Below are 56498 nucleotides of genomic sequence, written 5' to 3'. Positions count from 1 at the left end.
GTGTGATAGCGAAGCGTTTCATAGGCCAGTCCATGTGGACGGAAACCACCCAGCAGGTCGGAGATGACGAGCGAATGAAAGTTGTTCCGGTGTTCCCACCAGTAGAAAAGTCCGAACTCCTCCATTAAACGGGAGACAAATTGCCAGTCCGATTCCCACGCCTGCCGGATCATGTCGCGCGCCGGATAAGCCTTGCCCCTGCCGGGCCACATTCCGCCAATGCGCCACTCGACGGTGCCCTCATAGGGCTGCAGCACCTGTTCAAGCACCTCGATGACGGTACCGTGGAAGATGCGCGAATCGCAGTTCAGCGTCGCGCGCCACACGAACGGGCGCAGCACGAATTCGAAAACTGCCGCGCGGTCCTGAACGCACCGGATGCGCGCTGAAACGATTTCGCCATTGATATGGCGGATATCGGCACCGACGTTCACGCGCCCGGCATCGCCTGTCGCGGCGGCGCGGAAAGTGCCGATGCCCGCAACCTGGATCGCGACGGTGCCCGATGTACCGACGATCTTCGCGAGGTCGAGCTGCGCGGCACTCGCCGGGTCCTGCAGGAAGTCCGGGTTTTCGACCTCGGTTTCTACGATGTATTCGAACAGCTCGCCCACCGCCTCGCGTCCTCGGAGACTGCGGACCGTCAGCATCGGCTCACGGGTTTCGATGCGTTGCCGGCTGCGGTAATCGACGCCGACGATTTCGGGAAGCGCGGCACCGCTGAACGTGAGGGTGCGCGTTTGCGTCGTCCACCGGGTCATGCTTGCCTCGCTTCAGCGGGTCGGGGAACCGTGGGAAGCGGCTTGCCCGCCGATTGCGTCTGCGCATCGCCGGTCGTGTCCGACGTACGCGGCTGGAAAAGCCACGACATTGTTAGCCCCCTCTAAAAGTTATGTTTCATATGCCGCTGGCTGTCCGGACGTTTTGGAATCCTACGAAATATCTCCGCGCCCCCCTTTTTCCAGTGAGGGCTCGCCTTTGCATGTTTGAATCGATCCCGGCCTTTACCGGTTAGCAGCAACCAGCAGAAGGCAACATCAATCCAAATGCTCCCCCACTAAAAACGACGCGTTAACGCAGCCGCTCACCTATCAGCGGCCGAATTACTCTAGAACAGATCCCGTCCAATCCGCACGCTGAAGCAAACCACCCCTGCAAATTCAGAAAATTCGCCGCAGCATCGTCTGAAAATCTGACGCCACGCGAGACTGAGCGACATCAACCACCGCTACACGACGACCCGCGAGACATCGCACGCGACTCCAGCGCAAAAAGCCGAAAGCCTTGCGACTGAAAAAACAGCGCCCACCGCCGCCAAAATTTCAAACCTTACAAAGCGCAACTACAAGCCGCGTCCCGGCTGACACGCGAAAACGGCTGACAGCAGCGCCGGCCGCGCCATGGAATGCCACTTGCATCCGCATATACCCACTGACAGTCGCACGGACCACCATGAGTGAACCTGACCCGATAGAATCCGATCTGCTGGATGCGCCGTCGCCGTCGCGGGACACCGCCGACGCGCCGCCCGCCGTTCCGAACGGCGAGGTGATGGACACCCGCTCGACCTGCGAATGGATTCTGAAGGCGCACCGCGCGAGCGTGCTGATCGACGCCGCCTCCTACTACGCGGTGTTGCGCGAGATGATTCCGCGCGCACGTCATTCCATTTTTATCCTGGGATGGGATATCGACAGCCGCATCGAACTCGTCCCCGGCGGCGCCGACGACGGCTTTCCCCCCAGGCTCTCCGAGTTCCTGTGCGCCGTGCTCGACGCGAATCCGCAGTTGCGCATCTATCTGCTCGGCTGGGATTTCGCGATGCTGTACGCATTCGAGCGCGAATGGCTGCCATCCTACAAGCCCGCGTGGCACGCGCATCGGCGCCTTTGGTTCCGGCTGGACGGACGTCATCCGCTGGGTGCGTCGCATCATCAGAAAATCGTCGTGATCGACGACAGCCTCGCGTTTACCGGCGGCATCGACCTCACCGGTTCGCGTTGGGACACGCCCGAGCATCGGCCGGACGATCCGCTGCGCAAGAATCTCGGCAAGACGAGCTACGAGCCGATGCACGACGCGCAACTGATGTTCGACGGCCCCGCTGCCGCCGCCATCGCGCATCTGGCCCGCGAACGCTGGCGCCGCTCGCGCCGCAGCGACAAGGCCGGCCGGCCGTTCAACGGAAAGCCGCCGCCGCGGACCGATTTGTGGCCGTCGGGCATCGAACCCGATTTCGCCGATATCGACCTGGGCATTTCGCTCACCGAGCCCGCATACGACGGCAGGCCAGCGATCCAGCAGGTGAAGGCGTTGCATCTGTCTACCGTGGCCGCCGCGCGCCGCAATATTTATGTCGAGAATCAGTATTTCACGGCGAATTCGGTCGGCTCGGCGCTGCAAAAACGCATCGCGGAAGAAAACGGCCCCGACCTTGCGGTTGTCTGCCCTTACCGGCAAAGCGGCTGGCTCCAGGAAGCGACAATGGGCGTTCTGCGGGCGCGTCTGCACAAGCTGCTTGAGGCCGCGGACAGCAACGGCCGATATGCCATGTATGCGCCGGCCGTCGATGCCCCGAACGGTCGGTTCATCAACGTGCACAGCAAGATCATGATCGCCGACGACCGTTTGCTGGTGATCGGCAGTGCCAATCTGAACAATCGGTCGATGGTGCTCGACTCCGAGTGCTGCATCGTGATCGACGCCCGGGACAATCCGCTCAGGCAAGCAGCGATTGCGCGCATTCGCAACCGGCTGCTCGCCGAACATCTCGATTCGAGCGAGACAGACGTGGAGCGGGCGCTCGCGCGCCATGGGCGTCTCAACGCGGCCATCGCAAGCCTGAAAGGACACTCGGCGCGCACGCTTGTACCGTTGACGCCGGAGGTGCCGCCCGAGTTGCGCGACATTGCCGATCGCGTTCACGTTCTCGATCCCGAAGCGCCGATCGAGGCCAATGAACTCCTCGCGCAATTCCTGCCCGAGCCCACGCGTCGTCCCGTTATTGCGAAGCTGCTGGTGCTCGGCGCGCTCGCGCTCGGCGTCGTCGCGCTGACCATTGCGTGGCGCTTCACGCCGTTCGGTCATGAGTTGAGCTTCGCCAAGCTGACCGCCGACGCACAACGGCTCGCCGCAACGCATTTCGGTCCAATTGCGGTAGTCGCGATGTACGCAGTGGCCGCTCTGCTGTCGGTGCCGGTCACCTTGCTGATCGCCGTAACCGGGCTGGTGTTCGGCGCGATAGCCGGGGCCGCCTACGCGCTCGCCGGAACGCTGATCGCCGCGGCGGCGGGCTGGGCTGCGGGCGCCTGGCTCGGTCGCGACGCAGTGCGCGAACTGGCTGGCGAACGCCTGAATCAGCTCAGCGAACGGCTGCGCAGCAAAGGGCTGGTCGCAATGATCCTGTTGCGGCTCGTGCCGGTGGCGCCCTTTTCAATCGTCAATCTCGCGGCGGGCGCATCGCATATCCGCTTTTGGGACTTCATGGCGGGCACTGCGATCGGCATGGCGCCAGGCGTGGTGCTCGCGACTTCGTTCGCCCGTCAACTAGTCACAGCGCTCACGCATCCGACGCCGCTTTCTTTGCTGCTGGTCGCCGCGATCGGCGTCGCACTCGTCTCGATGTCGCTTGTCCTGCGGCGCGTGCTGATGAGGCGCCAATGAGCGGCCGCGCGAACGATACAGTGACGCTCGACGAAGCGCAGCCGGCGCCGCGTATGCGAACGATGCCCGCACATTCGAGCGATGCGGGCGAGCCGCTGCGCATCGCCACGTACAACATTCACGGAGCCGTGGGCACGGACGGCAAACGCTCGGCGGCCCGGATCGCGCAAGTGATTACGGCTCTGAAGGCCGATGTGGTCGCGTTGCAGGAAGTGCCGCTCGGCGGCGCGGCGAGCATCGACGTGCTGCGCGAATTGCAGGATCTGACCGGCATGCACGCGGTGCCAGGGCCGACGCTCGACGGTCCCGACCGGCGCTTCGGCAACGCGGTGCTGACGAATCTCCCGGTACGAGCCGTGCGCACGCTGGACCTGTCGTTTGGCAGCCGCGAAGCGCGCGGCGCGCTCGACGTCGATATAGAAACCGGCCATGGCGTGATGCGCATTGTCGCGACACATCTGGGCCTGTCGGCGCGCGAACGCCGCGCGCAGGTGCGGCTGCTGCTGGAAGCGTTCGATACGCCGGATCTCCCCGTCATCCTGCTCGGGGATCTGAATGAATGGTTCGTTTGGGGATGGCCGCTGCGCGCGCTTCTCACGCGCTTCGGCCGGGTGGCCGCGCCGCGCACGTTTCCTTCGCGCTTTCCGACTTTTGCACTGGACCGCGTGTGGGTGCATCCGGCCGCGCGTCTCGTCGATATCGAGGTGCATCGGAGCAAGCCCGCGCGAATCGCGTCGGATCATCTGCCGCTCGTCGCGCGCGTGCTGCGCTGAGCCGGTCCGCCGTTCGCAACGGTTGCAGGCGAGGCCTGATGGAACGGCGCGTGCTGTGTCTGCGATAGGCATTGCACGCAAATGTCGTTCGTGCGCCGTTCGTGACGACCCCAGCCAAGGAGATGAACCCATGACCGACGATCAAGACGCTTCTTCCTCTTCTTCGAACAGCGACCCCGCCACGCCGCCCTCGCCGTCCACGCCTTCGCAAGAGGGGTTGTCGGGGCCGGGGCCGGCTCAGCCACGAGCGGTCCCGACGCCGGCGCCGGGCACGCCGCGCACGCCGGGCGGCAATCGGCTCAACGCAATCGACGAAGCCGATGCCGACAAGGTCGTGCAAAAAAATGCAGAAGAGACGCAACTGCGCGACACGACCTCGCTGCCGGGCGAGGCCAGTCACAGCATCGACGACGACGGCTCGCCGCCCAAGCCGTTATAAGCACGCGGCGCTGCCTGACGCGCTGACGCGCCGACGCGTCAGGCTTCGATCTTCGATATGACCGCGGTCGCCGGATCGTACCGATAGCCCTTCTGTTCGAGGCGCTCGGCGAGCGCCGCGCTGACGAGCTTTTGCTGCGCGTCGCGCGACACCAGATCGTGATCCGGTTTGAGGCGTTCAAGCTCGGACGACAGCCGTCGTAGAAGCGCGACTTCCGCCGCGCTGCGCGCGTCCAGGAAGGTCACCTTCTGATTCGTCGCGCTGAGCCGCTGCTTGAGTTCCTTTGCATGTGCGACCCACTGCTCGGCCAGCGTACGAAGTTCGCTGTACGCCTTCTCGTGCGCCTTCGCCTGAGTGGACATCTGACGGCGTAGCGACGCGATTTCGTCGGCCATTACCGCTTCCTTCGATTCGGAAACAGGCGACGGGCTATCCGGCGACAGGGAATGTTGCTGGGCCTGTTCCAGTCGCTGCGCATGTGCTGTTTCGAGTTCGGCAAGCTGGCGCTCGAGATCTGCGGCACGCTGTTCCGCCGTCTCTGCGCGGCTCGCCGCCGCCGATGCCTGCTCTGCGAGCCGGCTAGTCTCCGCCGTCGCGGTCGCATTGGCTTCGCTCATGGCGACGAGCTGTTCGCGGGCGGCATCGAGTTCCTGCCGCACGCGTTCGACCTCGGCGCGCTGGGCGGCTGCTTCGTCGGCGTGAACCGAGCTCGCCTCGCGGTGTGCCGCCAGCTCGGCGCGGGCCTGATCCAGTTCGGTCTGCAACGCCGCAAGCTGCGCGAGGCTTTCGCTCGCCTGTAACGCGGCGTCCTGGGCACGCGACGACGCCGCGCTAGATTCGTCCGCCCATTTCTGCACTTCGCGCGCGTGTGTCTGACCGGCTTCACCAAGCGTGGCCGCCTCGTGGCGCGCGGCATCGCGCTCTTCGATAAGACGCGCGATCTCCTCGTCCTTGGCGACGGTAGCGTTGCTCAACGCTTCGCGCGCCTGACGTTCTTCGTTCAGGGATGTTTCGACGGCTTGCAGCTTGGCTTGTGCTGCCGACGCGCGTTCTTCAGCCTCTGCAATGCGTGCTTGCGCCGCCGAAGCGTGTTCCTCGGCGCTTTCTTCAGCGTGGGCAATGCGCGCTTGCGCTGTCGACGCACGCTCTTCGGCTTCTGCGGCTCGCGCCGCCGCACCGGCTGCACGCTCCTCTGCCTCTGCAATGCGCGCCTCTGCTGCCGAGGCGCGTTCGTCGGCCTGCGCGATGCCCGCTTGCGCCGCCAATGCGCGTTCTTCTGCTTCTGCCACGCGCGCTTGCGCGGTCGTTGCGCGCTCTTCGGCTTGCGCGACACGCGTCTCTGCCGTGGCGACCAGTTCGTCTGCCTGTGCAACACGCGCCTCTGCAGTCGAAGCCCGCTCTTCGGCCTCTGCAACCCGCTCCTCCGCAGCTGCCGCACGCTGCTCGGCCTCTGCGACGCGCGCCTCGGCCGCCGCTTCGCGCTCCTCGGTCTGGGCCACGCGCGCTTCCGCCTCCGCGGTGCGGTCCTCGAGCTCGGCGACGCGCTCTTCAGCGGCTTTCGCCCGGTCCCGTAACGCCGACAGTTCGGTCGCGAGGCGATTCACCGCGTCTTCCGAAATGCTCAGCGCGTTCGTGAGCGTCGCGACGCGCTCGCGCGCCAGCTCGGCTTCGGCCAGCTTGTTCTGATATTCGACTAGCGCCTCGTCACGCTCCGCGGCAATCGCACCGGCGTGCTCGCTTGCCACGGCAAGCCGCTGATTGACGATGCGCTCAGCTTCCTCGCGGGCGCTCGCCCATATATTGCCCGCGGCGTTCAGCATGGTTTGGGCAACGTCTTCCGGCAAGCCGGTCGCGACAGGCGCAGCCTCCGGCGCGGGTTGCCGCGCCGCACGCCAACGCTCGAGCGCCGCGGACACGGCGACGATCGAGCCGCTGCGCACCTCTGTCCAGACCGCCAGCGCGGAAACTTTCTTGCCTTCGCCAACCATGCGGTCTGCAATGTGAGCCACCCGTTCATCGGTGACGGTGTCTGTTTCCATGGACATGAACGCCTCGAAATTCAAAGTAAGCAGGCGGAGATCAGGCCTTCCGCGCCGTCGGTAGTGGGCGGTATTTTACCGGGCAAATCCGGCAGGCTACGGCGGGACGCTTGGAGGCGGCCCACTCACCGAACGCGGCGCCGCCGTATTGCACTCGCGGTTCATCGTCAGTTGCCGCTATAAACGACTTTCCAGACGACGTTACCCACGTCGTCGGCGACATACAACGCGCCCGCCTTGTCAACAGCCACACCAACCGGCCGCCCAAACGCATGCCCGTCCGAGCTCAGAAAGCCGCTGAGAAAAGTCTCCGGCATCCCTGCCGGCCGCCCGTCCGCGAACGGCACGAAAATAACCTTATAGCCGCTATGCTGCTTGCGGTTCCATGACCCATGCTGTCCGACAAATGCACCGCCCCAGTATTGCCGTGGAAAACTCCTGCCGGTATAGAACGCCAATCCGAGCGACGCGGTGTGGTTGCCGAGCGCATAGTCCGGCGTGAGCGCGCTCGCCACCTTGTCGGGGCGCTGCTCCTTCACGCGCGTATCGACATGTTGCCCATAGTAGCTATAGGGAAATCCGTAGAAGCCGCCGTCTTTCACCGCGGTCATGTAGTCGGGCACGAGGTCGTCGCCCAGCTCGTCGCGCTCGTTGACCGCGGCCCACAATGCGCCGCTATCAGGTTGCCAGTCCATCCCGTTCGGATTGCGAAGACCCGACGCGAACACGCGCGAGCGCCCGCTCGCAAGCGTCAATTCGAGGATGAGCGCCCGGCCCTCTTCGGCCTGAATGCCGTTCTCCGCGGCGTTGCTGTTCGAGCCGACCGTAACATAGAGGCGCTGTCCGTCGCGGCTCGCCACGACATTCTTGGTCCAATGATGGTTGATCGGCCCCGCCGGCAGGTCGGCTACCTTCTCGGGCGCCGCAGTGATGTGCGTGTCGCCGGCGTGGTACGGAAAGCGCAGCAGCGCGTCGGTATCGGCGACGTAAAGGTAGTCGCCGACGAGCGCCATGCCGAAAGGCGAGTGAAGCCCCGACAGGAACACGTAGCGGCTTTGTGCGCTGTCGCCCTGGCCGTGCAGCAGCACGATCCGGTCGGGGCTCGGCACGCCCGCGCCCGCGCGCTTCATCACCTGCTTCATCACCTGTTTGCGGATCCAGCCGACAATTCCCTGATCCTCATCGTGCTGAGCCGGTGCATTGCTCTCGGCGACCAGCAGATCGCCGTTCGGCAGCGGATACACCCAGCGCGGATGGTCGAGCCCGCTCGCGAACGCCGTCACCTTGAAGCCTTGCGGCGCAACGGGGACGCTTTGGCTGTCGCGCGCCTGAACGGGCGCGATGTTCACCGTCGGCAACAGCGACGTTTGCGGCGCGGGCAGTGGCGGATGCGGGCCCAGCCCGGTGTCGCCGATATCGACCGCACCGGACGCGCACGCCGCGAGACTTAAAGTGAGAGTCATCGAGAGACTCAATGCGAGCAACCCGGCAGACCTGCTCAGGCGCGCTTGGCTATATCCGGCGTCGTGGTTATTCATTGCATTCGCCTTGCATGTTGCGGACTCCGTAACTGTGTCTAGATCTCACTGCGCCTCAACAGATAATCGAGCCCGCCGACCCGATACCATCGGTAGCCATACGGTTCGAGTACGACCGCGTGCCGGCCGTCGTCCTGCTCTTCGCTGTGGTCGTCGGAGAGAAGGTTGATGAGCCGGTTCTGACCCGGCTCGTTGCAGCCGGAGCGGAATTTCACCGTGCAGGCCTCGGCGCCGAAGTTGTGCAGGCACAGAACCGAGTTGTTGCGCCAGTCGAAGCGAAGCGCAAGTACGTCGCTTCGCGACGTGCGCAGCACGTCGAAGTCGCCCCAACTGATTTCCGGCACCTCGCGGCGCATGCGAATCATGCGTTCCATCCAGTTCAGAAACGAGTTGGGATCGCGCCGCTGGCTCGCCACATTCACACGCTCGAAGCCGTAAGCGCCGCCGGTTATCACGCGGCAAGGCGGCTTCGCATGCTTGGTGAAGCCGCCTTGCGGTTCCGTCGACCATTGCATTGCCGTGCGCGCGCATTCGCGCTCGGGTAGCCGCAAGTCGTCGCCCATGCCGATTTCGTCGCCGTAACGGAAAACGGGCGTGCCGGGCAAGGTGAGCATCAGGCTGTAGGCAAGCTCGAGCCGGCGCCTGTCGCCGGCGAGCATCGGCGCGAGCCTGCGGCGGATGCCGCGCTCGTACAGTTGCATGTCGGGCTCGGGCGCGAACGCCGCAAACACGGCCTCGCGTTGTTCGGGCGTGAGGCGGCCGAGATCGAGTTCGTCGTGATTGCGCAGGAACACGCCCCACTGCGCGGTCGCCGGGCGCGGTCTGGTCGCCGTGAGCGCCTTTTTCAACGGTGCGGTGTCACCAGTTGCAAGCGCATAGAACGTGTTCTGATTGAGCTGGAAGTTGAACATCATCTGCAGGCGTTCGCCTTCGTCGCCGAAATACTCCAGATCGGTATCGGGGAGCACGTTGGCTTCCGCGAGAATGATCGCGTCGCCCTGACGCCATTGCAGGAACTCGCGAAACTCGCGCAACATGTCATATTGCTCGACGGGCTCGCGCACCTTCGGGCCTTTCGTGGCGATGACGAAGGGCACGGCGTCCATGCGGAATCCCGACACGCCAAGCTGAATCCAGAAGCCCATGATCTTCAGCAATTCGGCTCGCACATACGGATTCGCGGTGTTCAGGTCGGGCTGGAATTCGTAGAAGCGATGGAAATACCAGCGCTTCGCCTGCTTGTCGAAAGTCCACGTCGATTTCTGCACGCCCGGAAACACCACGCCGTCTTTCGCATTCGGCGGCTGCCTGTCGGACCAGACATACCAGTCGCGATACTGCGAATCGGGATCGCTGCGTGCTTCCCGGAACCAGGGGTGCTGATCGGACGTGTGATTGACCACGAGATCGATCATCACGCGCAAGCCGCGTTCGCGGCACGCATGTGTGAACTCGGAAAAGTCGCCGAGCGTGCCGTACTTCGGATCGACGTTGTAATAGTCGGAGATGTCGTAGCCATTGTCGCGGCCCGGCGAAGGCTGGAAAGGCATCAGCCAGATCGTCGTGACACCGAGCCCTTGCAGGTAGTCGAGCCGGCGCAGAAGGCCCTTGAAGTCGCCGACGCCGTCGCCGTTCGCGTCCATGAATGTGCCCACCGAAAGGCAATAGACGATGGCGTTCTTGTACCAGAGATCGTTGAGCATGCGGTCTTTGCGTGGCACCAAAACAATCGATCGTTAAGGGGAATTGCAATGTCGGAACTGGCATGGTGGAAACGCGGGGTGATCTACCAGATCTATCCGCGCTCGTTTCAGGACAGCAACGGCGACGGCATCGGCGATCTCGCCGGCATCACTTCGCGTCTTCCGTATCTCGCCGGGCTGGGCGCCGATGCAGTCTGGCTTTCGCCGATCTACCCGTCGCCCATGGCCGACTTCGGCTACGACGTCGCTGACTACTGCGATATCGACCCGATGTTCGGCACCCTCGGCGACTTCAAGCAATTCGTGGACCGGGCTCACGAACTGGGCCTGAAGGTGCTGCTCGACTTCGTGCCGAACCATTCGTCGGAGCGGCACCCATGGTTCGAGGAAAGCCGCTCGTCACGCGAGCACCCTAAGCGCGACTGGTATTTGTGGCGCGATCCCGCGCCCGGCGGCGGCCCCCCGAACAACTGGCTGAGCCGCATGGGCGGCTCCGCGTGGGAGTGGGACGAGCGCACCGGCCAGTACTACTACCACGCGTTTCTGCGCGAGCAGCCGGATCTGAACTGGCGCAACCCGCAGGTGCGCCGGGCAATGGACGACGTGTTGCGGTTCTGGCTGGATCGCGGCGTGGACGGTTTTCGCGTCGACGTACTGTGGCTGCTGATCAAAGACTCGCAGTTTCGCGACAACCCGCCAGATCCCGCGTATGAGCCGGGCCAGCCGGAGCATCATCGGCAATTGCAGACCTACACCGAGGACCAACCCGAAGTGCATGAGATCGTGCGTTCCATGCGCGCGACGCTCGACGAATACGGAGAGCGCGTCTTGATCGGTGAAATCTATCTGCCCGTTCCACAACTCGTCAGGTACTACGGCGCGAACGGCGATGGCGCGGACATGCCGTTCAACTTCCAGTTGCTGAATGCGGCGTGGAATGCGGCCGAAATCGCACGCATGATCCGCGATTACGACAGCGCATTGCCCGAACATGCCTGGCCCAACTGGGTGCTGGGCAACCACGACAATCCGCGCGTGGCGTCGCGCGTAGGAGCGGCACAGGCACGCGTGGCGGCTGTACTGCTCCTGACGCTGCGCGGCACGCCGACGCTTTACTACGGCGATGAAATCGGCATGACAGACGGCGAGATTCCGCCCGATGAGGTGCAGGACCCGGCCGAGATCCGGCAGCCCGGTATCGGCCAGGGACGCGATCCGGAGCGCACGCCGATGCAGTGGGATGCCGCGCTGCCGGGTGCCGGTTTTACAAACGGCAGGTCATGGTTACCGATCTCGACGGACACCAGCGTGCGCGCGCAGGACGGCGACCCATCGAGCATGCTGTCGCTCTATCGCCGGCTGCTCAGGTTGCGGCGCAGCAATGCGGCGCTCGTACAGGGCGCGATTGAAAACGTCGCCGTCTCGGGCGATGTGCTCACTTTTGAGCGGCACTATCGCGGTCAGCGGTTATTTATCGCGCTGAATATGGGTGCAGCGGACGCGGTGATGCAGCCGCGCCGGGGCATGGTGCTGTTATCCACGCTCGCGGGCCGCGAGGGGCAGGCACTTCCTGAAAGCGGCTATCGTCTCGCCGGTGCAGAAGCGATCATCGCCGCTATCTGAGCTTCGCGTCGACTCACCCGCGCGCCCTCTTTCGATGCAGGCTAAAGCATCGTTAAGCCTTCATCCATGCCCGCGCTGCTGCCCTGCACCGCCCGCCATGCGCTTTGACTCAGGGTAAATACCGCTTAGTCCCGGCGCCGTACGCTCCGTTAATTCACTCATGGCAGCGACGCCGGTCCTCGGAGCATGAGCGCTTGAAGGCCCCGCGATCACACGTTGCCGGCGTTGTTATTCACGGGCCTTCTCGGTGAAAACGAATCTGTCGGAAGCCATTGTCGAGCGGGTCAATTGCGGTGTTTTCTCGGTCGACCGCGAGTTGCGCATCCTCACATGGAATCGCTTCATGCAATCGCACAGCGGACATTCAGCGCAGTCCGTGGTCGGCGAAAATCTGCTCGACACTTTCCCGGAATTGCCGCGGCAATGGCTTCAAAGAAAGATCGAAGGCGTGTTCGTATTGGGCACGCCCGCTTATTCGTCGTGGGAGCATCGGCCGTATCTGTTCCGCTTCGAGCACTCGCGCCCGATCACCGGCACGATCGACGCGATGCGCCAGAACTGCAGCTTCATTCCAATCGAGGATGAGCACGGCGAGGTGGTCGCGGTCGGCGTCGCGATCGTCGATACGACCGATGTCTGCATCGCATACGGCGAGCTTCAGGATCGCGAGAAAGCGGTCACCAGCGCACTCGCCGAATTGACCGTGCGCAACGAACAGCTCACCTCGCTCAACGAGGAACTGGAGCACGCGCATCAGCAATTGCTGCAATCGGAAAAACTCGCCGCGATTGGTCAACTTGCGGCGGGCGTCGCGCATGAGATCAACAATCCGGTCGGCTTCGTGCTGTCGAATCTGAACACGCTCGACGGTTATGTGAGGACGCTGATCCGCTATGCAGCGGACATCGAGCGCATGGTAAGCGAGACCGCGCCCGCACTGAAGAACGACATGCACGCACTCGCGGAACAGGCGGACCTCGAATATCTGCTCGGCGATGCGCCGACGCTCGTACAGGAGTCGAGAGAAGGACTCGCACGCGTGCGCACTATCGTGGTCGATCTGCGCGACTTCTCGCGCATCGACAGCACGCACGTGTGGGAACGCGCCGACATTCACCGCTGTATCGAGTCGACGCTGAACATCGTCCATAACGAAGTGAAGTACTGCGCGCATCTCGTCCGCGACTATGCGCAGATTCCACTCGTGCACTGTATCCCCTCGCAGATCAGCCAGGTGGTGCTCAATCTCGTGGTGAACGCCGCGCAGGCCTACGGCAGCAATCACGAGCAGCACGGCGCGCCGCTCGGCACGATCACGGTACGCACCGGCGTCGATCCGGCCGATGCGTCACGCGTGTGGTTCGAAGTCGCCGACGCGGGATGCGGGATTCCGCCCAAGCACCTGAAACGTATCTTCGACCCGTTCTTTACGACGAAGCCCGTTGGTCAGGGGACCGGCCTCGGTTTGTCGGTGACCTACGGAATCGTCAACGCGCATCGCGGCACGATTTCAGTGGCCAGCACCGTGGGCCAGGGCACGACCTTTCGCGTCACGCTGCCGGTCGATGGCGCCTTGCGCGAAGAAGCCGCCAATCCCGAGGCGCTTGCGCAAACCGATGCGGTAGATCAAATCGCGCTGACAGCGCAGTTACCGGCAGCCACGTGAGGTGAATCCATGCCATTGCCCGTGCTCGTTGTCGACGATTCGACGCTCGCCCGCAAGCTATTGATCCGCTCGCTGCCCGAGGGCTGGGACATCGAAATTACTCAGGCATCCGATGGAGCGGCCGCACTGGAGCTTTATCGCGCCGGCAAGGCCGCGGTGATGTTTCTCGATCTGACCATGCCGGTAATGAACGGCTTTCAGGTGCTCGAAGCGATCCAGCACGAAGGACTCGACACTTTCGTGATCGTGGTGTCGGCAGACGTGCAGTCCGGCGCTGTCGAGCGCGCAAAGGCGCTCGGCGCGATCGGCTTTGTTGCCAAGCCGGTATCGCCCGAGGCGATCCGGCCGATTCTCGCGGAGTACGGTCTCCATGAATGAACAGACTCTGAACGAAGACCAGCGCGACGCGTTGCAGGAAATCTGCAACGTCGGCATGGGCAAGGCCGCCGCTGCGCTGGCAAAACTGCTCGGCGCGTTCGTTACGCTTGCCGTACCTGATATCCGGCTCGTCGGCGTCGACCAGTTGCGCGTCCTGTTGAGCCCGCAGGGCGACGGCGAATTGCCGCCCGTGCGCCAGGCGTTCCAGTCCGATATATCCGGCGAAGCGATCGTGCTCGTCGGCAAAGACGGTCAGCGCGAACTGCGACAACTGATGGGACATGACGCCGGCGATCCGGACACCCAGGTCGAAGTGCTGTGCGACATCACCAACCTGCTGGTCGGCGCATGTGTGCGAAGCGTTTTCGAGCAGTTGGGGTGGCATATCTGCTTCTCGCAGCCCACGTTGTTGCCACCTTCCGGGAACAAGCAAGGCGGACTGGTGCCTGGCGGCCGGTGGCAGATGGCGCTGTTGCTGGAGATTCACTTCACGATGGAGGAAGGCGGCTTCGGCGCGCGCATGGTGCTGCTGCTGCCGGATGCGGCCATTCGCGGAATGATGGAAGCGCTCGACCACTTTCTCGAAGCGCTGTAGTTCGGCCTAATGATGCAACGCGCGCTGCGACGCGACAACAATCGATGAGGATGACCATGTCTGACCTACAGGCAACCGGCAATTCGGCGAACCCCGTCGATCCGAGCATTCAAGCTCTCAATGCCGGCACCTCGCCCGTCCCCACGTTGCTGCTGGTGGACGACGAGCCCGGCGTGATTTCGTCACTCAAACGCTTGCTGCGGCCGCTCAAATACGAGGTGCTCAGCGCCAACAGCGGCGCGGAAGCGCTTACCCTGCTCGAAGCCGCGCATGTCGACGTCATCATCTCCGACATGCGCATGCCGAACATGGACGGCGCCGAATTCCTGTCGCGCTCACGAGCCGTTGCGCCAGATACGATCCGCATCCTGCTTACCGGCTATTCAGAAGTCGAGGCGGTCGTGCGCGCTGTCAATGAAGGTCATGTCTATCACTATCTGCGCAAGCCCTGGGACGACCAGGACCTGCTGCTCACGGTTCAGCGCGCGCTGGAACAACTCGCGTTGCAACGCAAGGCCGAGCGGCTAACGGCGCTGTTGCGGGAGCAGAACCAAAAGCTGTCGTCGTTCAACATGGAACTCGAACGCGAGGTCCACGCGCGCACTGAAGAGATCCGCCAGACAGTGATGTTTCTCGAAGGCGCCGAGCACGATCTGAAAAGCAACTTCCTGACGATGGTGAAGGTCTGCGCGAACATGGTCGAAATGCGCTGCGGCCTGCCCGGCCATTCGGCACGAATCGGGGAGACCGCGAGGCAGATCGGCGCCGCGCTCGGCCTGAGCGACTACGCGTGCAACGAACTGCTCATGGCGGGGTTGCTGCACGGCATCGGCAAGCTATTTTTGCCCGACGCGTTGCTGAAAACGCCGATCGCGAAGCTGCAACCGCAGGAAGCGAAGCTGTACCAGCTTCATCCGCTGCATGGCCAGATGGCGCTCACGCCCGTTTCGCAACTGAGCGCGGTGCAAACCATGATCCGCCACCAGTACGAGCGTTACGATGGACGCGGTACGCCCGATGGCCTCGTCGGCGGATTGATCCCGTTAGGCGCGCGTGTGCTTGCGTTGGCGCGCGATGCCGAAGATTTGCGCATCGGCGTCATTGCGCCGCAAAAGATGAACGACGCGCAGATCATTTCTACGGTGCGCGCGCAGACGGGCATTCGCTACGACCCTGCGATTGCGGAAAAGTACATCGGGTTGCTGACACAGCATGCCGAATTGACGCCCGAAGGCGTGCCCGACCGCGTGGATGCCTCGAATCTGAAAGAAGGGATGAAACTTGCCGACGATCTGCGCACGTCGCGCGGCACGCTGCTGATGACAAAAGGCAAAGTACTTTCCGCCGAGCAGGTCGCGCAAATCCGGCGCTTTGAAATACACGAGGGCGAGCCTTTCGTGATTCTCGTCGAACGCGCGACCGATGCACGCAAGGCGCAAGCCGCGTGAACTTGCGCCCCGCCGTGCAGTGCAGCGAATATCAAGTCACTCGTCGCGAGTTCCCCGGCACAGCGCGGCAGCTGCAAAGCCCGCAGCGAGCGCGGCGTACACGTAAAACATCGAGCGTTTCGACAGATGCGCTTCGAATCCGGGCGTGAGCCGGCTCGGCACCGCGTGGTAGTCGACGGCATAGGCAATGGCCGCCGTGGTCGCAGCAGTAGCGGCAACTTCCGCGATGCGAGGTCTGCGATTGACGTGGCATTGCCAGCGATCGAGCAGTCCTTCGAACAGCACGCCCCAGAAGATAGCCGCCGCCTGATGAATCGTTAGACCCGTAAGCGTAAATCGCGCACTCAAGCCGGTTTCGGTGAACGCGCGGCGCGGCCACAAGCAATGACTGACCGCGTTCAGCGGCGCGTACGGTGTGCTGCCGTCACTGGTGGCCCGTGCGGCTGCCGTGACGGCGGCGGCGCTGCCCGCCGCGGTGCCCGACACCGTCGCGCGGCATACGAGATTGGCAAGGCGGTTCATCAGCTTTCTCCCGATCCGTGCGCGGAGTCTTCAAGGCCGCGACCAGCGCTGCTTCGCTCAACGAGGTAACAGCCGCGCTCAATCCCGTCGCGCAGTGCCTCGGCATGGGTCGTCCATTCCGGCGTAACCGGTTCGACATCAGGTAACGCAAACGGCTTTCCGTCGACGGACGCGCCGATTTGCGCGACCCATGCGCCGCGATCGTTCTGTTTCGCACTGACAACGACCTGCACGCCGCGATGCGTCACGCGCAGGGTGCCGTCGCTTTGCGTCTCGATATCCGTGCTGCGGGAACCGGTGCCTTCCATGCGTGCCTCCGAATGTATGTGCCAGATTTGTTCGGGCTATGCGGTGTCGCCAGGTGCGCTGCTCAGCATGCCTACGCAGCAACGCATGTGCCGCGCCATGGCACGGCCATTGCTCGCCCGTACTGTCATTAGACCCAAGTCCAGACCCGAGACCATTCGAGCATTAACGTGAAAAGCACCACAGGCGAGGTTCTCATAGGCATTTCCGGCTGGCGCTACAAAGGATGGCGCGGCACCTTCTATCCTGAGGGACTTAAACAGGCCACCGAATTGCAGTACGCGTCGGCACTGATGCAGACAATCGAGATCAATGGCACGCACTACAGCCTGCAGTCGCTCGACAGTTGGCAGCACTGGTACGACGAAACCCCGCCGGGTTTTGTTTTCAGCGTGAAAGGCGCGCGCTATCTGACTCATCTTCTGCGGTTTCGCGACGACACGGCAAACGTCGCGTGTGCGAATTTTTTCGCCCAAGGGCTGCTCGCGCTGAAAGACAAACTCGGGCCGATACTGTGGCAATTTCCGCCCTCGTTGCGTTTCGACCCGCGGCACATGGAACGTTTCCTGACGCTGTTGCCTCGCGACACCGAAGCGGCGCTGTCGCTCGCGCAGCAGCACGATCAGCGAGTCAAGAGACCGTATCTGGAAATCGACCGCAAGCGCAAACTGCGTCATGCGGTGGAAGTGCGTCATGAGAGCTTCGTCGACCCTGCGTTCATCAAGCTGCTTCGCCGTCATAAGGTCGCGCTCGTCGTGTCGGATTCGACCGAAGCATGGCCGCAGTTCGAGGACCTGAGCGCGGGTTTCGTCTATATTCGGCTGCATGGCACGGAAACCAAATATTCCGGCGAATACTCGGATGCATCGCTCGAACGGTGGGCGCGGAGAATCGAGTCGTGGAGCCGCGGCACTCAGCCCGCCGATGCCCGTCTCGCCGCACCGGACCTGCAGCCGCCACGCGCGGCGACACGCGACGTGTACTGCTACTTCGACAACGACGCAAAGACGAATGCGCCCTTCGACGCGCAACGGTTGATGGAGCGCCTGGGCCTGCACGCGCACCAGGGTGACGGTATGGAGGCCGCGTGACGGGCGGCGTCAGGGCGACACGGTGCGGCCACACAATGTCGGCGCGCGTCTACTTGTCTCGTTGCGAGAGTTTCCTCGCGTCCTGTAGCGCGGCCACAATCGCCGCATAGGCGCGATGTCGCGTCTCGGGATCGGGCGCACGCAGTGCAAACGACGGGTGATACGTTGCGATCACCATACGCCCGCCATGTTCGATCACCTTACCGATCGCATCCTGCAAGCGCGATTTGGGATCTTCGAGCACGGCCCTCAATGCGGTCGCACCCAACGCGACAATCACATGAGCGCCCACGCTCTCCAGTTCCCGATCGAGCCAGTAACGGCATGCATCCACTTCGCGTTGCGCCGGCGTTTTGTGCATGCGGCGCTTGCCGCGCGGCGTCCACTTGAAATGCTTGACCGCATTGGTGACATAGACTTCTTTCCTGCCGACGCCGGCCTCCACGAGCGCGTCGTCGAGTAATGCTCCGGCCGGTCCGACGAAGGGCAAGCCTTGCAAATCTTCCTTATCGCCGGGCTGTTCGCCAACCATCATGATCGGCGCGTGGCGCGGGCCGGCGCCGGGCACGCCTTGCGTGGCGTTGGCCCAAAGCGGACAGCGGCGGCAGTCATCGAGCGTCGCCGGTTGCTGGTCGGGGTCGACTTCGGGCTGTGCCGATGTCTCGTCCTCCGCTGCCGGCGTGCGTCGGGTTGTTCGCTTAGTCGTCACCATGGTTCGTTGCATCGCGCTTTTGTGCTGCTAACACCGTGGCGAAGCAAACCGCATTCCGGTCAAGGTCGCGCAACGGGCCGGGGCAGGCGCGCAATGTGCTTGGAGTTAGTCCCGCTGAGTGCCCGGCGGCGGTAGCGTTTCTGTACGCCCGCCCGCCGTCTCGGGGCGATGCCAGCGGCTCATCGGCGCGCACGGTAAATTCTGCAACGCAGACGACCGTCGCCATCGGCCGAAAATTACAAGGAGAAACGATGACTCTGCTTATCTACCTCGTCGGATGGATCATTTTCATTGGCGGCGTCGCGTGGGGATTGACGGCGCTGCATGTCGCGCAGCATGTTATTGCGATCGTGGCCGTGATTCTGTTCGGCATCGCCGTGATCACCGGCGCGACGCGAGCGCGGAATCGGGACCGGTCGTAGCGGTTCGAGCCGGCCCGCTCGCGCGGGCCGCGAGTGCGCGGGCGAACCTGCGCGCTCGAATCGCCAGCCATCCCCAGTTCGAGTTGACGATCTGCGTGGTCCATGCCGTCGACGCTTCGCCGCGCGCCCAATAGGCCTTGAAGCGCTCCGCGCCGACGCCGAAGTCGAGATCGAAGCCGTTGTTGAACGCCCACTTCACGCATTCTTCGACGGCGATCAGACCGGGACAGCATTTGCCGTAGTAGGGATCGTAGCCGGCAAAAATCGCGCTTGCCCACGGATTGCCGAGACTCACGATAATGCCCGCCACCGGTGCCTCGTTCAACGTGACGACGATCAGGCGCGCCATCGAAGGCACGTCGGGCGAATAAATCAGCTTGCCTAGAAAGCGCTCGAACTCCGGCGAGTCGAGCCACACGCTGCGTTTGCCGACGCGGTCGCTCCAGCTGCGCTTGCAGTTGAACATCCATTCGATGATCGACGCGGTCTCGCCCTCGTCGGCCGGATCGACGATGCGCACGGCCACAGTGCCTTCTTTCGATAAACGCTTGACGAAGCCGCCAGACCGTTTGCCGAATAGCGTGCCAAGCGATCGGCAATACTCGTCCCACGTGCCCTGCCCGCGCAATCGCGCTGCGGACGCCTGGTGAGGCTCGCAGAACAGCACCCGGCGTTCGCGCGACACGAGCGTGTGAAGATCGAGCGTCTCGCGAACATACGGCATGTGAATGAAGTCCGCGCCACAGCGGCGGCGCGCCATGTTCCATGCGCCTTCAATCAACGCTGGGGCCGATGCGTCGTCCGCAACCAGCACGCTCGTGTAGTCGCCGCCCTCGGGTCCGAGCGGCACGAGGTACGTCCATAACGCACGCTTGACTGTTTCTAGCGGCCAGATCATTGCGAGCTGCCCGTCTTCGCGACAGACGATGCATTTGAGCATGCGTCCGTGCGGCTTCGACACATGCTGCCATGCGAGCCAGCAGTAACTGAACGATTGATAGTAGTAGCCTTGCGCACGCGTCCACAGCGCGTCCCATTCTGGCTGTAGCGCGCGGAATTGCGCTTCGTCGGTGATGATGTCGTAGCGCCGCGTACGATGCGTTGTCTCGTTCATGCGGTCTCACAGAGTGCCGGATACGGTTGGCGCTTTTGCACCCGTGTTGCTCAGCGATCGGCGGAGCAGGCGCAAGCGGCCGCCCGGGTTCAAGCGCGTATGGCGGTTATGGCTGTATTGCGAGCATGCACCGCACGCCTCACAGCGTGTGTGCGGGGCCGCACGCTGCGCGGGTCGTGAGTGCGTCGCGAGCATAGGGACTATACGGACCATCAGGACCATACGGGCCATGCAGCAAGGATGCGCCCGAGCCATTTCTTTCCCGCTGCTAAGAATCGGCCAAATGCTTCGTTGCTCGCAGCCCGTGTCATGCCGTACCGTTCACTGATTGCGCATAGCGCGCCTCACTACGGAGAATCCATGTCCGCGCCCACATCGCATGCCGACCCGGCCTCTGCGGCCGGCATTGCCGACGCCGCCCAGCTTTTCGACGACAACGCGCTCACCCGCCGTTTCGCGCCTGTCTTCGCACGCATCGCGCAAGGCGCGGTGCATCGCGAACGCCATCGCGAGCTAGCCTACGAACCCGTGGAGTGGCTACGCGAAGCCGGCTATACGAAGCTGCGCGTGCCGAAACAATATGGCGGCGAAGGCGTGTCGCTGAGCGAATTCCTTGCGCTCGTCACGCGCCTTGGCGAAGCCGACTCGAACCTTCCGCAAATTTTGCGCGTGCACGGCGGCTTCATCGAATCGCTGCTGGAATATGGCGACGATGCGCTACGCGACCGCTGGCTCACCCGCGTCGCGCAAGGGCAGATAATCGGCGGTGCGGTGGCCGAGCGCACGGCCATCACGAACAACAGCGTGCGGCTGACGCAATCCGCCGGCGCGTGGCATCTCGACGGAGAGAAGTACTACACCACGGGCACGCTGTACGCGGATTGGGTGGACGTAACCGCGCACGACGGACAAAGCGACGTGCGCGTGCTGGTCGCCGCCGACACGCCTGGCCTCGAGCGTATCGACGACTGGGACGGTTTTGGCCAGCGCCTGACGGGCAGCGGCACTGCGCGCTTCAATCATGTGCCTGTCACGCGAGAGAACGTGTACCGGCGCTACGACGCGTCGGCGCCGCGCCGCAACAGTGTGCTCACCTCGTACTACCAGGCCCTGCACGTCGCGAATCTGGCTGGCATCAGCCGTGCCGCGCTGCGCGATGCAGTGGCCTTTACGCAGGGCAAGACGAGAACCTTCGGTATCCCAGGTGAATCAAGTCCACGCGACAATCCGCTCGTGCATCGCGTGGTCGGTCGGCTTGCGAGTCTCGCCTATTCGACGCAAAGCGTTAGTGCGTCGCTCGCGCGGGCCATCGACGAAGTATTGGTCGCGCGACAGGAAGGACGCACAACCGAAGACACCTACATTCGCCTCGACATTCAGACCTTTCAGGCGCAGCAGATCGCGATCGAGCAGACCTTGCAGGCGGCCACGCTGCTATTCGAAGTGGGCGGCGCATCCGCGACCAGTGAAACGCGGCGCTTCGACCGCTACTGGCGCAATGCGCGAGTGCTCGCGTCGCACAACCCGGCGATCATTCGCGAGGCCGCCATCGGCGACTTCTACCTGAATGGCAACGCGCACAACGAGCGCTTTGCGGTTGCCCGGCCGGCAGCCGTGGCCGCATGACCGGCAGCGCGCCAGGCCGCGCTCTCATGTGGCACAGTAGCGTCAGTGCATGCGCGCGGCGCGCGGCACGCAACTGCCCTGACGAGCCCCATGAAGAACCTGCCAGCCTATGAGCCGCCAGTCGATGAACAGCAACTGTTGCTGAAATGGATCCGGCGAGCGCGCGAATCGCAAATGAGCCACTACGACATGGCCGATCTGTTGTCCGCACGCGACCGTCGGGTCGGCTGGCTCGTTACCGTGTTGGCAGCGTTCGTGGGCACGGCGGTGTTTGCATCGCTGAACACGAGCGCGGTTTCGCTGGAGATCAGGATTCTGGTCGGCCTCGTAAGCGTGATCGCCGCGGTGTCGTCGGCGCTGCAGACGTATATGCGTTATGCGGAGCGTGCAGAAAAACATCGCGCCGCAGGCGCGCGTTATGGCGCGGTGCGGCGGCGGCTCGAATCGGTTTTTTCGGGCGACGCCGATGCGCGCGACGGCCACTATCTGACCGCGATTCGCGACGAACTCGACCGGCTTGCACAAGACTCGCCCAATGTACCGCCGCGCAACTTCTACCGTACTCAGCGAGCCTTATCAGCGGATCCGCGGCGCGGCACCGAAACCTGAGCGGCCGGCGTCAAGCATCGAGATCGTCCGCGTCGATACCTAGTTCGGCTGCCATGCGCCGTACCACTCCCTGAAGGCGGTTGACCTGATCGGCAAGCCGTTTCTGCTCGGCCTTCACCGCTTCGAATGTGGACAGCGGCACGGTTTCGTCCTCGCCGCCGCCCGACTGCGCGAACTCGCTCAGGTTCACTTCGCCGCATAGCAGATGCATCCATCTATTTTCGCGCTCGCCCGGCGTGCGAGGCAGTTTGACGACGCGCGGCGGATCGTTCGCGGCGAGTTCGTCGAGAAACGCCTCGACCGACGAGATATCGGCAAAGCCATGCAAGCGCGCGCTGTTCAGACGCAATTCCGCCGCCGTCTGCGGGCCGCGAAGCAACAATGTGGTCAGCAACGCCGCGGACTGGCTCGGCAGACCGAGCACGCGATTCATGTTGTGCTCGAAGCGCGGCACACGGCTGCTACTGCCTTCCATCACGAGGCTTAGCCGTTTCAGACCGTCGAGCGCCGTCAGCACTTCGGCCTCAGTCGCGTTCATGACCGGCGAGCGGCCGGTCTTCTGATTGCAGCCCAATGTCAGCGCATTGAGCGAGAGCGGATAGCTGTCGGGCACCGTGTGCTGTTTTTCGACGAGCACGCCAAGCACGCGCCCTTCGAGCAAGGTCAATGCGCGGATGGCAGGACGGGACGGAGCGTCGGGAGTCGAGTTCATTTGATGTAGCGGCATGTGCCGGTGTGGTCGTGGATAACACGCCTTACCATCGCGCTGCGAGGCGGCACTTTTCTCCTGGTGGGCACTATGATAAACGGCCCGAGCCCTGACAGCGCATGAATCGCCACAACGGACCGCGGCGCGTGAGCCGGCGCTGGGCACGAGGTCTGCTTTCTCATCGTCTTTCCCGACACGGAGTGTTTCAATGCCAATGCGTTCACAGTCGGTCCTGCGCGTGAGCGCCATCTCCCTCGCGGTGGGCGCCGTGTGCCTGCTCGGCGCCTGTGCGCTAAGTCCAGGCGGCAAGAGCGGCAACGCGAGCGTGCCAGAGCCCGCCAAGCCGGTCGACCTCGGGCGCTATCTGGGCCGCTGGTACGAACTGGCGCGCTATGAAAACCGCTTCGAAAAAGGCTGCGAGGCGGTGACCGCCGACTACGCCGCGCGTGAAGACGGCCTGATCGACGTGACCAACAGTTGCCACAAGGGTGGCGTTGAAGGCCCGCTCGACGCCTCCAAGGGACGAGCCAAGGTGGTAGCCGGATCGAACAACGCGAAGCTGAAGGTGTCGTTCTTCGGCCCGTTCTTCGTCGGCAATTACTGGGTGCTGGATCACGCCGACGACTACAGCTGGTCGATCGTCGGCGAACCGAGCGGGCGCTACCTGTGGATTCTGACGCGTGAATCGAAACCGGCCGCGAGCGTAAAAGACGGGTTGATCGAGCGCGTGCGTGCGCTTGGCTACGACACGTCGATGTTGCGCGTCACGCAGCACGGCTAGCGCGCCAGAAAACACTTGCCGGAAGAAATTTTGCCCGGTATCGTCGTGGCGTTCTGCAAAGCAGCGCGGGAGAGATCGTCCGAAGTCAGGGCGACGCCGACGGAGCAACCGCCCCGGAAACTCTCAGGCAGAAGGACCGCGCAGCAGGAACATCTGGAGAGCGGCGCCGCGCGCGCCCACCGAAGGGGATTCCCGCGCACATACAGCGCTTTCGCGCAGCGCCGGGAAGAAACTCTCAGGTACATGGACAGATGGGGCATCGGCACCGGTTTCGCACGAAATCGAACCCGGTGATGCTCAACTACTCTGGACCATGTCATGTCACGAATCGCCATTATCGGCGCCGGCATTACCGGCGTCACGACCGCGCACGCCCTCGCCCAATGCGGCCACCACGTCACCGTGTTCGAACGTCACCGCTATGCGGCGATGGAAACCTCGTTCGCCAACGGAGGCCAGCTGTCGGCCAGCAATGCAGAAGTGTGGAACAGCATGGCCACTGTTCTGAAAGGCCTGCGCTGGATGTTCACGCGCGACGCGCCGCTCCTGCTCAATCCTGTGCCGACGTGGCACAAGTATTCGTGGATGGGCGAATTCCTGCGGCAGATTCCCCACTACCGCTCTAATACCGTCGAAACGGTGCGGCTTGCCATCGCCGCGCGCGAGCATCTGTTTTCGATCGCCGAGCAGGAAGGCATCGACTTCGATCTCGAACGGCGCGGCATTCTGCACGTCTACAAGACGCGCAAGGAGTTCGACGCGGCGTCCAAGGTGAATGACCTGCTGCGCGAAGGCGGACTCGAGCGCAGCGCGGTGACGGCGAGCGAAGTGCAGCGCATCGAGCCCACGCTGCACGGCGATTTTTACGGCGGCTTTTTCACGCCGTCCGATTCGACGGGCGACATCCACAAGTTCACGCGCGGTCTCGCCGATGCATGCGTGCGCCACGGCGTGCAGTTTCACTACGATGCGGAAATCATGTCGATCGAGCAACCCGCCGAAGGTCGCTTCTCGCTCACAGCCCACCTCGAAGGCGAGACGCAGCGCTTCGGGTTCGAGCGGATCGTCGTGTGCGCGGGCGTGAAAAGCCGTGATTTTGCGGCGATGCTCGGCGACCACGTGAACGTGTATCCGGTCAAAGGCTATTCGATCACCGTTTGTCTCGACGATGCAACGAGCAGGCAGCGTGCGCCGTGGGTCAGCCTGCTCGATGACAGCGCGAAGATCGTGACGAGCCGGCTCGGCGCCGACCGTTTTCGCGTCGCGGGCACGGCGGAGATCAACGGCTTCAATCGCGATATCCGCTCCGCCCGGATTGCTCCGCTAGTAGACTGGACGCGGCGGCATTTCCCCGAGGTATCGACCGCGCGTGTCGTTCCGTGGGCTGGCTTGCGGCCGATGCTGCCGAGCATGCTGCCCAAGGTCGGCCGCGGAAAACGGCGCGGCGTGTTCTATAACACGGGGCACGGCCACCTCGGCTGGACGCTGTCGGCCGCAACGGCACAGGCGGTGGCGCGCGCGATTGAGTAGCCTGCCGCCACGAAGACGCGGCATCTGCTAGTGTTGTGCAATCCGCGTCTTGACCTTGAAAACCATGGCTCATTCGGGCTTTCCCAATCCGGACAGCGCCGTCGCCGACGGCGCGGGCGGCGCGCGTCTGAGCGACGAGCAGATTGGCGAAGAGGCGACACGGCGGCTCGCATGGGACGCCGCCGTTCCTGAACGTACGGTCACGGTGGAAGTGCGCGACGGGCGCATCGTGCTCAACGGCGAACTCGAACACGACGCGCAGCGAATCGCGGCGCTCGAAGACGTGACGCGCCTGTTCGGCGTCGCAGGCGTATGCGATCGACTGGTCGTGAAGCACCCGTGAGCAGAGCCGATCCGACCCGCTCAACCACGATCGGCGCGCAGCAACGCGCGGCAATGCCTCGCGATCTGCTTCTCTTCTTCGGTATGAAGCACCCTCACCTTGCCCGAGGCGTCGCCTTCATCAAGGCCGAGAAACGACAGCCCCTCGCAGATACGTTTTCGCATCTGCACACTGTGCTCGCCGATGCCGCCGGCAAACACCAGCAGATCGATGCCGCCCAGCAGAGCCGCATATCCTCCAATCGTTTTGCGCACCGCGGTCGCGAACGCGTCGAGCGCCAGTGACGCATGCGGCTCGCCCGCCGCCGCGCGTTGTTCGAGCGCCTGCATGTCGCTCTCGCCATCGGCGTAACCGGCCAGACCGCTGTGCCGGTTCAGCAGCGTTTCCAGCCCGTTTGCGTCTAGTTTCTCCACTCGCATCAGATATAACAGCACGCCCGGGTCGAGGTCGCCGCAACGGGTTCCCATTGGCACGCCGCCGGTCGGCGTCATGCCCATCGACGTGTCGACCGAGCGGCCGTCGCGCAATGCGCACACGCTCGAACCGTTCCCGAGATGCGCGCACACCACCCGCGCCGGCAACGTGGCGCCAAGCTGGGCGACGAGCGATTCATACGACAGCCCGTGAAATCCGTAGCGAATCACGCCGGCTTGCGCATAGCGCCGCGGTAACGCGAGTTGCGCGGCACGCGGAGGCAGCGTCGCATGAAAAGCGGTGTCGAAGCAGGCGAAGTGCTGCGCGCCGCCGAAAATCTTCTGCGCTTCATCGATCAGATCGAGCGCCGGCGGAATATGCAGAGGCGCGAAGTGCACTGCGTCCTGCAAGCGGCGGCGGACTTCGGGCGTCAGCCGCTGATGCGAGCGTAAGTGCGGGCCGCCGTGCACCACACGGTGGCCCACCGCCGTGGGTTGCTCATGACGTTGCTGGGCGAGCACGGTGGAAAGCTTCTGCAATGCGTCGGTTTGCGACTCCAGCACATGCTCCTCCTGGACCAGCACGCGCCCGTCGGGAGCCGCGATCCGCAGGCGGCCGTCGCGGCGGCCGATGCCTTGTGCGCTGCCTTCGAGCAGCAGCGATTCGTCGTCGCCGGAATGCTCGAACAGCCCGAACTTGAGCGACGACGATCCGCTGTTCAGCACGAGAATGGTATGCGGCGAAGCGCCGTCCTGAGTATTCATGACGGGCCTCGCTCAGCTTTTCCACGTCCAGTTGCGGATTTCTTCCTTGTCGATGCCCTCGGCATGCGCGTAATTCAGATGCTCGATAATCTGGCCGCGCAGCCATTCCTTCGCATGGTCGCCGACACCGCGCAGCTTCGGCACGCGGTCGATCACGTCGATAGCCAGCGAAAAACGGTCCACCTGATTGATGATCGCGAGTTCGAGGGGCGTGTTGATGTTGCCCTTCTCGTGATAACCGTGCACATGCAGGTTCTCGTGATTCGTCCGGTTGTAGGTCAGCTTGTGAACCAGCGACGCGTACGAATGGAAATTGAAGATCACCGGCTTGCTCGTCGTGAACAGCGAATCGAAGTCGCGGTTCGTCAGCCCATGCGGATGCGCATGCTCGGGCATCAGCCGGAACAGATCGACCACGTTGACGAAACGGATTTTCAGATCGGGGAAACGCTCCTTGAGAATCTCCACAGCGGCGAGCGCTTCCATCGTTGCGATGTCGCCCGCACAGCCGATCACCACATCCGGCTCGGCACCCTGATCGGTCGACGCCCAGTCCCAGATGCCGATGCCCTTCGTGCAATGCGTAACGGCTGCATCCATGTCCAGATACTGCAGGTGCGGCTGCTTGTCGGCGACGATCACGTTCACGTAGTCGCGCGAACGCAGGCAGTGATCGGCCACGCTCAGCAGACAGTTGGCGTCGGGCGGCAAGTAGATTCGCACCACGTCCGGGCTCTTGTTCGTCACCACGTCGAGAAAACCGGGGTCCTGATGCGTAAAACCGTTGTGATCCTGGCGCCATACGAGCGACGTGATCAGCAGGTTGATCGACGGCACCGGCTGACGCCAGCCCAACTCGCGCTTCGCTTTTTCCAGCCACTTCGCGTGCTGGTTGAACATCGAATCGATCACGTGCACGAAGGCTTCATAAGTGGCGAAGAGCCCATGCCGCCCCGTTAGCACGTAACCTTCGAACCAGCCTTCCAGCGTGTGTTCGCTGAGCATTTCCATCACGCGGCCGTCGGCCGACAGCGCGCCGCCGTCCGCGTCGCCGGGTTCGCCCTCCGCGAGCCACGTCTTGCCCGATGCTTCATAGATGGCAGTCAGCTTGTTGCTTGCGGTTTCATCCGGGCCGAACACGCGGAAGTTGGTCATGTTGTTGCGCATGACATCGCGCAAAAACTCGCCAAGCACCTGAGTCGGCGACGTGTATGCGGACGCGGGCTTTCTCACGTCGACCGCATAGTCGCGAAACGCGGGCATGTCGAGCATCTTGCATAGCGCGCCGCCGTTCGCATGCGGATTGGCGCTGATGCGGCGCGCGCCCTTCGGCGCGAGTTCGCGCAATTCTTCAACAAGGCGGCCGGAAGCGTCGAACAGCGCATCAGGCTGATAACTGCGCAGCCAGCCTTCTACCAGTTTGAGGCTCTTGCTGTTTGTCACGGGATCGGCAATCGGCACCTGATGCGCGCGCCATGAGCCTTCCACCTTGTGGCCGTCGACTTCCTTGGGACCGGTCCAGCCTTTCGGCGAGCGCAGCACGATCATCGGCCAGCGCGGCCGCGTCGGGTCGTTGTTATCGCGTGCATGCTGCTGGATCGCGCGGATTTCGTCGACGCACTGTTCGAGCGTGGCCGCCATCTGCTGATGCATGACCTCGGGATCGTCCCCTTCGACGAAATACGGCTTATGTCCGTATCCGGTGAGCAGCGCTTCCAGTTCTTCGCGTGGAATCCGCGCGAGCACAGTTGGGTTCGCAATCTTGTAGCCATTCAAATGCAGAACCGGCAGCACAGCGCCGTCGCGGATCGGATTGAGGAACTTGTTCGAATGCCACGACGTAGCGAGCGGACCGGTTTCGGCCTCGCCGTCGCCGACCATGACCGCGACGATCAAGTCCGGGTTATCGAATGCGGCGCCGTAGCCGTGCGACAGGCTGTAGCCCAGTTCGCCGCCTTCATGGATAGACCCGGGCGTTTCGGGCGTGCAATGCGAGCCGATGCCGCCCGGAAACGAAAACTGACGAAAAAAGCGCCGCATACCGGCTTCGTCTTCACTGCGGTCCGGATAGATTTCCGAATAGTGTCCTTCCAGATAACAATTGGCGAGCGTGGCAGGCGCGCCATGGCCTGGACCCGAAATGAAGATCACATTCAGATCGAGCTTCTTGATCAGCCGGTTTAGATGCACGAGCAGAAAGCTTTGCCCAGGATCCGAGCCCCAATGTCCCAGCAGACGATTCTTGATGTGTTCGGGCTTGAGCGGCTCGCGCAGCAACGGGTTGTCGCGCAAATAGATCATGCCGGCGGACAGATAGTTGCACGCGCGCCAGTAGCGATCCATGTTGCGCAGGGTATCGGGGTCGAGCGTTTGCGGCGGGGTGGGTCGGGAGGTTGTCTCAGCCATGGCGTCACTCCTCGTAAGGACTGTCAGGCAGGTTGACGGAGATTGCGAAGCTTCGCGGATGAGCGTCATGCGTTTGACATGACAGCCGCGTGCGTAGAGCGCTACATGGAGGATAGTTCGCCGTTGCGCGCCGGTCGCCAGCGGTGTGACCGGATGCACGCATCATCGTTCGGGATTGTTTGCGAAAAGCTTGATGCTGCTCAACACTCGCCGTCGCAGCGCATCGCGCTGCAAGTCTTACGCCAGCCTTGCTGCAGGTATTGCGCGAAACGCTTAAGCTGTGGACCGCGACGACCACATCTCGTTGTTCCCGTCACATTGCAGTGTCGTCTGTTCGCCTATTCGTTCTTAACCATACACATTGATCATGCCGACACCCAACCGTTTTAAAGCGCCGCTGGTTCTTCTTGTCACGCTCGTGCTGCTGTGCGCGGGCGTGGCCGTTCTGGTTGGCGTGTTCGGCTTGCTGGTAAAACTTTTCGGCGCCGTTTAGCAACGCGCGGTGCGCGCGGCGCCTGCACAATCTGTGTATGCTGCCCATGTTCATGCGCCAAGGCGCGAGGCGTTATTGCAAGGAGATTTCATTGACTAATCCAGCCGACCCGTCCCCTCCTTCCCCGCAACCCATTGACCCGCAGTTGCTCGAAGTCGCGCAGCAGGTGTTCGATCTTGCGCGTGCCGGCGACGCCGCCATGCTCGCAGCGGTGATCGAAAAAGGCGTGCCGCCGAATTTGCGCAATGACAAGGGCGACAGCCTGCTGATGCTCGCAAGCTATCACGGACATGTCGATGCCGTGCGAACGCTGCTGGAACGCGGCGCAGATCCGGACCTACGCAACAATAACGGGCAGACTCCGCTTGCGGGCGCGGCCTTCAAGGGCTTCGACGCTGTGGTCGAAACCTTGCTCTCCCACGGGGCCGATGTTGAAGGCGCGTCGCCCGACGGACGCACTGCACTGATGGTGGCCGCGATGTTCAACCGCACAGCGATCATGGACCTGCTGATCGCACACGGAGCGAACCCCAATGCACGCGATGCCAGCGGAACGAGCGCACTCGATGCGGCCGGCCGAATGGGCGCCGCGGATGCGCAAGCCAGGTTGAAAGCGCAGGACTCGTGACGCACGCGATGCTCGATCGGCGGCGCTTCGCGGCACGCCCGGTGCGCCGCCCGCGATGGCTGTCCAGATAACGGGCAGCGCATTCACAGCGCTTAGGTCTTCCCGGCCAGCAGCGTTTCCAAATCTAGTTGCGCGAGATCGCCAATCCGCTCGATAGTCACATCCGCGGGCGGGTTGCTCGATATCTCCTTGGGGTCAAAAGCGTAATGCCCCTGGCGCGGGAACACCGTGGTCAACCTGTTGCCCCAAGCTTTCTTCATTGCCGTAAGAATGCGCAACTTGTCGTCGACCATCACGTAGTGGCGCGCCGGGTAGCAGTCCATCACCTGGTCGAGCATGAGCTCCTTGTGGATGTAGATCAGCACGCGGCCCTCCACCTCTTCCCACAAGCCGGAACGCGCGACCTTGCGCGGCTGGAACACAACGTCCCCATCCGACAGAATCACCGTGGGCCCGCGTTTCGCGACGTGCCGCAACGCATCCAGCGCGCCTGGATAGAGCCGGTTGGCGAACGGATAGTCGATCAGAAACGAAGACATCAGCAAGAGGCGTGTGTCTCTTGGATGCTCGGTGCGGTAACGCTGCAATGCGCCAAGATAGTCAGCGTAGCCGAGCTCGCCGCGCAATTGCTCGAAAATCTCCCAATAGCGGCTACTGTTCTCAGTGCCGAACTCGCGCATCATGTGGGCGCGCAAATCCGATAGCACGTGATCGTTGTCGAGCAACGTGTTGTCGCAGTCGAACAGGAAGACGACGTCGTGCGGCGCCGTTTCAGTGGGTTGTGTGGCTTGCATGTGCGGCTCCATGAGATCGGCTGTGCTGTGAGCCGGAGGGTCGGGGCAATCAGCCCTGCTGGCTGCCCGACGGCGCAGGCGGTTTTTCAGCGTGACCGCCGAAGTCGTGGCGCATTGCCGACAACACGCGGTTTGCAAAGTCCGCTTCGCCGCGCGAATCGAACCGCCCGAAGAGCGCCGCGCTCAACACCGGCGCAGGCACGCCCTCGTCAACGGCCGCCGCCATCGTCCAGCGTCCTTCGCCCGAATCGGATACGCGTCCTGCGTAGTTCTTCAGATCGGCGTCGCCGACCAGCGAACCGGCGATCAGGTCGAGCAGCCACGAGCCGATCACGCTGCCGCGCCGCCACACTTCGGCAATATCGGCCAGATTCAGATCGTACTGATAAAGCTCCGGACGACGCAGCGGCGAAGTCTCGGCATCTGCGTCGCGAGCGTGCTTACCGGCGTCGGCGTGACGCAGAATATTGAGGCCCTCGGCATAGGCGGCCATCAAGCCGTATTCAATGCCGTTGTGAACCATCTTGACGAAGTGTCCCGCGCCTATCGGGCCGCAATGCAGAAAGCCCTGCTCGGCCGTGCTGCTGCCCTCGGTGCGTCCCGGTGTGGCAGGGGCTGCAGCCCCGCCTGGCGCTAGCGTCGAGAAAATCGGCTCCAGCCGCTGAACGATCTCCGCTTCGCCGCCGATCATCAGGCAGTAGCCGCGCTCGCGTCCGGCGACGCCGCCGCTCGTGCCGACGTCCACATAGTGCAGTTTGCGCTCGGCCAACTGGGCGCCCCGGCGGATGTCGTCGTGGTAATAGGAATTGCCGCCGTCGATCACGATATCGCCCGGTTCCAGCAACGGCAAGAGTTTGTCGAGCGTGCCGTCGACCACGGCAGCGGGCACCATCAGCCACACCGCACGCGGCTTCGCGAGCTTCGCCACGAGATCTTCGAGCGACGATGCGCCCATGACGCCTTCCTGCCCCAGCCGCTCGACGGCAGCGGGCTGTACGTCGTAGGCGATGCATTGTTGACCGCCCTTGGTCAGCCGCCGCACCATGTCGGCGCCCATACGTCCCAATCCAATCATGCCTAGCTGCATTTCACCGCTCCCGAAAGTGCTTCGTGACGCTGCCTGGTTCAGTTAGATGATCATGATGCCATTGCTGCAAGTTCCGGCGATGCCGCATTGACTGATTCGGTTGCGTTGACGACAGCAACCGCGTCCATCGCAAGAACGATACGCCTCATTGCAGAGTTTTGTGCGGCGTAAAGTTCCTCTCGTTCAGCTCGATGCAAGCTTCGGCTGCGCGTGCGATGCGTGCCGGCGCAGATCAAGGCTCACGGCCGCCGCGCAGCGAGCGCGCCGATTGAAGCTTGCCATATTGCGTACGAGCGAAACGCCGCACCGCTCGCCACATGAGCGGATAGCGGTAACCGGGCACGGCAAACAGCACGAGCGCGCACAGCGCCAGCAAGCCGCAGAACAGGAAGGTGCCTCGATAGCTGAAAGCCTGCACCAGCAAACCGGACAACACGCCCGACAGAATCGAGCCTACCCGCGCCGCGTTGAAGAAAAGCGCCGTGGCGCGCCCCGGCGAATGCGGCATCAGATCCTGCACGTAGGTCATGCCGAGGCACGACGTCACGGCCACCACGAACGCGTTGAGAATCTGCATCGGGATCAGCACATGCACATTCCCGGCGAGCGACATCGCGACGAAATACAGAGCGTGAACCGCCGCGCATGCCGCCAGCCAGTTCGGCTTGTGCAAGCGCGAAGACTTCGCGCCGAGCGCGAGCATCATCGGAATTTCGGTCAATGCGCCGAGGCCGAGCATCACCGACACGTCCAGATGCGTGCCGCTCAGACCATGCACGATGTAAAGCGGCAACACGATCATCGTGGCGTTCGCGGCCAGCCCCAGCAACGTCAGCGCCGCCACCGCGCGGCCAATATCGTTCGCCGATGCTACGCCCGGCAAGTCCTCGTGCGCGTCTTCGCCCGGCTCGGTCAGCGGCGGTACGGTGATCGACGAAGACGGCTCGGAGGCCGTGTCCTGCACCGTGTGATCGCCGAGATGGCCCTGCGGCTCGCGCATGCGCCAGACAATGGCGGCGCACGCGGCGAAGCTGGCCGCGGCGAACAGGAAGAGCCCGTAGAAACTCGTTGCCGCCAACACCAGCGCGCCCACCGACGGCCCGAACACCCACGCCGCCGAGAGAATCGTGCGTAGCGTCGCGCTCGCAAACACGCGCTCGGCCGCGTCAGGTACGGGCAGCGCGGCGCGGCTAAACGAGAACACCATTGAAATGGCCGAACCGCCGGCGCCTATGAAGACGATGCCGACGACGAGCAACAGCCGGTAGTCGCGCACCACGCATAAACACAGGTAACCGAGGGCGGCCAGCACCAATGCCGCCAGAAGCAAAGGCCGATGCCGGCCACTCGCGTCGCTCCAGCGGCCGGCGAAGGTACTCGCAAGCACGCCGCTTGCCGCGATTAGAGTCATGAATACGCCAAGGCGGAACGGCGTCATACCGGCGCGCTCGACACCGAATAGCGACAGATACGGAGCGGTGAACGACATGGCGACGCCCAGCATCAGCGTGGCAGCGGCGAGCGGCTTGAAGCCGGGAATGTGCAGCAGACCAAAAAAACGTGAGGTTTTCAACACGGGCGGCTGTGGGCTCAGAGCAAGCAAGCCTGGACGGCGCGGCGCGCTCGACAGGCTTCGTGGCGGGAATGACGGGGCATTATCGGCCGTGCGTGAGGGCGCGTAAAGGCGCTGGGATGTATCCCAAATTTGTGGCGGCGACCGGTATGCCGGACAGCGAGCGTACCGGTCCGGCCACGCACGCTACTTGCCGTCGTTCGCGCGCATCTGCTGCGCGAGCGCCTTGTAGTCGTAGGTCGGATAAAACTCGGTGCGGTAGCCGCCCCACGCGGTCGTCTCAATCGCGCGATTGACCTCGCGCAAGCGGCTCGCGGGCACTCGCAGGGTGACCACCTGACCGATGCCCATCATCACGTACCACGACACCACTTCTATGCCGGGCGGCGGGAAAGTCTTGAAGAAACCCTGTGCGCGCAATTGCTCGTTGATCTTCGGCAGCGGCCTGGATTCGTCGTGGCGCAAAAAGATCGTCAGCAGGAAAGTATCGTCGGGTGCGTTGGCGGCGCGCGCGGCGGAGGCCGCAGCGGGTGTCTCCTGCGACGCGGCCGAAGGCGCAGACGTTACATCCGCGCCGTAGCCTGGCATCGCGGCCCCGAGCGAGCATGCGAGCATCGCGCACTTCACGCCGCGGCGTAACTTTGCAGGGAGTCCGACGGATCGCTTGATGATCAATGCTGATGGCATGACATGCCTCCATGACGGTTGAACCTGCGCGTCCACGCGTTGGCGCCCTCTCGCCGGCCCTATGCGTGGTAGTCGAGGCCAGACGATAGCAATATCTACTCCCGCTGGCGCTCCCACCCGGTCCGGAGCATGACATAGCCCGCTTTTCGAGCGCCCGCCCAGCTTGTACGGTTGTGGCAATGCCCGCCGCGCCGACTCTCGAACCAATAGCTGGTACTCTTATCAAACCACAGTGCGGCGCGTGTCCGCGGCAGCGGACGCGCCTTTCGAACCCCTGAGCGCATATTTGAACCCGCAGCGGAGCATGCATGGCAATCCGGACGCCTTATTCCACCAAAGCCCCTTCAAGAGCCGAAATCGACGCGCTGCCAGGCGCCACCGTCATCGAGTTCGGCACGGACTGGTGTGGCTACTGCCAGGGTGCGCAGCCGTCCATTGCAAAGGCTTTCGAAGCGCATGCCGGCGTCAGGCACCTGAAGATCGAAGACGGTCCCGGCCGCCCGTTAGGCCGCACGTTCAAGGTCAAGTTATGGCCCACGCTGATTTTCATGCGCGACGGCACGGAAGTGGCGCGCGTCGTTCGCCCAGGGAGCGTGGAACAGATCGCCGACGCATTCGCGTCGCTCTGAACCGGAGCCGGAGCCGAGCGCTCCCATCATGCGACAGGCCATCCACCATCTGAGCGTCAAGGCGCCCACTCGCGGGCTCCTCGAATTCACCGATGAAGCCCGCCGCTTCGTCGCGGCGCAGGACATCGACACCGGACTGCTGACGCTGTTTTGCCGTCATACGTCGGCGTCATTGCTGATTCAGGAAAATGCCGACCCGTCGGTACAGCAAGATCTCGAGCGCTACTTCGCGAACCTCGCGCCCGAAGACAAGCAACGCTACGAGCACGACGCCGAGGGCCCCGACGACATGCCTGCGCATTTGCGCACCGCATTGACGCAGGTTCAATTGAGCATACCGGTCGAGCATGGGCAGATGGTGCTCGGCACATGGCAAGGGCTGTATCTGTTCGAGCATCGGCGTCACACGCAGCATCGCGACATCGTGCTGCATCTGATAGGCGAATAACGCAGGTAATGCAGCGGCCGCCAATGCGCCGCGGCCGCAGTTTTCCTTCCGCAACCGGAACAACGGGAGCACATCTCATGGACACCCGTAGCGAACTGCAAGCCACCGTCGACGCAATGGTTCAGCCCGGCAAGGGCCTGCTCGCCGCCGACGAAAGCGGCCCCACCATCGCCAAACGCTTCAAGACGATCGGACTCGACTCCACCGAGGAAAACCGCCGTGCGTATCGCAATCTGCTGCTCACCACGCCGGGCCTCGGCGAATTTGTGAGCGGCGTGATTCTCTATGAAGAAACGCTCGGCCAGAAAGCGGACAACGGCACGCCGTTCCCGGAAGTCGCTGCGAAGAACGGTATCGTGCCGGGCATCAAGGTGGACCTCGGCAAGGTTGCGCTTGCTCATGCTCCAGGCGATGAAATCACCGAAGGCCTCGACGGCCTCGCGCGCCGCTTTGTCGATTACAAAAAGCAAGGCGCGCGCTTTGCAAAGTGGCGCGCGGTTTACAACATTGCGGCAAATCTGCCGAGCCGTCTCGCAATAGAAGCGAATGCCGACTCGCTCGCGCGTTACGCCGCGATCGCGCAGGAAGCGGGCATCGTGCCGATCGTCGAACCGGAAGTGTTGATGGACGGCGACCACACGATCGAGCGTAGCGCCGAAGTGACCGAGGCGGTTTTACACGAAGTGTTCGTCGCGCTGCAACGGCATCGCGTCGTGCTCGAACATATGCTGCTGAAGCCGAGCATGGTGATCGCCGGTCCGGAGAGCGCGCGGCAATCGTCCACTGCGGATATCGCTGCTTACACGGTGCGGATTCTGAAACGCACCGTGCCCGCGGCCGTGCCAGGCATCGTATTTCTCTCTGGCGGACAATCGCCCGAAGAAGCGACCGCGAACCTCGATGCAATGAATCGCCTCGGGCCGCTGCCGTGGAATCTGAGCTTCTCGTACGGACGTGCGTTGCAGGAGCTGCCGTTGCAAGCCTGGAAAGGCGCGGCGAGTAACGTCGAGGAAGCGCAGCAGGCATTACTGAAGCGCGCGCGTCTGAACAGCGCGGCGGCGCTCGGCAAGTACGACGCGGCGCAAGAAAAAAGTTAGTCAGTCAGGCCGCGCCGGTACAGCATCCGACTCGTGAGGCGCCCGTAGCGCATTCGCGCCACAGGCGCTCACTCGGAACGCGGCGGGTTATTGCCCTTTCGTGTCGCTGCTTGCGTTCGCGCCCGGCATGTTGGTGGTGTCGGTCGCGGGCTTCGTGGCCTTCGACTTCGACGAGTGCTTCTTCGACTTCGAATGCGACATTGCGCCCGATGACGCAGCGTCACCGCCTTCGCGCGTGGAAGCATTCGCGCCGCCGGTCGTGCTCGGGTCATTGCCGGCCGGGCCGCCACCAGCCCCGCCGGAGCCGCCCGCACCTTGTGCCATGGCAAGCGACGAAGCCGTGAGCAATGTGGAAATAAGCAGTGCCTTCTTGATCTTCATAACTGTTCTCCTGTCGGAATGAAAGCGAAATAGAAGCGGATTGCGCGCGTAGGGGAGCCAGGCGCGCATGCCTCGTCAGGAGTTCAGCAAGGGGTGTGCCTCAAGATTGCAACGCATTACGGTTCGCAAGCCACCAGCGCGTGCAGTTCCTCGATGTTGAATGGCTTCGCCAGTATGGCTACGCCCAGGCGCCGTGCGCGTTCGAGTTCGTCCGCGTAACCCGTCATCAAGGCGATCTTCTGCGTGGGCCATGCACTCCGCACTTTTTCAGCCAGGTCGATGCCGTTCAGCTTGCCCGGCATCTGGATGTCCGACAGCACGAGTTCAAAGCGCTCGCCACCGGTAAGTACGTCGAAGGCCTGATCGGCGGTGGGCTCGTGACGCACCGCGCAGCCGAATGTTTCCAGCACGGCCGCGACGCCCGCCGCGACGTCTTCGTTGTCTTCCACGAGGAGCACCATGCCCGCGTGCTGCAGCGCTGCCTGTTCCACCACTTCTTCTTTCACGGCGCGCGCCTGGCGGCGTTCGCGATAGCGCGGCAGGTACATCCGCACCGTCGTGCCGCTGCCGGGCACGCTGTCGATCTTCGCGGTGCCGCCCGCCTGTTCGCACATGGACAGAACCTGCGCCAAACCGAGACCCGCGCCCGAGCCGCTGAGTTTGGTTGTGAACAGCGCCTCGAACGCGCGCCGCGCGACTGGTTCGGGCATGCCTTCGCCGTCGTCGGAACACGCGATCAGCACGTACTCGCCATCAGGTAGCAAGGTATCGCTGCCGACCAGCCGGTTGTTCTGGCAACGAATCACGAAGCGGCCGCCGCGCGGCATCGCGTCACGTGCATTCACCGCCAGGTTCATGATCGCGAGTTCGAGATCGGTCGGATCCGCGAGCACGTCCCATACGTCGTCGACAATGCTGAGCGCCAGTTCGATCTGATCGCCGAGCGCCGCTTCGATGAGCGGCGCCGCGCCCGGAATCCACTTTTTCAGGTGGATCGGCTCCTGCTTCAGCGGCTGCTTCTTTGCGACGCTCAAAAGCCGCCGCGTGAGCGATTCCGCGGTCGCGGTGGCGCGCTGAACTGCCGTCATTTCCTTTTCGAGGTTGTTGAACCGCTTGAGACGGGCAAGCTCGATATTCGCGGAGACGACCATAAGCAGATTGTTGAAATCGTGCGCGACGTTCGCGACCAGATTGCCGAGCGCGCCCATGCGCTGCAATTGCCGGCTCGAAGCTTCCGCCGAAAGCCGCATCGCAACCTCGCCCTGCCAGCGCTCCCATGCGACGCGCTCGCCGTCGAGTTGACGCAGCGAGTAAAGCACGAGGATCCAGATCGCGATACACGGCGCCGCGGTCAACGCGGCGATCACCATGAAGTGCTGGCGCCACGCGTCGACGATCGCGCCTGTTGCACAGGCGCTAGACACGTACAACGGATAGTCGCCGACCCGGCGAAACGCGACGAGCCGCTCACCGCCGTCTTCCGCCGATTTGACGCGTACGTGGCCAGACAACTGCTTGTCCCGCAACGCATACGCAAACGCGTCGGACGCACTATCCGCCACCCCTGCCGGCAACGGCGGGTAGCGCACGAGCAGATTGCCGTCCTGACGATAAAGCGCTAACGCGAGCGATGAATCGCCATTAGTGAGCTCGCGATAAAAGCGCGAGAAGTACTCGTTACGCAATGCGACCGACACGACGCCGAGGAAGTTGCCGTTGGTATCCGTGCGGGCGATGGTGGTGTTGAACACGTCCGTTTGCGATAACGGGCCGAACATGGGCAACGAAAAGTACGGATGCGGGCGCATCGCTCGCGCGGAGATGAAGTCTTCGCGATGGCCGATGGAGATGCCAGTTGCCGGATACGCACGGCTCGACACGAGCAGATCGCCGTTCACACCAATCAGGTTGATGGACGCCACTTGCGGAAAGTCCCCGCCAATTTCGCGCAGGGCTTTATGCAATTGCGCGTCATGCGCACGAAGCTGCTTATCGTCTTCGTCACCGATCAGCTCGACGATGCGCGAAGCCATCTGCTGGTTCAGGTCGAGCACCTTGACCGCCTGTTCCTCGGTCACACGTACCAGCCGGTCGATCATGTCATTCGAATCGGCTATGCGCCGCTGGTAATCGAAATAACCGTAGCCGGCGAGGCATGCAAGCGGGAAGAGAATCGAAACGGCAAGCACAACGAGTAACACACGCCGCGTCGCCGCAAAATTGCGCGACGGCATTGGGACATCAACTGCAACTCGCTCCGCACGCTGCACGGCCAACATCTCCACAAAAGTCTGGCGAAGTCATCTATTTCTTCGCAGGTATCGTGCCTTCTGATCGTTCGCTATTTCCTTAAAAGGAATCTAGCGTACTTTTCGGCCATTCACATAGCGAGACGTGAAGAAACGAGAAATGTTTTTGCATGGCCTGGATCTAGCCGATGTCGGGCACGGCAATTGCTCAGACATGTAGCACTTTTCTCATTCTGGTCCTGCGGCCCCGGCGCGCGATCCTACCGCTGCGAGCCGCATCTGACAACGCCTGAAGGAACCTGCATGCCTACGACCGCACTACACGTCGCCCAGCTTTCGCAGCTACGCGAGGACCGGGCACAACGCGTCGTAGTGGGTGACGAAAAAATCCTGCTGGTCCGCGACGGCGACACCGTGCGCGCCTATTCCGCCGATTGTCCGCACGCAGGCGGGCCGCTCGAGAAAGGCGCGTTGTGCCGCGGCCGGATCATTTGTCCGTGGCATAAGGGCACGTTCGACGCATCCACCGGCCAGGTGCTGGAGCCGCCGCCGCTCGTGCCGCTCGAACGCTATGCGGTGATCGTCGACGGCGATGACGTGATGGTGACAGCGGGCAAGCTGCCGAACGAAACAGAGCTTGCCCGCACGCAGGAGCCGCATTTCGCGGTAATCGGCGCGGGCGCGGCCGGCGCCGCGGCTTGCGCGGCGCTGCGCGAGTACGGCTTTAGCGGGCGCATTACGCTTATCGGCGACGAACCGCACGCGCCGTACGACCGCACGTCGCTCAGCAAGTTTGTCCCTTCCGCGGAGATGTCTCCCGCCGATGTGCCGCCTCTTCTCGCTAACGAGTGGTTCGAGCAGCACGGCGTGGAGCGGATCGTCGCAAAGGTAGTGCGCCTCGATGTTCCCAACCGCACCGTTCATCTGGAACACGGTGGCGCATTGACCTACGACACCGCGTTGCTCGCGACCGGCGGTGTGCCGAAAGTCCCTTCCATTCCTGGCTGCGAGCTTGGCGGCGTGTATGTGCTGCGCAATCTCGCCGACGCCGCGGCGATCGTCGACGCGCTTGGCGACGGGCCGACCGACGAACTCGCGATCGACGCCGCGTCTACCGCCGCGACCACGTCCACGCGGGTAGCGATTATCGGCAGCGGTTTCATCGGACTCGAAACCGCCGCCTCGCTGCGCAAACGCGGCGTCGAAGTCGCCGTTATTTCGCCGGATAAGGTGCCCTTTGCAAAGCAGTTTGGTGAACGCATGGGCGCAATGTTCCGCGCGCTGCACGAAAGCCATGGCGTGAAGTTTTATCCGGAAGCGAAGGTCGCCTCGCTCGAAGGGGAAGAAGGCAGCGTGCATGAAGTGATGCTGGAAAGCGGCGAGCATATCGCCGCCGACGTCGTGCTGTTAGGCACAAGCGTGACCCCGGCCACCGGCTTTATCGAAGGACTGCCGCTGCAAAAGGACGGCGGCGTGATCGTGAACGCAGGCATGCAGGCCGCGCCCGGTCTTTACGCCGCCGGCGATATTGCGATGTTTCCGCTGCGCGAGAACGAGGAGCCGCTGCGAATCGAACATTGGCGGGTTGCGCAGCAGCACGCTCGCATCGCTGCGCAAAACATGTGCGGCGCACGCAACCGTTATGACGGCGTGCCGTTTTTCTGGACCTACCACTTCGGCAAGACGTTTGAATATCTCGGCCATGCAAGCGACTGGGACGAGTTGGTGATCGACGGCGACCTGGATACTTACGAGTTTGCTGCGCTTTACGTGAAGGACGACAAGGTTCTCGCGGTGCTCGCGTGTGAACGCGACGCGCAGACTGCGCACCTGATCGAGGCCATGCACCAAGGTCCGCTCACGCGCGCCGACGCATTGCGGATTGTCGGGCGCGAGTCGTGCGGGACAGTCTGACGCAAGCCGATGTTTATCTCATGGAGCGCTCACCTTTCATTCAACTCTACATGCCGATGTAAAAAGCACCCCAGTAGGCCGCGCGAGCAGCGTGGCCGTCCGCCCATCACATCTATCAGATCAAGGAGAAGCGTCATGGCAGAACCCAAGGAACAGCACCCGAATGCCGACAAGACCGAGAAGCAGATCGACAAGGAAGTCGAGGACACGTTTCCGGCGAGCGACCCGCCCTCTACCGGCGGCACGACGAAAATCGTGACTGACGACGAAGGCAAGACCTCAGAAGGCTGGGCCACCGGCAAATAAGCACTGCTGCAACGACAATCGCCCGACGCGCCAAGCGCCGGGCGTTTTTGCCTGCTTTTCCAGTGCTTTTCTAGACGTTGGCCAATGCGAGCGGTTCGCCGCTTGTCGTGCTGGTGTACATGCGGCAAGCTGCCAGCATCTCCTGCAATGAAGTGACATAGCATTCGGCGCCCATCGCGTCTTGCAGATCGACGCTCCACTTCTCGAGATCCTCGCGCGCCCACAGTCCTACGATAATCGACGCGTTCGGCAAGCGTGCGCGAATGCGCCGCACCATGTAGCGCAAATGCGAGGGAACGCCGTCGATCCGCAGATAGACGATGCAGACGATGCCCACGTCGTCGGCATCCATCTGCTCGATCGAGGCGCGTGACGCGGCCTCGTGCGGTAGCGCGCGTGCCGTGAAACCATGCTTGCCGAGCAGTTGCAACAGAATGGTCGCCGCCACGGGATCGAGCGGGCCCCGCCCCGGAATGCACAAGACACGCTGATTCGCTGCGCGCGGCGGATCTTGCGCTTCCTCCAGCGCATCTTCAGCGGCTTGTTGAGCGCTATCGTCGCGCGGCCCCTGCGCGGCACCGCGCGACATATGGTTTGCAAACAACGCATGCATGCCCGCCGATGCAGTCGGCGCGATATGCGACGGCGCCACCGGTCCAATATCGGCGCCGGCGTCCTCCGCCGTGAGCCGCGGCGGCTGCTCGTCCGGATAACCGTCGAGTCCATCGATCAGATCGTTCGTGGTGGACTCGATCCGCGCGAGCTGCACCGAGGTGACGCTGCCGCGCACGACGTCGTTGGCGGCGAGTTGCAGGCCCGGGATCGTCACCTCGTCGTAGTATGCCGACAGCGAACGCTCGCGCAGCAGCAGCTCCGCTTGCGCGAGCGCTTCGTCGGGATCGCCCGCGAGCACACGTTGATAAAAATTTTCGACAGGCGTGAGCGCCGGCTGGTCGCCCAGCATCACGTCGAGAAATTCCAGACGCCTGATATGCCGGCCGAGCACGAGCAGGCAGAGCGTCAAAGGCGTCGACAAAATGAGCCCGATTGGCCCCCAGATCCAGCTCCAGAAGATCGCCGCTACGACGACCGAAAACGGCGAGAGTCCGGTGCTGCGTCCATATAGCAGCGGCTCCACGACCTGGCCCACCAGCAGTTCGACCGTCACGAAAAGCGCTATGGACCAGATCGCCATGTCCCACCCGGGACTCACCGCGGCGGCGAGCGCGGTGGCAAGCCCGCCCGCGATCCAGATGCCGACATACGGCACGAGCCGAAGCAACGCCGCGAGGATGCCCCACAAAATCGGACTCGGCACGCCGATAAAGAAGAGCCCCGCGCCGATCACGACGCCGAGCCCCGCATTCAATCCGAGCTGCGAAACGAAGTAGCGGCTCAGGCGCCGCGCCGCTTCGTCCATGACGGTGGTGGTGCGATGCAGATCGCGCGAGCCGAACAGCCTGATCGCGCGATCGCGAAGATCGTCGCGTTGCAGGAGGATCACCACCATCACGACGAACACGATGAACGCCGTCTCCAGCGGACTGATTGCCGGCGACAACACGCGCCGCGCGAGTTCCAGCGGCGTCGGCACCGGCTCGCGCACTTCGACGGGAACGGCGGCGGCCGCGCGGCCGTCGGGAGACGACGCATCGCGTCGCGGCGCGGGCGGCGTCGGTTCAACGGTGGCACGTTGCAGCGCCTGACCCGCGACTTTGGCGAAGCGATCGAGCTTGCCTACAGTCAACGTATGCGCGGCTTCCATCTTATGCTCGATGGTTGCCTGATAGCGCGGCATGCCCGCCGCCAGGTCCGTCAGTTGCATGGCGATCACCGCGCCGAGCACGCCGATCACCGACACCGAAATCACCACAGCGGCGAACACCGACGCGACATGGCCGAGCTTCAAACGGCCCAGCGACTTCACGAGCGGCGCGACGAGAAAGCTCAACAGAATTGCGAGCGTCATCGGAATCAGAACCGCTCGCGCGAAGTACAGGCACGCTACGAGACCTGCGCCGACCGCCAACGCGATCAGCGCATCCAGACCGAATGCGGCAGGCGGCGCGTCGATGCGCGTGGGATGCCTGCCGCGTGACGGTTCGGGAAAATCCTTCATGGCGAGGCGTGCCGCTTGTCGCTATCTGTTGTAGTGCTCCCTCGCATGTGCTTATTTTTTCGGCTCTTCCGCAATCGGTCCGCTTTCCACTGGCGGCGTTTCCTTCTCAATCTCGCTGCGGGCCTGTTCCCAGTATTCGTCGGGTGTGCCCTTCGGCTCCGACGCCTGCTCCCACAGGTAATAAGCGCGCATGCGAATCTGTTCCTCCTGAGAGGTCTGCTCCTGTTCCATTTGGTCACCTACAGTAAAGGTCAAGCGGATGCCGGCATGGCGAAAGGCCGCGCGCAATCACTGAGTGAATACGCGCGGCCTTGAGGCAAACAGCAAGTGCTATTCCCGAAGTGCTATTCCCGATCACTGCGCAGGCGGGGCTTCGCTTTCATCGGAAGTGAGCTGCTCTTCCAGCCGGTCGAACACGCGTTGCGTGGCGCGACTCGGAGCCTCGAGCGCGAATAGCAGGAGTGAGCGGGCTGTCACCTGATAGTCGTCGCCGGCGCTGAACTGGGGCAGTTCCGCGCGCACCGGCATGTTCGTGTCGAGCAGGCAAGTCCAGCGTTCGCCTTCGGGCACCTCAGGCAAGGTGAAGTTGACGACATCGTGATGCGCGTTCAGCACCAGCAACAGCGTGGCGTCCGACGCGGGACGGCGAATGCCGCTCGCCTGCGCGCGGCCGTCGATCACGAGACCGAAGCAGCGCATCAGCGGATCGGCCCATTGTTCAGCCGTGAGATCGGTGCCATCGGGAGAGAGCCAGCGCGCGTCGGTCACGTCGAGCGCCTCGTTGTACTCGCCGGTGAGAAAGCGGCTACGACGCAGCACCGGCAAGCGGTGACGCAGCGTCGTGAGGTTTCTCACGAACTCGGTCAGCGCGCGGCCGTCTTCGTCGATACCTTCCCAATCCACCCAGCTGATCTCGTTGTCCTGGCAATACGCGTTGTTGTTGCCCTTCTGCGTGCGACCGAACTCGTCGCCGGCGAGAATCATCGGCGTGCCTTGCGAAAGCAGCAACGTTGACAGCAGATTGCGCTTTTGACGCTCACGCTGGTGACGAATATCGATGTCGTCGGTTGGACCTTCCACGCCCATGTTCCACGACTTGTTGTCCGAGTGCCCGTCCTTGTTGTCTTCGCCGTTCGCCTCGTTGTGCTTGTCGTTGTACGAGACCAGGTCGTTCAGCGTGAAGCCGTCGTGAGCGGCAATGAAATTCACGCTGGCCCACGGGCGCCGGCCGCGATGGTTGAACTTGTCCCCCGAGCCGGTCAGCCGCGCAGCGAGATCGGCAACCATGCCCTCGTCTCCCTTCCAGTAGGCGCGCACGGTATCGCGGAAGCGGTCGTTCCATTCGGCCCAGCCGGGCGGAAAGCCACCCACCTGGTAGCCGCCGGGACCGCAGTCCCACGGTTCCGCGACGAGCCGCACGCTGGAAAGAACCGGGTCTTGCCGGCAACTGTCGAGGAACCCGCCGCCCTCGTCGAAACCGTGCGGCTCGCGGCCGAGAATCGTCGCGAGGTCGAAGCGAAAACCGTCGACCTTCATTTCCGTCACCCAGTAACGCAGGCTGTCGGTCACCATTTGCAGGACGCGAGGATGCGACAGATTCAGCGTGTTGCCGGTGCCCGTATCGTTGATGTAATAACGCGGCTCGTCCGGCATCAGACGGTAGTACGACGCGTTGTCGATGCCCTTGAACGAGAGCGTCGGCCCGCGTTCGTTGCCTTCGGCGGTGTGGTTGTACACCACGTCGAGAATGACTTCGAGGTTCGCGTTGTGGAAGCTGTCCACCATTCCCTTGAACTCGCTGACGGAATCCGTCGACGAAGCGAAAAAACGCGGGTCGGCCGCAAAAAAGCCGATGGTGTTGTAGCCCCAGTAGTTGGTGAGACCCTTCTCCAGCAGATAGCTGTCGTTCACGAATGTCTGGACCGGCATCAGTTCGACCGACGTCACGCCGAGGCTCTTGATGTAGTCGATCACCGCTTTCTGTCCGAGCCCCGCGAAGGTGCCGCGCAATTCCTCGGGCACTTCCGGATGACGCTTCGTGAAGCCGCGAACATGCGTTTCGTAGAAGATCACGCGGTCCCAAGGCAGCGGAGTGCGCTCCGGGTGCGACCACGAAAAGGTTGCGTCCACCACCTTGCACTTCGGCACGAAGGGCGCGCTGTCGCGCTCGTCGAACGACAGGTCGCCCTCTTCGGAACCAAGCGTATAGCCGAAAATTTCAGGCGCCCATTTCAGATCGCCGATGTGCGCCTTCGCATAAGGGTCGAGCAGCAGCTTGTTCGGATTGAAACGATGGCCCTTCTCGGGCTCATACGGACCATGCACGCGATAACCGTACACGGCACCGGGTTTCAGGTTCGGCACGAACACGTGCCAGACCTCGTCGGTGTATTCGGGCAGTTCAATGCGTTCGACTTCTTGCTGACCGGTTTCATCGAATAGACACAGCTCGACTTTGGTCGCGTGCGCCGAAAACAGTGCGAAGTTCACGCCGTTTCCATTCCATGTCGCGCCGAGCGGAAAAGGCGTGCCTTCCGCAATGCGCGTGGAGTAACTGGGCGGGGATGACATAGGGATTCCTGTGAGAAGCAAAAGCGCTTGCGCGCGGTTCCGGTGTAGGCGATATGAATAGCAGGCCCGCTCCTGTAGCAATCCTCGGGCCCGGGCCTTGCGCGCTTGGTCAGACGCGGCACGCAATTTGCGGTAACGGGCTTGAAAGCTACTGGATGCGCCGCGAACGGCGCCATACATAACAAGGAGAAACGATCATGAGAAGCACGCAGGCCAGACCGCTGCTTGCAGCAGCACTGCTGCTCAGCACACTCGCGTCGCAAGGCAACGCTTATGCACAGGGCGCTCCGCAATCCATCACAGAGAGGCGCACCGACGTGGTTCAGCTTGCGAGCGGCTATCGCGCGTCGAAGCTGGCCGGGGCCGACGTCTTCAACAAGAACAAGGACAACATTGGAACTGTCGACGATCTGATCGTCTCGCCAGGCGGCGACCGCGGCACCTACGCCATTCTGTCGGTGGGCGGCTTTCTCGGCCTGGGCAAGCATCTCGTGGCGGTTCCGTTCAACGATCTGCAGATCAACAATCGTCGCGTGGTACTGCCAGAGGCGACCAAAAAGTCGCTAGAAGCGCTGCCGGAATTCAAATACGCCGACTAATGCTGTGGCTTGATGTTGGGGCACGTTTCGGCGCGCCTCGCGCTGCGCGAATACGCACAGCGCGAAGATTGAGCCGCAGCGCAATGGAAGAAGCAGAGCGCGGCTAACGAGCCCCGCTCTGCATTTCCCGACGTTTTTCCGCTTCTTGCCGGGTTGTTCCGCATTGATCCGCTGCAATCCGCGCGACAACCGGCATTCACGCGAACAGCTTGTCCAACGTGATCGGCAATTCCCGCACGCGTTTGCCGGTCGCATGCCAGATCGCATTGCACACTGCAGCCGCCACGCCCACCACGCCGATTTCACCTACGCCCTTCACGCCAAGCGGATTGACGATATCGTCGTGCTCCTCGACGAACAGCACGTCGATGTCATGAATGTCCGCGTTGACCGGCACGTGATACTCGGAAAGGTTGTGGTTCATCTGCCGACCGATGTCGTGATCGAACTGTCCTTCCTCGTGCAGCGCCATGCTGATGCCCCACACCACGCCGCCCGCCACCTGGTTCGCCGCAGTCTTCGGATTGACGATGTGACCCGCGGCCACGGCACTCACCACACGGGTCACGCGCACGGTGCCCAACGCTTCGTCCACGCGCGCTTCGACAAACACCGCCGAGTGTGTGCCCATCGAATATGCCTGCTGCTTTTCGTGCGGCTTCACGCTGGCTTGTTCTTCGAGCGCTTCGAGGCCGGCGCGCTCCAGTAGCGTGTCGATTGCGATTGCGTCTTCGGTGCCCGATCCGCACACGATCTGCTTGCCTGCCCGCCTGATCTCCTCGCGCGCCACACTCGCGAAACGAGCGCTGCCATGTTGCCGCGCTAGCTCCACGAGACGGTTGTGAAGCCGCTTGCACGCGACATCGACCGCGCTTCCCACCGACGACACCGTCCACGACCCGCCTTCGAGCGGCGCTTTCGGCAAGCGTGTATCGCCGAGCTCGAACACCACGTCGTGAAGCGGCACACCGAGCGCGTCCGCCGCGATTTGCGTCATTGCGGTGTAGGTGCCGGTGCCGATATCCGCAGTCGAGCTCGACACAGTCACCTGGCCGTCGCGCGTGAGCACTGCGCGCGCGGACGCTTCGTTTTGCATCGCGTCCCATGCGCCCGTCGCCATGCCCCAGCCGATCAGCTCAGTGCCCTCGCGCCGCGCGCGCGGCGCGAGCGGCCGCTTGTCCCAGCCGAAGCGGGCGGCGCCTTCGCGATAGCATTCGCGCAGCGCCTTGCTGGAGAACGGCAGATTTTTGTTCGCATCGCGTTCGGCGTAGTTGATGAGGCGCAGTTCGAGCGGGTCCATCTGCAACGACTCGGCCAATTCGTCCATTGCCACTTCGAGCGGGAAAAGACCTTGCGCTGCGCCCGGCGCGCGCATGTCGGCGGGCGTCGGCACGTCGAGCCTCACGACCTTGTAGCCGAGCGTTACGTTGTCGCATTGATATAGCTGGCCGGCCCAGTTCACCACCACGTCGCAGTAATCTTCGTATTGGGAAGTCTCGGAGACGGCTTCGTGAATCACCGCCTGCAGCCTGCCGTCGGCGCCCGCGCCCAGTGCCACGCGCTGAATCGACTGCGGCCGATGCGCGAACGTGAACATTTGCTGGCGCGTCAACGTCACTCGCACTGGGCGCTTCAATTCGAGCGCCGCCATGACCGCAAGCGCGAGGTGATATTGCGGCCGCAAGCCCGAACCGAATGCACCGCCGACAAAAGGCGACACCACCTGCACCTGCTCGTCGCTCAAGCCGAACACTGCCGTCAGATACGACTTGGTGTTGACGACGCCCTGTGTCTTTTCATACACGGTCAAGTGGCCGTGCTCGTCGGGTACGACTGTGCAGCCATGCATTTCCATCGGGTTGTGATATTCCGCCGGCGTGCTGAAGAACGCATCGACACGCGCCACGGCGCTGGCCAACGCAGCGTCGGCGTCGCCGCGCGGCGCGGGCGGCGGGTCGAAGCCGCCCTTCTCCGTCGAAGGCGGCTCGGCATCCATGAGCGCCTCGCCCATATCCGTTCGGTGCGGCGCCGACTCATAACGCACGTCAACCAGCGACGCCGCATGACGCGCGAGTTCGAGCGACTCGGCAAGCACGAGCGCAACAGGCTGGCCGCTGTACCACACACGGTCGTCCCACAGCGGCCTGAGCGGGCTGCCGCCGGGCGCAACCATGTCTTTGTACGGTTTGTCCTCGCGAGGCAACTCAGGGCGATTCTGATACGTCAGCACATGCAGCACGCCCGGCAACGCAAGCGCGGCCGACGAATCGATCGACACGATGCGCCCCGCCGCAATCGTGCTCGACACGACGAAGCCATACGTGAGTCCATTGGCGGTGAAGTCGGCCGCGTACTGCGCGGCGCCGGTCACCTTCAGTCTGCCGTCGACGCGCTTGTGCGGCACGCCGCTCGCGCGCAGAGCAGGCAAAGTTTCAACACGGTTCATAGCCCAGACTCCTCGAACGAACGTTGACTCGCGCCCAGAAATGCGCGCTCGATCGCACGCGCCGTCAATTCGACCTTGAACGCATTGCCGCGGCGGCCCTGTGCGTCACGCAGCAGGTCGGTGGCAAAGTTGCGTACCGTCTCCGCGCTCAATGTCTTGCCCTGCAGCGACGCTTCAGCGTCCGTATTGCGCCACGGCTTGTGCGCAACGCCGCCGAGCGCGCAACGCGCATTCACGATCACGTCGCCGTCGATTTCAAGTCCCAGTGCCACGGAGACAAGCGCAAACGCATAGGAGGCCCTGTCGCGCAGCTTGACGTACGCGTGATGCTGCGCGAAGCCCTGCTTCGGCAACTCGACCGCGGTGATCAGTTCGTCGTCACGCATGTTGGTGTCGATGTGAGGCGTGTCGCCCGGCAAGCGGTGAAAGTCGGCGAACGGCAACACGCGAGCTCCGTCGGGCCCGGATAGATGAACCGTTGCATCAAGCGCGGCCAATGCCACGCACATATCGGACGGATGCACCGCAATGCAGTGTTCGCTCGCGCCGAGAATCGCGTGCATCCGGTTCACGCCTTCCAATGCTGGGCAACCCGTGCCGGGTTCGCGCTTGTTGCAGCGCGTGCCCGCATCGTAGAAGTAGACACACCGCGTGCGCTGCAGCAGGTTGCCGCCCACGCTCGCCACATTGCGAATCTGCGGCGAGGCGCCCGCGAGAATCGCCTTGGAGAGCAACGGATAGCGCGCGGCAATCTGCGGGTCGTAAGCGGCTGCGCTGTTGGTCACGAGAGCGCCGATTTTCAGTCCGCCCGCGGCAGTCGGCTCGATCAGCTTAAGCGGCAAGCGGTTGATGTCGATCACGACCTGCGGATGCACGACGTTCTCGCGCCACAGATCGACCAGATTGGTACCGCCCGCAATGAACGCTGCGGCGGCCTTTGCACGATGCTGTTCGATCGCTTGCGACACCTCGTTTGCGCGCGTGTACGAAAAGCGGTTCATGGCCTCACTCCCTGGTGGTCCTTATCCGCAAGCTCCGCTGCGTCGAGAATCGCGGCGACGATATTGGTGTAAGCGCCGCAGCGGCACAGGTTGCCGCTCATCAGTTCGCGCACGTCGTCCGCGGTTCTAGCATGGCCTTCCTGCAGCATCGCCACGGCCGAGCAGATCTGTCCTGGCGTGCAGTAGCCGCACTGAAATGCATCGTGGTCGATGAACGCCTGTTGAACCGGATGCAGCGTTTCGCCGTTCGCGAGTCCTTCGATTGTCGTAATCGACGCGCCGTCGTGAACCACCGCGAGCGCGAGACAGGTGTTGATACGCTGGCCATTCACAATGGCGGTGCAGGCGCCGCATTGCCCGTGATCGCAGCCCTTCTTCGTTCCGCTCAAATGGCAGTGCTCGCGCAGCAAGTCGAGCAGCGAGGTCCAGGCTTCCACTTCGAATTCATGCTTTTTTCCGTTGATGTCGAAGCTCACCGGCACGCGCTGGACGTCGCTCGGTGCAACGTCCAGCAGCGTTTCCGCAGTGGGTGAATTCATGGGGGTTTCTCCTGACGATGGGTACGTACGGCGAGCGCAAGACGAACCCTTGGCGCGCGCAAGCGCCGTGCCCGGCAGGACAGCATTGCAATGCTCCGCACCGGTCGTGCAGCGTTGCGTCGATCGAACAATTGAGCCGCGACTTTGAGGACCGCCGCTTGGGCTTCGTCGCGCAAGCAGCGGCCTCTTCGGCATCCGTTCAACAGGCCTAAATAATCGGCGAACCGCCCGTAACGGCGATTGTTGCGCCAGAGATGTAACTCGCTTCGTCGGACGCCAGCATCACGTAGGCCGGCGCGACTTCGGCCGGTTGACCCGGTCGCTTCATCGGTACTTGCTCTCCGAATTTTTCGACTTTTTCAGGCGGCATGGTCGACGGAATCAGCGGCGTCCAGATTGGTCCCGGCGCGACGCAATTCGCGCGAATGCCTTTTTCAGCCAGCAGTTGCGCAAGGCCGCCCGTGAAGTTCTGGATCGCGCCCTTGGTCGTCGCGTATGCGATCAGGCCCGGATTCGGATGGTCCGCATTAATCGACGTGGTGTTGACTATCGCGCCGCCCGGTTTCATGTGCCTGACTGCAGCGCGTGTGATCCGGAACATCGCGCCGATGTTGGTATCGAACGTCTTGTCCCATTCCTCGTCGGTGATTTCGTCCAGCGACGGGTAGGTCATCTGGTAGGCCGCGTTGTTCACGAGCACGTCGAGCCGGCCGAACGCCTCGATCGCCTTGTCGACAATCGCGTTGCAGTGCGCTGGATTCGTGATGTCGCCTGGCACCAGCACCGCCTTGCGGCCCGCCTCTTCGACCCAGCGCGCGGTCTCGCGCGCGTCGTCGTCTTCGTTCAGATAGGAGATCAAAACGTCCGCGCCTTCACGCGCGAATGCGATGGCGACTGCGCGGCCAATGCCACTGTCGCCGCCAGTGATGATGGCTGCCTTGCCTGCGAGGCGTCCCGAGCCCTTATACGATTTCTCGCCGTGATCGGGTTGCGGGTTCATCTCCGCGGTGCGGCCCGGCGTCTGATCCTGCTGCTGTCCTTTGAACGGCGGCGTGGGACGTTCTGTGTCGCTCATATAAAACCTCCAGAAAGCTGTTTAACCTGCGCAGCGTGCAAAAAGCACGGCGGTGCGACAGAGTCAGCAACCCTCGGGCCCGCGCATGACGCGGCTTTCTGGTGCATTGCCGCTGCACAATGGGACATGAATCGGACATCTGCGAAGAAAACGCGCAAGGAAATGGGATGCGCTGCGCGGCAATTCGAGCGAACGGAGGGAGTCGGCAACACGTAATAGACAACGGGACGCAGGTCGGAAACTGGGTCTTACACACCGCAGTTTTTTCAAACGGCGCGCAGGCTTTACGGCGACCCCACCGCATGCAGCGCCGCAGCCGACTCCAGCACGCGCAGCAGACGCTCCGGCGTCAACGGCTTCGCGCAGTGCGCGTCGAAGCCGACGGCGCGTGCGCGAGCGCGGTCGTCGCGCGAGGCAAACGCCGTGCAGGCGACCAGCAGCATATGCGCGGTGGACGGATGCGCGCGCAGACGCCGCGCCAGTTCCAGGCCGTCGAGGCCAGGCATCTTGATGTCGAGAACCACGGCGAACGGTTGCCATTGCGACGCCATATCGCAAACCGCGTGCGGATCTTCGAGCGCACGGCATTCGAACCCGTCCGCGTTCAACAACATCTGCAGCGCGTCCGCCGCCTCTCGATAGTCGTCCACGACGAGTACGCGCCGGTGCGACGCCATCGCATACTGGATTGGCCGCCACACGACCACGTCTTCGCTGTCGTCGAAGTGGTTGTCGAACTGGTTGTCGAACTGGTTGTCGAGCATCACTACGTTCTCCCTGGTGCATGCGCGCGCCGCATCACGGCACCCGCCGCCCGGTTGCAAGATTCGCTCCCGCGTTGCACTGCATCACTGGTGACATGCTCTCTGAATGGGCCGCGATCTCGCAGCGGCGGTGTTTGTCGTCGATGTATCGTGAATGCATCGTTGCCGATCCGTCTTACGAAGTCGTTGCGTGTTTGTTGCTTATTCGTTGCGTAGTCGTTGCTTATGCGCTACCGCGGCGGTCAGGCCGCGCGATCGTCGATGAAACCCTTGAGCATCGCGAGCGTATCCGCGTCGTCGATATGCTTGTCGGTGCGCCAGCGCAGCATGCGAGGGAATCGCACGGCCACGCCGGACTTGTGACGCGTGCTCGCCTGGATGCCCTCGAAGCCTATTTCGAATACGAGCGTCGGCGTCACGCTGCGCACCGGTCCGAACTTCTCGATCGTAGTCTTGCGTACGATTGCGTCAACCTGGCGCATTTCCTCATCGGTAAGACCCGAATACGCCTTCGCAAACGGCACGAGCATGCGCACGCCGTTGGCTTCGTCCCAGACCGCGAATGTGAAATCAGTGTATAGGCTCGCACGTCTGCCGTGTCCGCGCTGCGCGTAAACCAGTACCGCGTCGATTGCATACGGATCGATCTTCCATTTCCACCATGTGCCCGAAGCTTTCGTGCGGCCAACACCGTACATCGACTCGCGCTCCTTCACCATGAAGCCCTCGACACCCCGTGCGCGGCTCTCTTCGCGTAACGCTGCCAACGCGCGCCAGTCGGCTCCGGAAACCTGCGGCGAGACTCGCAGCAAGTCGCCTGACAGCGTGCCGTCGAGCGATGCAGCCAACGCGTCCAGACGCGCGCGCCGTTCGGCGAGCGGCGTCATTCGCAAGTCTTCGCCGTGCGCTTCCAGCAGATCGTAAGCAAGCAGCGCGGCGGGTGAATCGGCGAGGATTTTTTTCGTCAGGCTCTTTCGTGCGATGCGCGGTTGAAGGCGCGCAAACGGCAATGGCGCGGCGGCGCCCGGCTCCCAGGCAAGGATTTCGCCGTCGATCACGAAGCCGTCAGGCAACGCCTCGCCCAACGCGGCCACTTCCGGAAACCGGTCGGTGATCAGATCCTCGCCGCGCGACCACAACCACACACGGCCGCCGCGTTTGACGAGTTGCGCGCGTATGCCGTCCCACTTCCATTCGATCAGCCAGCGCGACGGATCGCCAAGCGTCTCGGGATCGGTCTGCAACGGATGCGCGAGAAAGAACGGATAAGGCAGGCCCAGATCGCTGTCGTGCCGATCCGCCGATTGCTGCTCGCCAGCGTTGCCGGCGTCGGGCGCGTCGGGTGCGATAAGACGCAGATAACGCGCGGCGTCCGGCTTCTGCCGCGAATCGGTCCATCCGACCATGCGCTGCGCAATCCGCTTATGATCGACTCCGGCGACCTGCGCGAGCGCACGCACCACCAACTGCCGCGCGACGCCGACGCGAAAGCCTCCACCAATCAGCTTCGTGAGAAGAAAACGCTCGCCCCAGTCCAGCTCGTCCCAATAGCTGAACAAACGCGTGCGCAACTCATCAGGCGCAAGACCGCGCAACGTCAGCACACGCTGCTCGATCCATTGCGTGAGACCCAGTTCGGAGCTGCGCTGCGCGGGCGGCAGAATATGCGCAATGGTCTCCGCCAGATCGCCGACTGCGTGATACGACTCCTCGAAAAGCCATGCGGGCAATCCCGCGCGTTCGCGGGCGAATTCGCTCAAAAGACGCGTGGGCACCGATTGCCGCGGCTTGCCGCCGGCCAGGAAGTACGACGCCCACGCGGCGTCTTCGGGTTCCGCTACGGCGAAGTAACTCGTCAGCGCTTCGAGCTTGTCGTGCGTGGAGGTTGTCGCGTCGAGCGCGGTGTAAAGAGCAGCGAAGCGCTTCATGAACGGCTCGCGGCATCGTCGAACTCATGCACGGGCGCGGCATCGCCTGGCGGGGGCGGCGCATTGCCCGGCACGGCTTCGTCGCCGCCCAATGCATCCGCTTCGACCGTATCGTCGCCGTATTGGGTCACGAAGGCGCCTGCATCCAGCCCTTGCTCGCGCAGCCAGCGCACCATCGGTTCGACCGAACCATGCGTGACGATCACGCGGCCCGCGCCGGTCGCGCCAATCGCCGTTTGCAGCGCCGGCCAATCCGCATGATCCGAAAGCACGAACCCGCGATCGACGCCGCGCCTGCGGCGCGCGCCGCGCAAGCGCATCCATCCCGACGCGAACGCGTCGCTATAGTCGCCGAAACGCTTGAGCCACGCGCTGCCTTGCGCCGACGGCGGCGCGACGATCAGCGCCTGACTGAATGCCGCCTTGTCTTTGGGTGCAATTTCGCTGACGAGACGTACCGGCGGCAACCGCACGCCCGCCTCGCGATAAGCGCGATTGAGCGGTTCGACCGCGCCATGACAGAAGATTGGGCCGATGCCCGCGTCGACGCTTGCCAGCACGCGCTGCGCCTTGCCGAACGAATAACAGAACAGCACGGACGCGCGCCCTTGGGCCGCGTTATGACGCCACCATGAATCGACGCCGTCGAATATGGTTTGCGGTGCGTCCCAGCGGTAGATCGGCAGACCGAAAGTCGACTCGGTGATGAATGTATCGCAGCGCACGGGCTCGAATGCGTCGCAGGTCGGATCGGGGTCGAGTTTGTAATCGCCGGATGCGACCCACACGCGCCCGCGGTGCTCGATGCGCAATTGCGCGGACCCGAGCACATGTCCGGCGGGATGCAGGGACACGGTTACCCCGTTGATATCGAGCCGTTCGCCATACGCGAGCGTTTGCAGCGAAATGTCAGGCAGGCGGGACAGCAGCACGTTTGCGCCCGCACGCGACGCAAGATAACGCCGATGCCCGAAGCGGGCGTGATCGGAATGCGCATGCGTGATCACCGCGCGCTCGACGGGCTGCCAGGGATCGATATGGAAGTCGCCGGGCGGACAATACAGACCCTCGGGCCGCGCGATAACGAGGTCCCCGGAGTCCGCATTTTCCGCTGCGATGTTCGATGAGTTGGATGTGTTCGATGTCGATTCGGATGCCATGTCGCACCTCGAAAGCAAGGCGTATTCCTGCACACTTTTCTGCGCGGTGGCGGTGCGCGTGGCGGCTTTCTTGCTTAACCTATGCAGAAGCGCACCGGCATGCGCCGTCCGTCGGCGGCGCGCCGCGCGCGTGGCGAGGCCCCATGCACTCCATCATCGATGAACGCACACTCAATGTCGCGAAGCATCCGGGCAGATTCATCCTTGAAACGATGAAGGCGTTCCGGGCCAACCAGGGTTTGCTGCTCGCCGGCGCGGTCGCGTACTACGCGTTGCTTTCCATCGTGCCGCTGATGATCCTCATTGTGATCGCGCTTTCCCGTATCGTGCCGCAACACATTCTGCTTCCGGCGCTGGGTCACTTGCTGCAATGGCTCGTGCCGGGCCAGTCCCCAGCACTCGTGCGTGAGCTTGCCAATTTTCTCGCTCACCGCGCGGTGATCGGCTGGGTGCTGTTCGTGACGATGCTGTTCTTCAGTTCACTCGCATTCACGGTACTCGAAAACGCGATGTCGCTGATCTTCGTACACCGTGTGGTCATACGGCGGCGGCATTTTCTACTCTCGGCGCTTCTGCCCTACTGTTACATCCTGTTCCTCGGCGTCGGCGCGTTGATCGTCACGCTCGTGTCGAGCGGACTGGAAGCCGTGGGCGCCGAAGGCATCGACCTGTTCGGGCTTCATGTTTCGTTGCAGGGCGCTTCGCGCGTTCTGCTGTATCTGCTGGGTCTTGCCGGCGAAGTCTTTCTGCTGACGTCGATCTATATGGTCATGCCGGTCGGACGGCCATCGCTCAA

Annotated in this window: 51 protein-coding genes and 1 riboswitch (1 of these 52 only partly in view); of the genes, 24 read left to right on the top strand and 27 right to left on the bottom strand. The window is 63.1% G+C overall.

Going from position 1 to position 56498, the window contains the following annotated elements; translation table 11 throughout:
- A partial coding sequence (locus BCA01S_RS21215) for a contractile injection system protein, VgrG/Pvc8 family (RefSeq protein WP_027778639.1) occupies positions 1 to 761 on the bottom strand: 761 nt, incomplete at its 3' end.
- Between the two features lie 691 nt (positions 762 to 1452).
- Between BCA01S_RS21215 and BCA01S_RS21210 the strand changes: the two genes are divergently transcribed.
- The 3 genes from BCA01S_RS21210 (at position 1453) to BCA01S_RS21200 (ending at position 4875) form a co-directional block, all read left to right on the top strand.
- Complete coding sequence (locus tag BCA01S_RS21210; protein ID WP_027778638.1) at positions 1453 to 3663, top strand: VTT domain-containing protein; 2211 nt, start codon at positions 1453 to 1455, stop codon at positions 3661 to 3663.
- The gene (locus BCA01S_RS21205; RefSeq protein ID WP_027778637.1) at positions 3660 to 4436 is read left to right on the top strand and encodes an endonuclease/exonuclease/phosphatase family protein; all 777 of its coding nucleotides are present in this window, start codon (positions 3660 to 3662) and stop codon (positions 4434 to 4436) included. Before BCA01S_RS21210 ends, BCA01S_RS21205 begins: the two co-directional genes overlap by 4 nt.
- Before the next feature lie 130 nt (positions 4437 to 4566).
- A complete protein-coding gene (locus BCA01S_RS21200; RefSeq protein WP_027778636.1) occupies positions 4567 to 4875 on the top strand; it encodes a hypothetical protein in 309 nt (102 codons plus the stop codon).
- Positions 4876 to 4913: 38 nt separating this feature from the next.
- On the opposite strand, the gene BCA01S_RS21195 is transcribed toward BCA01S_RS21200, so the two are convergent.
- The 3 genes from BCA01S_RS21195 to BCA01S_RS21185 form a co-directional block, all read right to left on the bottom strand.
- Positions 4914 to 6920 (bottom strand): DNA-binding protein, encoded by a 2007-nt coding sequence (locus BCA01S_RS21195; RefSeq protein ID WP_027778635.1) that lies wholly within the window; start codon positions 6918 to 6920, stop codon positions 4914 to 4916.
- Between the two features lie 161 nt (positions 6921 to 7081).
- Positions 7082 to 8452 (bottom strand): PQQ-dependent sugar dehydrogenase, encoded by a 1371-nt coding sequence (locus BCA01S_RS21190; RefSeq protein WP_027778634.1) that lies wholly within the window; start codon positions 8450 to 8452, stop codon positions 7082 to 7084.
- A 38-nt stretch (positions 8453 to 8490) separates the two neighbouring features.
- On the bottom strand, positions 8491 to 10155 hold the full coding sequence (locus BCA01S_RS21185; protein ID WP_027778633.1) for an alpha-amylase family protein: 1665 nt from the start codon (positions 10153 to 10155) through the stop codon (positions 8491 to 8493).
- Between the two features lie 48 nt (positions 10156 to 10203).
- Here BCA01S_RS21185 and BCA01S_RS21180 point away from each other — a divergent pair, with 48 nt between their 5' ends.
- The 5 genes from BCA01S_RS21180 to nosR all read left to right on the top strand — a co-directional run bounded on the left by BCA01S_RS21180 (position 10204) and on the right by nosR (position 15865).
- Positions 10204 to 11778, top strand: coding sequence for an alpha-amylase family glycosyl hydrolase (locus BCA01S_RS21180; protein WP_027778632.1), 1575 nt, complete (start codon positions 10204 to 10206; stop codon positions 11776 to 11778).
- A 247-nt stretch (positions 11779 to 12025) separates the two neighbouring features.
- A complete protein-coding gene (locus BCA01S_RS21175; protein ID WP_027778631.1) occupies positions 12026 to 13444 on the top strand; it encodes an ATP-binding protein in 1419 nt (472 codons plus the stop codon).
- 9 nt (positions 13445 to 13453) lie between these two features.
- The gene (locus tag BCA01S_RS21170; RefSeq protein ID WP_027778630.1) at positions 13454 to 13822 is read left to right on the top strand and encodes a response regulator; all 369 of its coding nucleotides are present in this window, start codon (positions 13454 to 13456) and stop codon (positions 13820 to 13822) included.
- Positions 13815 to 14417, top strand: a complete 603-nt coding sequence (locus BCA01S_RS21165; protein ID WP_027778629.1) for a chemotaxis protein CheC — start codon at positions 13815 to 13817, stop codon at positions 14415 to 14417. Before BCA01S_RS21170 ends, BCA01S_RS21165 begins: the two co-directional genes overlap by 8 nt.
- A 56-nt stretch (positions 14418 to 14473) precedes the next feature.
- Positions 14474 to 15865, top strand: coding sequence for a response regulator c-di-GMP phosphodiesterase, NosR family (nosR, locus tag BCA01S_RS21160; RefSeq protein ID WP_027778628.1), 1392 nt, complete (start codon positions 14474 to 14476; stop codon positions 15863 to 15865).
- A 36-nt stretch (positions 15866 to 15901) separates the two neighbouring features.
- Here nosR and BCA01S_RS21155 read toward each other — a convergent pair whose 3' ends face one another.
- Positions 15902 to 16387 carry a hypothetical protein gene (locus tag BCA01S_RS21155; protein WP_027778627.1) on the bottom strand — a complete coding sequence of 162 codons (486 nt, stop codon included), beginning with the start codon at positions 16385 to 16387 and terminating at the stop codon, positions 15902 to 15904.
- Positions 16387 to 16695, bottom strand: a complete 309-nt coding sequence (locus tag BCA01S_RS21150; RefSeq protein ID WP_027778626.1) for a DUF6566 family protein — start codon at positions 16693 to 16695, stop codon at positions 16387 to 16389. Before BCA01S_RS21150 ends, BCA01S_RS21155 begins: the two co-directional genes overlap by 1 nt.
- Before the next feature lie 168 nt (positions 16696 to 16863).
- Here BCA01S_RS21150 and BCA01S_RS21145 point away from each other — a divergent pair, with 168 nt between their 5' ends.
- Entirely contained in the window at positions 16864 to 17784 is a 921-nt protein-coding gene (locus BCA01S_RS21145) for a DUF72 domain-containing protein (protein WP_027778625.1), read from the top strand.
- Between the two features lie 49 nt (positions 17785 to 17833).
- Here BCA01S_RS21145 and BCA01S_RS21140 read toward each other — a convergent pair whose 3' ends face one another.
- Positions 17834 to 18496 (bottom strand): UdgX family uracil-DNA binding protein, encoded by a 663-nt coding sequence (locus tag BCA01S_RS21140; protein ID WP_027778624.1) that lies wholly within the window; start codon positions 18494 to 18496, stop codon positions 17834 to 17836.
- Positions 18497 to 18747: 251 nt separating this feature from the next.
- On the opposite strand from BCA01S_RS21140, the gene BCA01S_RS38580 reads away from it, so the two are divergent.
- Positions 18748 to 18918, top strand: coding sequence for a hypothetical protein (locus BCA01S_RS38580; RefSeq protein ID WP_167455773.1), 171 nt, complete (start codon positions 18748 to 18750; stop codon positions 18916 to 18918).
- Here BCA01S_RS38580 and BCA01S_RS21130 read toward each other — a convergent pair.
- A complete protein-coding gene (locus BCA01S_RS21130; RefSeq protein WP_027778623.1) occupies positions 18878 to 20032 on the bottom strand; it encodes a GNAT family N-acetyltransferase in 1155 nt (384 codons plus the stop codon). The genes BCA01S_RS38580 and BCA01S_RS21130 overlap by 41 nt on opposite strands.
- A gap of 360 nt (positions 20033 to 20392) precedes the next feature.
- On the opposite strand from BCA01S_RS21130, the gene BCA01S_RS21125 reads away from it, so the two are divergent.
- Together BCA01S_RS21125 and BCA01S_RS21120 are read left to right on the top strand one after the other, a co-directional pair.
- On the top strand, positions 20393 to 21658 hold the full coding sequence (locus tag BCA01S_RS21125; RefSeq protein ID WP_042319047.1) for an acyl-CoA dehydrogenase family protein: 1266 nt from the start codon (positions 20393 to 20395) through the stop codon (positions 21656 to 21658).
- A 90-nt stretch (positions 21659 to 21748) separates the two neighbouring features.
- Complete coding sequence (locus BCA01S_RS21120; RefSeq protein ID WP_027778621.1) at positions 21749 to 22267, top strand: SLATT domain-containing protein; 519 nt, start codon at positions 21749 to 21751, stop codon at positions 22265 to 22267.
- A gap of 10 nt (positions 22268 to 22277) precedes the next feature.
- Here the strand turns inward: BCA01S_RS21120 and BCA01S_RS21115 are convergent, their stop codons facing one another.
- The gene (locus BCA01S_RS21115; protein WP_027778620.1) at positions 22278 to 22979 is read right to left on the bottom strand and encodes a YceH family protein; all 702 of its coding nucleotides are present in this window, start codon (positions 22977 to 22979) and stop codon (positions 22278 to 22280) included.
- Positions 22980 to 23184: 205 nt separating this feature from the next.
- On the opposite strand from BCA01S_RS21115, the gene BCA01S_RS21110 reads away from it, so the two are divergent.
- From BCA01S_RS21110 to BCA01S_RS21100, 3 genes are all read left to right on the top strand, one after another.
- Entirely contained in the window at positions 23185 to 23757 is a 573-nt protein-coding gene (locus BCA01S_RS21110; RefSeq protein WP_027778619.1) for a lipocalin family protein, read from the top strand.
- 56 nt (positions 23758 to 23813) lie between these two features.
- A riboswitch (glycine riboswitch) is annotated at positions 23814 to 23906 on the top strand.
- A gap of 169 nt (positions 23907 to 24075) precedes the next feature.
- A complete protein-coding gene (locus BCA01S_RS21105; RefSeq protein ID WP_027778618.1) occupies positions 24076 to 25287 on the top strand; it encodes a D-amino acid dehydrogenase in 1212 nt (403 codons plus the stop codon).
- 64 nt (positions 25288 to 25351) lie between these two features.
- Positions 25352 to 25630 carry a BON domain-containing protein gene (locus tag BCA01S_RS21100; protein WP_027778617.1) on the top strand — a complete coding sequence of 93 codons (279 nt, stop codon included), beginning with the start codon at positions 25352 to 25354 and terminating at the stop codon, positions 25628 to 25630.
- 20 nt (positions 25631 to 25650) lie between these two features.
- Here the strand turns inward: BCA01S_RS21100 and BCA01S_RS21095 are convergent, their stop codons facing one another.
- Complete coding sequence (locus tag BCA01S_RS21095) at positions 25651 to 26808, bottom strand: acetate/propionate family kinase (RefSeq protein WP_027778616.1); 1158 nt, start codon at positions 26806 to 26808, stop codon at positions 25651 to 25653.
- Positions 26809 to 26820: 12 nt separating this feature from the next.
- Positions 26821 to 29214, bottom strand: a complete 2394-nt coding sequence (locus BCA01S_RS21090; protein WP_027778615.1) for a phosphoketolase family protein — start codon at positions 29212 to 29214, stop codon at positions 26821 to 26823.
- A 367-nt stretch (positions 29215 to 29581) separates the two neighbouring features.
- On the opposite strand from BCA01S_RS21090, the gene BCA01S_RS39115 reads away from it, so the two are divergent.
- Both BCA01S_RS39115 and BCA01S_RS21080 read left to right on the top strand, forming a co-directional pair.
- Positions 29582 to 29707 (top strand): hypothetical protein, encoded by a 126-nt coding sequence (locus tag BCA01S_RS39115; protein ID WP_020067828.1) that lies wholly within the window; start codon positions 29582 to 29584, stop codon positions 29705 to 29707.
- 91 nt (positions 29708 to 29798) lie between these two features.
- Positions 29799 to 30335 carry an ankyrin repeat domain-containing protein gene (locus BCA01S_RS21080; protein WP_027778614.1) on the top strand — a complete coding sequence of 179 codons (537 nt, stop codon included), beginning with the start codon at positions 29799 to 29801 and terminating at the stop codon, positions 30333 to 30335.
- A 92-nt stretch (positions 30336 to 30427) separates the two neighbouring features.
- Here the strand turns inward: BCA01S_RS21080 and BCA01S_RS21075 are convergent, their stop codons facing one another.
- The 4 genes from BCA01S_RS21075 to BCA01S_RS21055 all read right to left on the bottom strand — a co-directional run bounded on the left by BCA01S_RS21075 (position 30428) and on the right by BCA01S_RS21055 (position 34476).
- Positions 30428 to 31129: an HAD family hydrolase gene (locus BCA01S_RS21075; RefSeq protein ID WP_027778613.1), complete on the bottom strand. Its 702-nt coding sequence runs from the start codon at positions 31127 to 31129 to the stop codon at positions 30428 to 30430.
- 49 nt (positions 31130 to 31178) lie between these two features.
- On the bottom strand, positions 31179 to 32216 hold the full coding sequence (gnd, locus tag BCA01S_RS21070) for a phosphogluconate dehydrogenase (NAD(+)-dependent, decarboxylating) (RefSeq protein ID WP_027778612.1): 1038 nt from the start codon (positions 32214 to 32216) through the stop codon (positions 31179 to 31181).
- Between the two features lie 232 nt (positions 32217 to 32448).
- Positions 32449 to 33792 carry a sugar efflux transporter gene (locus tag BCA01S_RS21060; RefSeq protein WP_027778611.1) on the bottom strand — a complete coding sequence of 448 codons (1344 nt, stop codon included), beginning with the start codon at positions 33790 to 33792 and terminating at the stop codon, positions 32449 to 32451.
- A 183-nt stretch (positions 33793 to 33975) separates the two neighbouring features.
- Positions 33976 to 34476: a hypothetical protein gene (locus BCA01S_RS21055; protein WP_027778610.1), complete on the bottom strand. Its 501-nt coding sequence runs from the start codon at positions 34474 to 34476 to the stop codon at positions 33976 to 33978.
- Positions 34477 to 34784: 308 nt separating this feature from the next.
- Here BCA01S_RS21055 and BCA01S_RS21050 point away from each other — a divergent pair, with 308 nt between their 5' ends.
- From BCA01S_RS21050 to BCA01S_RS21040, 3 genes are all read left to right on the top strand, one after another.
- Entirely contained in the window at positions 34785 to 35105 is a 321-nt protein-coding gene (locus BCA01S_RS21050; protein ID WP_027778609.1) for a thioredoxin family protein, read from the top strand.
- Positions 35106 to 35133: 28 nt separating this feature from the next.
- On the top strand, positions 35134 to 35553 hold the full coding sequence (locus BCA01S_RS21045) for a secondary thiamine-phosphate synthase enzyme YjbQ (RefSeq protein WP_027778608.1): 420 nt from the start codon (positions 35134 to 35136) through the stop codon (positions 35551 to 35553).
- Positions 35554 to 35630: 77 nt separating this feature from the next.
- Positions 35631 to 36650, top strand: a complete 1020-nt coding sequence (locus tag BCA01S_RS21040) for a class I fructose-bisphosphate aldolase (protein ID WP_027778607.1) — start codon at positions 35631 to 35633, stop codon at positions 36648 to 36650.
- An 87-nt stretch (positions 36651 to 36737) separates the two neighbouring features.
- Here the strand turns inward: BCA01S_RS21040 and BCA01S_RS21035 are convergent, their stop codons facing one another.
- On the bottom strand, positions 36738 to 37031 hold the full coding sequence (locus BCA01S_RS21035; protein WP_027778606.1) for a hypothetical protein: 294 nt from the start codon (positions 37029 to 37031) through the stop codon (positions 36738 to 36740).
- A 116-nt stretch (positions 37032 to 37147) separates the two neighbouring features.
- Positions 37148 to 39301, bottom strand: coding sequence for a hybrid sensor histidine kinase/response regulator family protein (locus tag BCA01S_RS21030; RefSeq protein ID WP_027778605.1), 2154 nt, complete (start codon positions 39299 to 39301; stop codon positions 37148 to 37150).
- Positions 39302 to 39583: 282 nt separating this feature from the next.
- On the opposite strand from BCA01S_RS21030, the gene BCA01S_RS21025 reads away from it, so the two are divergent.
- Both BCA01S_RS21025 and BCA01S_RS38575 read left to right on the top strand, forming a co-directional pair.
- Positions 39584 to 41194, top strand: coding sequence for an FAD-dependent oxidoreductase (locus tag BCA01S_RS21025; RefSeq protein ID WP_027778604.1), 1611 nt, complete (start codon positions 39584 to 39586; stop codon positions 41192 to 41194).
- Positions 41195 to 41329: 135 nt separating this feature from the next.
- Positions 41330 to 41500: a hypothetical protein gene (locus BCA01S_RS38575; protein ID WP_169740539.1), complete on the top strand. Its 171-nt coding sequence runs from the start codon at positions 41330 to 41332 to the stop codon at positions 41498 to 41500.
- A 70-nt stretch (positions 41501 to 41570) separates the two neighbouring features.
- Here BCA01S_RS38575 and BCA01S_RS21015 read toward each other — a convergent pair whose 3' ends face one another.
- The 3 genes from BCA01S_RS21015 to glgX form a co-directional block, all read right to left on the bottom strand.
- The gene (locus BCA01S_RS21015) at positions 41571 to 43619 is read right to left on the bottom strand and encodes an AI-2E family transporter (RefSeq protein WP_027778603.1); all 2049 of its coding nucleotides are present in this window, start codon (positions 43617 to 43619) and stop codon (positions 41571 to 41573) included.
- A gap of 51 nt (positions 43620 to 43670) precedes the next feature.
- Positions 43671 to 43850, bottom strand: a complete 180-nt coding sequence (locus tag BCA01S_RS21010) for a DUF2934 domain-containing protein (RefSeq protein ID WP_027778602.1) — start codon at positions 43848 to 43850, stop codon at positions 43671 to 43673.
- Between the two features lie 123 nt (positions 43851 to 43973).
- The gene (gene glgX / locus BCA01S_RS21005) at positions 43974 to 46190 is read right to left on the bottom strand and encodes a glycogen debranching protein GlgX (RefSeq protein ID WP_027778601.1); all 2217 of its coding nucleotides are present in this window, start codon (positions 46188 to 46190) and stop codon (positions 43974 to 43976) included.
- A 197-nt stretch (positions 46191 to 46387) separates the two neighbouring features.
- On the opposite strand from glgX, the gene BCA01S_RS21000 reads away from it, so the two are divergent.
- A complete protein-coding gene (locus BCA01S_RS21000) occupies positions 46388 to 46789 on the top strand; it encodes a PRC-barrel domain-containing protein (RefSeq protein ID WP_027778600.1) in 402 nt (133 codons plus the stop codon).
- A gap of 196 nt (positions 46790 to 46985) precedes the next feature.
- On the opposite strand, the gene BCA01S_RS20995 is transcribed toward BCA01S_RS21000, so the two are convergent.
- The 7 genes from BCA01S_RS20995 to BCA01S_RS35050 all read right to left on the bottom strand — a co-directional run bounded on the left by BCA01S_RS20995 (position 46986) and on the right by BCA01S_RS35050 (position 55702).
- Positions 46986 to 49235: a xanthine dehydrogenase family protein molybdopterin-binding subunit gene (locus tag BCA01S_RS20995; RefSeq protein WP_027778599.1), complete on the bottom strand. Its 2250-nt coding sequence runs from the start codon at positions 49233 to 49235 to the stop codon at positions 46986 to 46988.
- Positions 49232 to 50236 carry an FAD binding domain-containing protein gene (locus tag BCA01S_RS20990; RefSeq protein WP_027778598.1) on the bottom strand — a complete coding sequence of 335 codons (1005 nt, stop codon included), beginning with the start codon at positions 50234 to 50236 and terminating at the stop codon, positions 49232 to 49234. The genes BCA01S_RS20995 and BCA01S_RS20990 overlap by 4 nt, the downstream gene beginning before the upstream one ends.
- A complete protein-coding gene (locus BCA01S_RS20985) occupies positions 50233 to 50775 on the bottom strand; it encodes a (2Fe-2S)-binding protein (RefSeq protein ID WP_027778597.1) in 543 nt (180 codons plus the stop codon). Before BCA01S_RS20985 ends, BCA01S_RS20990 begins: the two co-directional genes overlap by 4 nt.
- Positions 50776 to 50983: 208 nt before the next feature.
- Positions 50984 to 51850, bottom strand: a complete 867-nt coding sequence (locus tag BCA01S_RS20975; protein ID WP_027778595.1) for an SDR family oxidoreductase — start codon at positions 51848 to 51850, stop codon at positions 50984 to 50986.
- 284 nt (positions 51851 to 52134) lie between these two features.
- Positions 52135 to 52614, bottom strand: coding sequence for a response regulator (locus BCA01S_RS20970; RefSeq protein ID WP_027778594.1), 480 nt, complete (start codon positions 52612 to 52614; stop codon positions 52135 to 52137).
- Between the two features lie 242 nt (positions 52615 to 52856).
- Positions 52857 to 54542: an ATP-dependent DNA ligase gene (locus tag BCA01S_RS20965; protein ID WP_027778593.1), complete on the bottom strand. Its 1686-nt coding sequence runs from the start codon at positions 54540 to 54542 to the stop codon at positions 52857 to 52859.
- The gene (locus BCA01S_RS35050; protein ID WP_042319044.1) at positions 54539 to 55702 is read right to left on the bottom strand and encodes a ligase-associated DNA damage response exonuclease; all 1164 of its coding nucleotides are present in this window, start codon (positions 55700 to 55702) and stop codon (positions 54539 to 54541) included. The genes BCA01S_RS20965 and BCA01S_RS35050 overlap by 4 nt, the downstream gene beginning before the upstream one ends.
- A gap of 143 nt (positions 55703 to 55845) precedes the next feature.
- Between BCA01S_RS35050 and BCA01S_RS20955 the strand changes: the two genes are divergently transcribed.
- Positions 55846 to 56498 carry the 5' portion of a YihY/virulence factor BrkB family protein gene (locus BCA01S_RS20955; protein ID WP_027778592.1) on the top strand. Its footprint extends 250 nt past the window's final position, so 653 of the gene's 903 nt are visible here — the first part of the coding sequence; it begins with the start codon at positions 55846 to 55848; its stop codon lies beyond the right edge, outside the window.

Origin of the sequence: Paraburkholderia caledonica NBRC 102488 (genome assembly GCF_000685095.1) — a bacterium.
GTDB lineage: Bacteria > Pseudomonadota > Gammaproteobacteria > Burkholderiales > Burkholderiaceae > Paraburkholderia > Paraburkholderia caledonica.
The sequence above is the reverse complement of the archived record's forward strand: the minus strand, read 5'-3'. Positions and strand labels throughout refer to the sequence as shown.

Excerpts from the sequence above, each read along its gene's own strand:
- BCA01S_RS21040 (WP_027778607.1), top strand. The coding sequence starts at position 35,631 with ATGGACACCCGTAGCGAACTGCAAGCCACCGTCGACGCAATGGTTCAG.
- BCA01S_RS21185 (WP_027778633.1), bottom strand. The coding sequence starts at position 10,155 with ATGCTCAACGATCTCTGGTACAAGAACGCCATCGTCTATTGCCTTTCG.
- BCA01S_RS20985 (WP_027778597.1), bottom strand. The coding sequence starts at position 50,775 with ATGAATTCACCCACTGCGGAAACGCTGCTGGACGTTGCACCGAGCGAC.
- BCA01S_RS38575 (WP_169740539.1), top strand. The coding sequence starts at position 41,330 with ATGGCAGAACCCAAGGAACAGCACCCGAATGCCGACAAGACCGAGAAG.
- BCA01S_RS21120 (WP_027778621.1), top strand. The coding sequence starts at position 21,749 with ATGAAGAACCTGCCAGCCTATGAGCCGCCAGTCGATGAACAGCAACTG.
- BCA01S_RS21150 (WP_027778626.1), bottom strand. The coding sequence starts at position 16,695 with ATGGAAGGCACCGGTTCCCGCAGCACGGATATCGAGACGCAAAGCGAC.
- BCA01S_RS20975 (WP_027778595.1), bottom strand. The coding sequence starts at position 51,850 with ATGAGCGACACAGAACGTCCCACGCCGCCGTTCAAAGGACAGCAGCAG.
- BCA01S_RS38580 (WP_167455773.1), top strand. The coding sequence starts at position 18,748 with ATGACTCTGCTTATCTACCTCGTCGGATGGATCATTTTCATTGGCGGC.
- BCA01S_RS21155 (WP_027778627.1), bottom strand. The coding sequence starts at position 16,387 with ATGAACCGCCTTGCCAATCTCGTATGCCGCGCGACGGTGTCGGGCACC.
- BCA01S_RS21015 (WP_027778603.1), bottom strand. The coding sequence starts at position 43,619 with ATGAAGGATTTTCCCGAACCGTCACGCGGCAGGCATCCCACGCGCATC.
- BCA01S_RS21190 (WP_027778634.1), bottom strand. The coding sequence starts at position 8,452 with ATGAATAACCACGACGCCGGATATAGCCAAGCGCGCCTGAGCAGGTCT.
- BCA01S_RS39115 (WP_020067828.1), top strand. The coding sequence starts at position 29,582 with ATGCCGACACCCAACCGTTTTAAAGCGCCGCTGGTTCTTCTTGTCACG.
- BCA01S_RS21095 (WP_027778616.1), bottom strand. The coding sequence starts at position 26,808 with ATGAATACTCAGGACGGCGCTTCGCCGCATACCATTCTCGTGCTGAAC.
- BCA01S_RS35050 (WP_042319044.1), bottom strand. The coding sequence starts at position 55,702 with ATGGCATCCGAATCGACATCGAACACATCCAACTCATCGAACATCGCA.
- BCA01S_RS21045 (WP_027778608.1), top strand. The coding sequence starts at position 35,134 with ATGCGACAGGCCATCCACCATCTGAGCGTCAAGGCGCCCACTCGCGGG.
- gnd (WP_027778612.1), bottom strand. The coding sequence starts at position 32,216 with ATGCAGCTAGGCATGATTGGATTGGGACGTATGGGCGCCGACATGGTG.
- BCA01S_RS21195 (WP_027778635.1), bottom strand. The coding sequence starts at position 6,920 with ATGTCCATGGAAACAGACACCGTCACCGATGAACGGGTGGCTCACATT.
- BCA01S_RS21100 (WP_027778617.1), top strand. The coding sequence starts at position 25,352 with ATGGCTCATTCGGGCTTTCCCAATCCGGACAGCGCCGTCGCCGACGGC.
- BCA01S_RS21205 (WP_027778637.1), top strand. The coding sequence starts at position 3,660 with ATGAGCGGCCGCGCGAACGATACAGTGACGCTCGACGAAGCGCAGCCG.
- BCA01S_RS21115 (WP_027778620.1), bottom strand. The coding sequence starts at position 22,979 with ATGAACTCGACTCCCGACGCTCCGTCCCGTCCTGCCATCCGCGCATTG.
- glgX (WP_027778601.1), bottom strand. The coding sequence starts at position 46,190 with ATGTCATCCCCGCCCAGTTACTCCACGCGCATTGCGGAAGGCACGCCT.
- BCA01S_RS20990 (WP_027778598.1), bottom strand. The coding sequence starts at position 50,236 with ATGAACCGCTTTTCGTACACGCGCGCAAACGAGGTGTCGCAAGCGATC.
- BCA01S_RS20965 (WP_027778593.1), bottom strand. The coding sequence starts at position 54,542 with ATGAAGCGCTTCGCTGCTCTTTACACCGCGCTCGACGCGACAACCTCC.
- nosR (WP_027778628.1), top strand. The coding sequence starts at position 14,474 with ATGTCTGACCTACAGGCAACCGGCAATTCGGCGAACCCCGTCGATCCG.
- BCA01S_RS21125 (WP_042319047.1), top strand. The coding sequence starts at position 20,393 with ATGTCCGCGCCCACATCGCATGCCGACCCGGCCTCTGCGGCCGGCATT.
- BCA01S_RS21170 (WP_027778630.1), top strand. The coding sequence starts at position 13,454 with ATGCCATTGCCCGTGCTCGTTGTCGACGATTCGACGCTCGCCCGCAAG.
- BCA01S_RS21140 (WP_027778624.1), bottom strand. The coding sequence starts at position 18,496 with ATGGTGACGACTAAGCGAACAACCCGACGCACGCCGGCAGCGGAGGAC.
- BCA01S_RS21110 (WP_027778619.1), top strand. The coding sequence starts at position 23,185 with ATGCCAATGCGTTCACAGTCGGTCCTGCGCGTGAGCGCCATCTCCCTC.
- BCA01S_RS21210 (WP_027778638.1), top strand. The coding sequence starts at position 1,453 with ATGAGTGAACCTGACCCGATAGAATCCGATCTGCTGGATGCGCCGTCG.
- BCA01S_RS21050 (WP_027778609.1), top strand. The coding sequence starts at position 34,785 with ATGGCAATCCGGACGCCTTATTCCACCAAAGCCCCTTCAAGAGCCGAA.
- BCA01S_RS21180 (WP_027778632.1), top strand. The coding sequence starts at position 10,204 with ATGTCGGAACTGGCATGGTGGAAACGCGGGGTGATCTACCAGATCTAT.
- BCA01S_RS21200 (WP_027778636.1), top strand. The coding sequence starts at position 4,567 with ATGACCGACGATCAAGACGCTTCTTCCTCTTCTTCGAACAGCGACCCC.
- BCA01S_RS21000 (WP_027778600.1), top strand. The coding sequence starts at position 46,388 with ATGAGAAGCACGCAGGCCAGACCGCTGCTTGCAGCAGCACTGCTGCTC.
- BCA01S_RS21075 (WP_027778613.1), bottom strand. The coding sequence starts at position 31,129 with ATGCAAGCCACACAACCCACTGAAACGGCGCCGCACGACGTCGTCTTC.
- BCA01S_RS21105 (WP_027778618.1), top strand. The coding sequence starts at position 24,076 with ATGTCACGAATCGCCATTATCGGCGCCGGCATTACCGGCGTCACGACC.
- BCA01S_RS21025 (WP_027778604.1), top strand. The coding sequence starts at position 39,584 with ATGCCTACGACCGCACTACACGTCGCCCAGCTTTCGCAGCTACGCGAG.
- BCA01S_RS21130 (WP_027778623.1), bottom strand. The coding sequence starts at position 20,032 with ATGAACGAGACAACGCATCGTACGCGGCGCTACGACATCATCACCGAC.
- BCA01S_RS21090 (WP_027778615.1), bottom strand. The coding sequence starts at position 29,214 with ATGGCTGAGACAACCTCCCGACCCACCCCGCCGCAAACGCTCGACCCC.
- BCA01S_RS20970 (WP_027778594.1), bottom strand. The coding sequence starts at position 52,614 with ATGCTCGACAACCAGTTCGACAACCAGTTCGACAACCACTTCGACGAC.
- BCA01S_RS21055 (WP_027778610.1), bottom strand. The coding sequence starts at position 34,476 with ATGCCATCAGCATTGATCATCAAGCGATCCGTCGGACTCCCTGCAAAG.
- BCA01S_RS21010 (WP_027778602.1), bottom strand. The coding sequence starts at position 43,850 with ATGGAACAGGAGCAGACCTCTCAGGAGGAACAGATTCGCATGCGCGCT.
- BCA01S_RS21165 (WP_027778629.1), top strand. The coding sequence starts at position 13,815 with ATGAATGAACAGACTCTGAACGAAGACCAGCGCGACGCGTTGCAGGAA.
- BCA01S_RS21035 (WP_027778606.1), bottom strand. The coding sequence starts at position 37,031 with ATGAAGATCAAGAAGGCACTGCTTATTTCCACATTGCTCACGGCTTCG.
- BCA01S_RS20995 (WP_027778599.1), bottom strand. The coding sequence starts at position 49,235 with ATGAACCGTGTTGAAACTTTGCCTGCTCTGCGCGCGAGCGGCGTGCCG.